The sequence below is a fragment of the Amnibacterium sp. genome (genome assembly GCF_051956055.1).
GTDB lineage: Bacteria > Actinomycetota > Actinomycetes > Actinomycetales > Microbacteriaceae > Amnibacterium.
The window spans coordinates 1-44147 of sequence record NZ_JBQCGC010000039.1 but is presented as its reverse complement, the minus strand read 5'-3'; the positions used below and the strand labels follow the sequence as shown (position 1 = coordinate 44147).

49 protein-coding genes and 1 tRNA gene are annotated in these 44147 nt (G+C 72.5%); 13 read left to right on the top strand and 37 right to left on the bottom strand.

Annotation, left to right across the window (positions count from 1 at the left end):
- Positions 1-73 precede the first annotated feature (73 nt).
- The 5 genes from ACTHLI_RS06375 to ACTHLI_RS06355 all read right to left on the bottom strand — a co-directional run bounded on the left by ACTHLI_RS06375 (position 74) and on the right by ACTHLI_RS06355 (position 4996).
- Entirely contained in the window at positions 74-487 is a 414-nt protein-coding gene (locus tag ACTHLI_RS06375) for a heat shock protein transcriptional repressor HspR (RefSeq protein ID WP_440182303.1), read from the bottom strand.
- 2 nt (positions 488-489) lie between these two features.
- Complete coding sequence (locus ACTHLI_RS06370) at positions 490-1476, bottom strand: DnaJ C-terminal domain-containing protein (RefSeq protein WP_440182302.1); 987 nt, start codon at positions 1474-1476, stop codon at positions 490-492.
- Positions 1477-1479: 3 nt separating this feature from the next.
- Positions 1480-2088: a nucleotide exchange factor GrpE gene (locus tag ACTHLI_RS06365; RefSeq protein ID WP_440182301.1), complete on the bottom strand. Its 609-nt coding sequence runs from the start codon at positions 2086-2088 to the stop codon at positions 1480-1482.
- Positions 2085-3944, bottom strand: a complete 1860-nt coding sequence (gene dnaK / locus ACTHLI_RS06360; protein ID WP_440182300.1) for a molecular chaperone DnaK — start codon at positions 3942-3944, stop codon at positions 2085-2087. The genes ACTHLI_RS06365 and dnaK overlap by 4 nt, the downstream gene beginning before the upstream one ends.
- A 143-nt stretch (positions 3945-4087) precedes the next feature.
- A complete protein-coding gene (locus tag ACTHLI_RS06355) occupies positions 4088-4996 on the bottom strand; it encodes a rhomboid family intramembrane serine protease (RefSeq protein ID WP_440182299.1) in 909 nt (302 codons plus the stop codon).
- A gap of 222 nt (positions 4997-5218) precedes the next feature.
- Here ACTHLI_RS06355 and ACTHLI_RS06350 point away from each other — a divergent pair, with 222 nt between their 5' ends.
- Positions 5219-6556 (top strand): MFS transporter, encoded by a 1338-nt coding sequence (locus ACTHLI_RS06350; protein ID WP_440182298.1) that lies wholly within the window; start codon positions 5219-5221, stop codon positions 6554-6556.
- Here the strand turns inward: ACTHLI_RS06350 and ACTHLI_RS06345 are convergent.
- The 6 genes from ACTHLI_RS06345 to ACTHLI_RS06320 all read right to left on the bottom strand — a co-directional run bounded on the left by ACTHLI_RS06345 (position 6506) and on the right by ACTHLI_RS06320 (position 11052).
- Positions 6506-7006: a DUF427 domain-containing protein gene (locus ACTHLI_RS06345; protein WP_440182297.1), complete on the bottom strand. Its 501-nt coding sequence runs from the start codon at positions 7004-7006 to the stop codon at positions 6506-6508. The genes ACTHLI_RS06350 and ACTHLI_RS06345 overlap by 51 nt on opposite strands.
- Before the next feature lie 72 nt (positions 7007-7078).
- Complete coding sequence (locus ACTHLI_RS06340; protein WP_440182296.1) at positions 7079-7942, bottom strand: prenyltransferase; 864 nt, start codon at positions 7940-7942, stop codon at positions 7079-7081.
- On the bottom strand, positions 7939-8244 hold the full coding sequence (locus tag ACTHLI_RS06335) for a lycopene cyclase domain-containing protein (RefSeq protein WP_440182295.1): 306 nt from the start codon (positions 8242-8244) through the stop codon (positions 7939-7941). Before ACTHLI_RS06335 ends, ACTHLI_RS06340 begins: the two co-directional genes overlap by 4 nt.
- A complete protein-coding gene (locus ACTHLI_RS06330) occupies positions 8241-8603 on the bottom strand; it encodes a lycopene cyclase domain-containing protein (RefSeq protein WP_440182293.1) in 363 nt (120 codons plus the stop codon). The genes ACTHLI_RS06335 and ACTHLI_RS06330 overlap by 4 nt, the downstream gene beginning before the upstream one ends.
- Positions 8600-10177, bottom strand: a complete 1578-nt coding sequence (gene crtI, locus ACTHLI_RS06325; RefSeq protein ID WP_440182291.1) for a phytoene desaturase family protein — start codon at positions 10175-10177, stop codon at positions 8600-8602. The genes ACTHLI_RS06330 and crtI overlap by 4 nt, the downstream gene beginning before the upstream one ends.
- Positions 10174-11052 carry a phytoene/squalene synthase family protein gene (locus ACTHLI_RS06320; protein WP_440182289.1) on the bottom strand — a complete coding sequence of 293 codons (879 nt, stop codon included), beginning with the start codon at positions 11050-11052 and terminating at the stop codon, positions 10174-10176. The genes crtI and ACTHLI_RS06320 overlap by 4 nt, the downstream gene beginning before the upstream one ends.
- A gap of 113 nt (positions 11053-11165) precedes the next feature.
- Between ACTHLI_RS06320 and idi the strand changes: the two genes are divergently transcribed.
- The gene (gene idi, locus ACTHLI_RS06315; RefSeq protein ID WP_440182287.1) at positions 11166-11696 is read left to right on the top strand and encodes an isopentenyl-diphosphate Delta-isomerase; all 531 of its coding nucleotides are present in this window, start codon (positions 11166-11168) and stop codon (positions 11694-11696) included.
- Between the two features lie 60 nt (positions 11697-11756).
- Here idi and dcd read toward each other — a convergent pair whose 3' ends face one another.
- The 3 genes from dcd to ACTHLI_RS06300 all read right to left on the bottom strand — a co-directional run bounded on the left by dcd (position 11757) and on the right by ACTHLI_RS06300 (position 12880).
- The gene (gene dcd, locus ACTHLI_RS06310) at positions 11757-12362 is read right to left on the bottom strand and encodes a dCTP deaminase (protein WP_440182285.1); all 606 of its coding nucleotides are present in this window, start codon (positions 12360-12362) and stop codon (positions 11757-11759) included.
- A 44-nt stretch (positions 12363-12406) separates the two neighbouring features.
- A tRNA-Gly gene (locus ACTHLI_RS06305) sits at positions 12407-12480 on the bottom strand.
- Positions 12481-12553: 73 nt separating this feature from the next.
- Positions 12554-12880, bottom strand: coding sequence for a DUF3467 domain-containing protein (locus ACTHLI_RS06300; protein ID WP_440182283.1), 327 nt, complete (start codon positions 12878-12880; stop codon positions 12554-12556).
- Between the two features lie 219 nt (positions 12881-13099).
- On the opposite strand from ACTHLI_RS06300, the gene ACTHLI_RS06295 reads away from it, so the two are divergent.
- Positions 13100-13588 carry a DUF4383 domain-containing protein gene (locus ACTHLI_RS06295; protein WP_440182281.1) on the top strand — a complete coding sequence of 163 codons (489 nt, stop codon included), beginning with the start codon at positions 13100-13102 and terminating at the stop codon, positions 13586-13588.
- 10 nt (positions 13589-13598) lie between these two features.
- The gene (locus ACTHLI_RS06290) at positions 13599-14075 is read left to right on the top strand and encodes a hypothetical protein (protein WP_440182280.1); all 477 of its coding nucleotides are present in this window, start codon (positions 13599-13601) and stop codon (positions 14073-14075) included.
- 25 nt (positions 14076-14100) lie between these two features.
- On the opposite strand, the gene ACTHLI_RS06285 is transcribed toward ACTHLI_RS06290, so the two are convergent.
- From ACTHLI_RS06285 to ACTHLI_RS06225, 13 genes are all read right to left on the bottom strand, one after another.
- Entirely contained in the window at positions 14101-15396 is a 1296-nt protein-coding gene (locus tag ACTHLI_RS06285) for an ATP-dependent DNA helicase (protein ID WP_440182278.1), read from the bottom strand.
- Entirely contained in the window at positions 15393-17060 is a 1668-nt protein-coding gene (locus tag ACTHLI_RS06280; RefSeq protein WP_440182277.1) for a cytochrome c oxidase assembly protein, read from the bottom strand. The genes ACTHLI_RS06285 and ACTHLI_RS06280 overlap by 4 nt, the downstream gene beginning before the upstream one ends.
- Positions 17061-17165: 105 nt before the next feature.
- Positions 17166-17450 (bottom strand): HU family DNA-binding protein, encoded by a 285-nt coding sequence (locus ACTHLI_RS06275; protein ID WP_440182276.1) that lies wholly within the window; start codon positions 17448-17450, stop codon positions 17166-17168.
- A gap of 121 nt (positions 17451-17571) precedes the next feature.
- Positions 17572-17877, bottom strand: a complete 306-nt coding sequence (gene rpsN / locus ACTHLI_RS06270; RefSeq protein ID WP_440182274.1) for a 30S ribosomal protein S14 — start codon at positions 17875-17877, stop codon at positions 17572-17574.
- Positions 17878-17880: 3 nt separating this feature from the next.
- Positions 17881-18048, bottom strand: a complete 168-nt coding sequence (gene rpmG, locus ACTHLI_RS06265; RefSeq protein ID WP_440182273.1) for a 50S ribosomal protein L33 — start codon at positions 18046-18048, stop codon at positions 17881-17883.
- On the bottom strand, positions 18048-18284 hold the full coding sequence (gene rpmB, locus ACTHLI_RS06260) for a 50S ribosomal protein L28 (protein WP_440182271.1): 237 nt from the start codon (positions 18282-18284) through the stop codon (positions 18048-18050). Before rpmB ends, rpmG begins: the two co-directional genes overlap by 1 nt.
- 232 nt (positions 18285-18516) lie before the next feature.
- On the bottom strand, positions 18517-18903 hold the full coding sequence (locus ACTHLI_RS06255) for a Fur family transcriptional regulator (RefSeq protein WP_440182270.1): 387 nt from the start codon (positions 18901-18903) through the stop codon (positions 18517-18519).
- A complete protein-coding gene (locus ACTHLI_RS06250) occupies positions 18900-19739 on the bottom strand; it encodes a metal ABC transporter permease (protein WP_440182269.1) in 840 nt (279 codons plus the stop codon). The genes ACTHLI_RS06255 and ACTHLI_RS06250 overlap by 4 nt, the downstream gene beginning before the upstream one ends.
- Complete coding sequence (locus ACTHLI_RS06245; RefSeq protein ID WP_440182267.1) at positions 19736-20530, bottom strand: metal ABC transporter ATP-binding protein; 795 nt, start codon at positions 20528-20530, stop codon at positions 19736-19738. The genes ACTHLI_RS06250 and ACTHLI_RS06245 overlap by 4 nt, the downstream gene beginning before the upstream one ends.
- Positions 20527-21423, bottom strand: a complete 897-nt coding sequence (locus tag ACTHLI_RS06240) for a metal ABC transporter solute-binding protein, Zn/Mn family (RefSeq protein ID WP_440182266.1) — start codon at positions 21421-21423, stop codon at positions 20527-20529. Before ACTHLI_RS06240 ends, ACTHLI_RS06245 begins: the two co-directional genes overlap by 4 nt.
- Positions 21424-21582: 159 nt before the next feature.
- On the bottom strand, positions 21583-22884 hold the full coding sequence (locus ACTHLI_RS06235; protein ID WP_440182265.1) for a dihydrolipoamide acetyltransferase family protein: 1302 nt from the start codon (positions 22882-22884) through the stop codon (positions 21583-21585).
- A 7-nt stretch (positions 22885-22891) separates the two neighbouring features.
- Positions 22892-23857: an alpha-ketoacid dehydrogenase subunit beta gene (locus ACTHLI_RS06230; RefSeq protein ID WP_440182306.1), complete on the bottom strand. Its 966-nt coding sequence runs from the start codon at positions 23855-23857 to the stop codon at positions 22892-22894.
- Between the two features lie 5 nt (positions 23858-23862).
- A complete protein-coding gene (locus tag ACTHLI_RS06225; protein WP_440182264.1) occupies positions 23863-24978 on the bottom strand; it encodes a thiamine pyrophosphate-dependent enzyme in 1116 nt (371 codons plus the stop codon).
- Between the two features lie 247 nt (positions 24979-25225).
- Here ACTHLI_RS06225 and ACTHLI_RS06220 point away from each other — a divergent pair, with 247 nt between their 5' ends.
- Positions 25226-25645: a phage holin family protein gene (locus ACTHLI_RS06220; protein WP_440182263.1), complete on the top strand. Its 420-nt coding sequence runs from the start codon at positions 25226-25228 to the stop codon at positions 25643-25645.
- Here the strand turns inward: ACTHLI_RS06220 and ACTHLI_RS06215 are convergent.
- Both ACTHLI_RS06215 and ACTHLI_RS06210 read right to left on the bottom strand, forming a co-directional pair.
- Complete coding sequence (locus tag ACTHLI_RS06215) at positions 25608-27002, bottom strand: hypothetical protein (protein ID WP_440182262.1); 1395 nt, start codon at positions 27000-27002, stop codon at positions 25608-25610. The genes ACTHLI_RS06220 and ACTHLI_RS06215 overlap by 38 nt on opposite strands.
- A gap of 35 nt (positions 27003-27037) precedes the next feature.
- Positions 27038-27253, bottom strand: a complete 216-nt coding sequence (locus ACTHLI_RS06210; RefSeq protein WP_440182261.1) for a hypothetical protein — start codon at positions 27251-27253, stop codon at positions 27038-27040.
- 112 nt (positions 27254-27365) lie between these two features.
- Between ACTHLI_RS06210 and purB the strand changes: the two genes are divergently transcribed.
- Together purB and ACTHLI_RS06200 are read left to right on the top strand one after the other, a co-directional pair.
- Positions 27366-28748 carry an adenylosuccinate lyase gene (gene purB, locus ACTHLI_RS06205; RefSeq protein WP_440182260.1) on the top strand — a complete coding sequence of 461 codons (1383 nt, stop codon included), beginning with the start codon at positions 27366-27368 and terminating at the stop codon, positions 28746-28748.
- Positions 28749-28861: 113 nt separating this feature from the next.
- Entirely contained in the window at positions 28862-30091 is a 1230-nt protein-coding gene (locus tag ACTHLI_RS06200) for a GAF domain-containing protein (protein ID WP_440182259.1), read from the top strand.
- Between the two features lie 17 nt (positions 30092-30108).
- Here ACTHLI_RS06200 and ACTHLI_RS06195 read toward each other — a convergent pair whose 3' ends face one another.
- The 8 genes from ACTHLI_RS06195 to ACTHLI_RS06160 form a co-directional block, all read right to left on the bottom strand.
- Positions 30109-30366 carry a hypothetical protein gene (locus ACTHLI_RS06195; RefSeq protein WP_440182258.1) on the bottom strand — a complete coding sequence of 86 codons (258 nt, stop codon included), beginning with the start codon at positions 30364-30366 and terminating at the stop codon, positions 30109-30111.
- Positions 30363-30926 carry a hypothetical protein gene (locus ACTHLI_RS06190; protein WP_440182256.1) on the bottom strand — a complete coding sequence of 188 codons (564 nt, stop codon included), beginning with the start codon at positions 30924-30926 and terminating at the stop codon, positions 30363-30365. The genes ACTHLI_RS06195 and ACTHLI_RS06190 overlap by 4 nt, the downstream gene beginning before the upstream one ends.
- A 59-nt stretch (positions 30927-30985) precedes the next feature.
- The gene (gene dnaB, locus ACTHLI_RS06185) at positions 30986-32353 is read right to left on the bottom strand and encodes a replicative DNA helicase (RefSeq protein ID WP_440182305.1); all 1368 of its coding nucleotides are present in this window, start codon (positions 32351-32353) and stop codon (positions 30986-30988) included.
- Between the two features lie 412 nt (positions 32354-32765).
- A complete protein-coding gene (gene rplI / locus ACTHLI_RS06180; protein WP_440182255.1) occupies positions 32766-33224 on the bottom strand; it encodes a 50S ribosomal protein L9 in 459 nt (152 codons plus the stop codon).
- A gap of 15 nt (positions 33225-33239) precedes the next feature.
- Complete coding sequence (rpsR, locus tag ACTHLI_RS06175; RefSeq protein WP_440182253.1) at positions 33240-33497, bottom strand: 30S ribosomal protein S18; 258 nt, start codon at positions 33495-33497, stop codon at positions 33240-33242.
- A gap of 123 nt (positions 33498-33620) precedes the next feature.
- Entirely contained in the window at positions 33621-34151 is a 531-nt protein-coding gene (locus tag ACTHLI_RS06170; protein ID WP_440182252.1) for a single-stranded DNA-binding protein, read from the bottom strand.
- A 6-nt stretch (positions 34152-34157) separates the two neighbouring features.
- Complete coding sequence (rpsF, locus tag ACTHLI_RS06165) at positions 34158-34565, bottom strand: 30S ribosomal protein S6 (protein ID WP_440182251.1); 408 nt, start codon at positions 34563-34565, stop codon at positions 34158-34160.
- A 241-nt stretch (positions 34566-34806) separates the two neighbouring features.
- The gene (locus tag ACTHLI_RS06160; RefSeq protein WP_440182250.1) at positions 34807-36237 is read right to left on the bottom strand and encodes a CCA tRNA nucleotidyltransferase; all 1431 of its coding nucleotides are present in this window, start codon (positions 36235-36237) and stop codon (positions 34807-34809) included.
- Between the two features lie 105 nt (positions 36238-36342).
- Here ACTHLI_RS06160 and ACTHLI_RS06155 point away from each other — a divergent pair, with 105 nt between their 5' ends.
- The 6 genes from ACTHLI_RS06155 to ACTHLI_RS06130 all read left to right on the top strand — a co-directional run bounded on the left by ACTHLI_RS06155 (position 36343) and on the right by ACTHLI_RS06130 (position 43999).
- Positions 36343-38376: a DUF6049 family protein gene (locus tag ACTHLI_RS06155; protein ID WP_440182248.1), complete on the top strand. Its 2034-nt coding sequence runs from the start codon at positions 36343-36345 to the stop codon at positions 38374-38376.
- Positions 38373-39974, top strand: a complete 1602-nt coding sequence (gene murJ, locus ACTHLI_RS06150; RefSeq protein WP_440182247.1) for a murein biosynthesis integral membrane protein MurJ — start codon at positions 38373-38375, stop codon at positions 39972-39974. Before ACTHLI_RS06155 ends, murJ begins: the two co-directional genes overlap by 4 nt.
- A 177-nt stretch (positions 39975-40151) precedes the next feature.
- Complete coding sequence (trxB, locus tag ACTHLI_RS06145) at positions 40152-41183, top strand: thioredoxin-disulfide reductase (protein ID WP_440182245.1); 1032 nt, start codon at positions 40152-40154, stop codon at positions 41181-41183.
- Positions 41184-41220: 37 nt separating this feature from the next.
- Complete coding sequence (trxA, locus tag ACTHLI_RS06140) at positions 41221-41547, top strand: thioredoxin (protein WP_440182304.1); 327 nt, start codon at positions 41221-41223, stop codon at positions 41545-41547.
- Between the two features lie 171 nt (positions 41548-41718).
- Positions 41719-43032: a PLP-dependent aminotransferase family protein gene (locus ACTHLI_RS06135; protein WP_440182244.1), complete on the top strand. Its 1314-nt coding sequence runs from the start codon at positions 41719-41721 to the stop codon at positions 43030-43032.
- 16 nt (positions 43033-43048) lie between these two features.
- Positions 43049-43999, top strand: a complete 951-nt coding sequence (locus ACTHLI_RS06130; RefSeq protein WP_440182243.1) for a D-alanine--D-alanine ligase family protein — start codon at positions 43049-43051, stop codon at positions 43997-43999.
- Positions 44000-44147: the final 148 nt, after the last annotated feature.

Here is a 44147-nt window from a genome sequence, read left to right as displayed (position 1 = left end):
CTCCCGCGAGGTGCTCGTCGTTGCGCACGCGCTCGGCGTGTCGCGGACGACTGCGAGCACCTCGCCGACGGGCTCAGCGGCCGAGGGGGCGCCAGACGACGAGCTGGGTGCTGCGACGGGTGCGGGTGCCGGTCGGCAGCGGGGTGACCTCGCCGGCGGAGCCCGCGGCGAAGACACGCCGGCCCGGGCGGTTGAGGAGTTCGTCGGCGAGGGCGCTCTCCAGCTCGCGCACGCGGCAGTGCAGCTCGTTCACCTGGTCCTCGAGCTCCAGGATGCGGCGGATGCCCTCCAGGCTGACGCCCTCCGAGCCGAGGCGGGAGATCTCCTGCAGCTTCTCGATGTCGCGCATCGAGTAGCGGCGCGACTTGCCTGCGGTGCGGTTGGGGCTGACGAGGCCGAGCCGGTCGTACTGGCGGAGCGTCTGCGGGTGCATGCCCGCGAGCTCTGCCGCGATCGAGATCACGAAGACCGGGCTGTGCTCGTCCATGGTCAGCTCCGGGCCTTCGCCAGGAGGTCGTCGCGCGGGTTCTCGTCACCGAAGGCGGCGACGAGCGCTTCGAGGGCGTCCTTCTGCGCCGAGGACAGGTGGCTCGGGACCGCGACCTCGATCCGGGCGAGCAGGTCGCCCTTCCCGCTCTTCGTCTCGACGCCGCGCCCCTTGACGCGGAGGACACGGCCGCTGGAGGTCCCCGCGGGCACCTTCATGCGCACCGGGTCGCCGCCGAGCGTCGGCACCTCGATCGTCGCACCGAGGGCCGCCTCCGCGAACGTCACGGGGACGTTCACCCTGAGGTTGAGGCCGTCGCGCTCGAACACGGGGTGCTTGTCGACGTGGACGGTGAGGACCAGGTCGCCCGCCTCCCCGCCGTCGGGGCTGGGCTCGCCCTTGCCGCGCAGCTTGAGCTTCTGCCCGTCCGTCACCCCCGCGGGGATGCGGACCGTGATCGGCTTGCCGTTGCCGCCGGAGAGGGTGACGGTGTCGCCCTTCGTGGCGGTGACGAAGTCGATGCTCGTCGTCGCCGTGACGTCCCGGCCCTGCGTGGGGCCGCCGTACCCGCGGAAGCCGCCCGACGGCTGGCCGAAGCCGCCGCCGCCGAACATGCCGCCGAGGATGTCCTCGAAGCCGCCACCCCCGCGGGTGCTCGTGCGCGTCCTGGCGCCCTGACCGAACAGGTTGCCGAACACGTCCTCGAAGCCGCCGCCCTGGCCGCCCGCGCCGCCCGCCGTGAATCGGGCACCGGAGCCCATGGCCCGGATCTGGTCGTACTCGCGTCGCTGCTCCTCGTCGGAGAGCACGCTGTACGCCTCGGAGATCTCCTTGAACCGCGCCTCCGCCTTCGCGTCGCCGGGGTTCGAGTCGGGGTGGAACTGCCGTGCCAGCTTGCGGTAGGCCTTCTTCAGGTCGGCCTGCGAGACGGACTTGTCGACGCCGAGGACCTGGTAGAAGTCCTTCTCGAACCAGTCCTGACTCGCCACGGTTCAGCTCCCGGAGGGGGTGTCGACGACGACCTTCGCCACGCGGAGGGTGGTGTCGCCGATGCGGTAGCCGCGCTCGACGACGTCGGACACGGTCGGCTGCTGCACGTCGGGGCTCTCCCGCTGGAAGATCGCGTCGTGCTGGTGCGGGTCGAAGAGCTCGCCCTTCTCGCCGTACGCCGTGATCCCGAGCCGGCCGACCGCCCCCCGCAGCTTCTGCGCGATCGCGGTCAGCGGGCCCCCCTCGGCGAGGTCGCCGTGCGCCTCCGCGCGGTCCAGGTCGTCGAGCACGGGCAGGATCGCCCGCGCCGCGTCCCCGGTCGCCCGCTCCTTGATGGTCTCCCGCTCCCGCTCGGTGCGGCGGCGGTAGTTGGCGTACTCGGCGGTCACCCGCTTCAGGTCGGCGAGGTGCTCGCTCTCGGCGCGTGGCGTCCCGTCCGGACCCATGCCCTCCGGCAGCTCGCCCTCGCCGTTCAGGAACGCCTGGTCGGCATCGGAGAGGGAGGTCTCGACGTCGGGGCCCTCGGCCTCGACGAACCCGTCGGCGGCTTCGCCGCCCTCGGGGGCGCCCGACCCGGGCGCCCCTTCCGGCTTCTCGTTCTCGTCCGTCATCGCTTCGGCTCGTCCTCGTCCACGACCTCGGCGTCCACCACGTCCTCGTCGTCGGACGAGGAGGAGGCACCGGTCGCGTCCGCGGTCGGGGCCGCCTGCTCGTTCTGCGAGTTCGCGTAGATCGCCTGGCCCAGCTTGGTCTGGCTCTCGTTCAGCTTGTCGAACGCGGTCTTCACCGCGTCGTCGTCCTCACCGGCGAGCGCGCTCTTCAGCGCGTCGACGTCGGCCTGCACCTCGTCCTTGACGTCGGCGGGCAGCTTCTCGTCGTTCTCCTTGATCAGCTTCTCGATCGAGTAGACGAGCTGCTCGCCGGAGTTGCGGACCTCGGCGGCCTCGCGGCGCCGCTTGTCCTCGGCGGCGTGCTCCTCCGCCTCGCGGACCATGCGCTCGATGTCCTCCTTCGGGAGGCTCGAGCCGCCCGTGATGGTCATCGACTGCTCCTTGCCGGTGCCCTTGTCCTTCGCGGACACGTGCACGATGCCGTTCGCGTCGATGTCGAAGGTGACCTCGACCTGCGGGATGCCGCGCGGCGCCGGGGCGATGCCGGTCAGCTCGAAGGTGCCGAGGTTCTTGTTGTCCCGGGTGAACTCGCGCTCGCCCTGGAACACCTGGATCGCGACGGACGGCTGGTTGTCGTCCGCCGTGGTGAACGTCTCGCTCCGCTTGGTCGGGATGGCCGTGTTGCGCTCGATGAGCTTGGTCATGATCCCGCCCTTGGTCTCGATGCCGAGGGACAGCGGGGTGACGTCGATCAGGAGGACGTCCTTGCGCTCGCCCTTCAGCACACCGGCCTGCAGCGCAGCGCCGACGGCGACGACCTCGTCCGGGTTGACGCCCTTGTTGGGCTCCTTGCCGCCGGTGAGCTTCTTCACCAGGTCGGACACCGCCGGCATGCGGGTCGAGCCACCGACGAGCACGACGTGCGCGATGTCGGCGACCTTGACGCCCGCCTCCTTGATGACGTCCTCGAACGGCTTGCGGGTGCGGTCGAGCAGGTCGCTCGTCATGTTCTCGAACTGGGCGCGCGTGAGCGTCTCGTCGAGGTTGGCCGGGCCGTTCTCCGTCAGGGAGAGGTAGGGCAGCGTGATGGTGGTGGAGGTCGAGCTCGAGAGCTCCTTCTTCGCCTGCTCGGCGGCCTCCTTGAGGCGCTGGAGCGCGATCTTGTCCTTCGAGACGTCGACGCCCGTCGAGTCCTTGAAGCGCTTGATCAGGTGGTCGACGACCCGCTGGTCCCAGTCGTCGCCGCCCAGCCGGTTGTCACCGGCGGTCGCGCGGACCTGGATGGTCGAGAAGCCCTCGTCCTTGCCCACCTCGAGGAGGGACACGTCGAAGGTGCCGCCGCCGAGGTCGAAGACGAGGATGAGCTCGTCCTCACGGCCCTTGTCGAGGCCGTAGGCGAGCGCCGCGGCCGTCGGCTCGTTGATGATGCGGAGGACGTTGAGGCCGGCGATCTCGCCGGCGTCCTTCGTCGCCTGGCGCTCGGCGTCGTTGAAGTACGCGGGCACGGTGATGACGGCGTCGGTGACGGTGTCACCGAGGTACTGCTCGGCGTCGCGCTTCAGCTTGCCGAGGATGCGGGCCGAGATCTCCTGCGGCGTGTACCGCTTGGAGTCGATCTCCGTCGTCCACGAGGTGCCCATGTGGCGCTTGACGGACGAGATGGTGCGGTCGACGTTCGTGACGGCCTGCCGCTTCGCGGTCTCGCCGACGAGCACGTCGCCGTCCTTCGTGAATGCGACGACGGAGGGGGTGGTGCGGAAGCCCTCCGCGTTGGCGATGACCGTCGGGTCGCCGCCCTCGAGCACGGCGACCACGGAGTTCGTGGTGCCGAGGTCGATTCCTACGGCACGAGCCATGGGGGTTCTCCTTGCGTTGATGATCGGGGCACGACTTGCGTCGTGGCGACTCAACTCTAGGGATCCCGTTCGGGCCTGTCCAATCCGTCGGACAGAAGTTGAGTCACTGAGACTCAACTCTCAGGAACGGCCGGCATTCCCGATCAGGCGGCGAAGCCGCCGCGCAGCACCGTCAGGAGCACGAGCCCGACGCAGACACCCACCGTGATGAGGATCGGCGTCCGCGGCTTCCAGCCCCGCGACGGCGCGGTCCTCAGGAGCCACAGCGAGCCCGCACCGCCGATCATCCCGCCCACGAGCATCGTGAGGCCCGACGCGCCGAACGCGAGCGACAGCAGGAGGTTGATGCCGATCATCACGAGGATCTGCGCCCGCAGCTGCGGCTGCTCCCACACCTCCACCAGCAGTGCCGCGAACAGCCCGAACAGGGGCGCCGTCAAGCCGTACGAGCCGCCGCCCGCGAGCATCGTGCCCGCCGTGCCGACGACGGAGGCCGTGGCGGCGACGCCGAGGAAGCGCCGGACGCCGAGCATGCGCTCCAGCTGGGGGGCGGTGAGCCACCAGAACACCGCCGGGAGCGCGGCGTAGAGGATCGCGATGCTCGCCGAGGCCGGATAGACCAGCGGAGCGGTGACGAAGCGCCAGACCTGCCACCCGTAGCCGGGGATGCCCGCGAGCCAGTCGAACGGCAGGTTGTTGGTGAGCAGGCCGATGAGGAAGAGCGCCGCGTAGACGACCAGGACGATCTGCGAGACGGAGGCGCCCGACACCCCGCCCCAGCCGGCGAGCATCGAGCGCGTCCTGCCGCTGCCGACGGGCCGACGACGCCGCTTCGGCTTCGTCATCGGCGCCACGTTGCCCGCGGGTCGCCAGGCCACGCCGCCCGAGGTCTCGCGCACGCAGTCGGGGCAGTGGACACCGACCGGCGCAAGGATCTGGCATTCCGGGCACACCGTGCGCCCGCAGCGCTGGCACAGCACCCAGCTCTGCCGCCCCGGATGCCGATAGCAGACGGAGGGATCGATCTCGACGGCTCCGGTTCCCTCGCTCACGAGGAGGGATTCTCCCTGAGATCCGGCACGGGTGCGGCGCGCTCCGCGTCCCCCGTCCGGGCGCGGCAGCCGAAACGGCCCGCGCATGAAGCACTTCGACAGGCTGGTCGCACTCCGGCAGGCTGCGAGCGCGCTGTTCAGCCTGCCGAAGCGCTGCTGGCCTGCCGAAGTGCACGAACGGGGGATGCGGGCGCGCCATCCCGCGGTCGTATGCTCCGGCGCATGACCGTGGCTCCGGCGCCCGCCGTCCGCCTCCTCGACCGACGCGTCTTCGCCTGGGCGGCCTGGGACTGGGGCAGCGCCTCGTTCAACGCGGTCATCACGACGTTCGTGTTCACGGTGTACCTCACCAGCGACGCGTTCGCGGGGGTCGCCCCCGACGCGCCCGGCTACAAGGTCGCGAAGGCGGCGCTCTCGAGCGGGCTCGGCTGGGGGCTCGCGATCGCCGGTGTCGCGGTCGCGCTCATCGCCCCGGTGGTCGGGCGGCGCTCGGACGCGGTGGGGCGCCGTCGCCGTCCCCTGGCGATCGCGAGCGCCGTCGTCGCCGCCTCCATGGTCGGGATGTTCCTCGTCCAGCCGTCGCCGGGGTTCTTCTGGTTCGGCGTCGCCCTCGTCTCGATCGGCACCGTGGCCTACGAGGCGGGCGCCGTCAACTACAACGCGATGCTGCTGCCGCTGTCGACCCCGAAGTCGATCGGGCGGATCAGCGCGTTCGGCTGGGCCTCCGGCTACGTCGGCGGCATCGTCCTCCTCGTCCTGCTCGTCACGACGCTGATCCCCATCGGGAGCTTCGGGGTGCGGCTGAGCGCGCTCGTCTGCGCGATCTGGTTCGCGGTGTTCGCGGTCCCCGTACTCTTCGCGGTCCCGGACGATCGGAGGATCGCCACAGGCGAGCAGCTCGGCGTGCTCGCGACGTACCGCCGCCTGATCGCCGACGTCGTCGGCCTGTGGCGGAGCGACCGCAACCTGCTGCTCTTCCTGATCGCGAGCGCCGTGTTCCGGGACGGGCTCACCGGCGTCTTCACCTTCGGCGCCGTCATCGCCGCCGCCGTGTTCGGGTTCACGTTCTCGGAGGTCCTCGTGTTCGGGGTCGCCGCGAACCTCGTGGCGGGGGTCAGCACCCTCATCTCCGGTCGGTTCGACGACCGCTACGGGCCGAAGCCGGTGATCATGACGTCGCTCGTCGGCCTCGTGGTCTGCGGGACGATCGCGTTCGCGCTCCAGCACGAGGGCCGCTGGGTCTTCTGGGTCTTCGGCCTGGCGCTGTGCCTGTTCGTGGGTCCCGCGCAGACCTCGAGCCGCGCCCTCCTCGGCCGGCTGGTCCCCGCCGAGCGCGCCGGTGAGCTGTTCGGCCTCTACGCCACGACCGGCAGGGCCGCGAGCTTCATCGCTCCGGCGGCCTTCGCGGCACTGACCGCGATCGCGCAGGACCAGGGCTTCGGCATCCTCGGCATCGTGCTGGTGCTCGCGCTCGGCCTCGTCCTGATGCTGCCGGTCAAGGGGTCCTTCTCACCAGCCGAGGGTGCCGGGCGCGCCCTTGAAGGGGCCGACCACCCGTGAGGTGATCCAGCCGCCGTAGAAGTCCCCCTCCTGCGGCACGACGACCTCGTCGTCGACCAGACAGCGGTCCATCTTCGACGGGTAGACGGCGACCCGGCCCCTGAGCGCCTCGTAGCCGGGCCACGGCTCGGGGTAGGTCCACGCGGAGCGCACCGCGATCCGGTCCCCGGCCGCGATCGTCAGGTAGTGCGCCATCCCCTTGAACTCGCACATGCTGAGGCCGCCCGCATCGTGGACGGGCACGAGGAAGGCATCGCGCGGGAGGTAGTAGACCGGCGGGTGGCTCGTCTCGAGCACCCGGACGGCGTCGGTGGTGTCCACGACCAGCACGCCGCCCAGCTCGATGCGGATGCGTTCGTCGGACGGCTGGACCGCGGGCGGCCTCGGGTAGTCGCACACCGACTCCTGGCCGGCCGCCGGGGGGATCCGCTGCATCCGCTTGGCCCGCATGCGCACAGTGTGCGCGCCGGAGATGTGCGTCGATCCGGGGATCCGCGGCAATCCCCGGATCCAGGGACGCCTTCAGGAGGGGAGGACCGCAGCGGCGATCGCGAGCAGCGTCACACCGAACCCCGCGCCGTAGTTGATGGCGAGGAACCGCCGCCAGCCGCGGTTCGCCCGCTCGGCCGTGGCGTCCGTGATCGTGACGAACGGCAGCACCATCGCCAGGTAGGGGATCGCCAGGAGGCCCGCGAGCCACGTCGGCCAGCCCGAGCACGCGGCCAGCACCCCGGCGGCCAGGTAGAGCGCAGCGGAGCCGATCACCGTGGGGCGCGCGCCGAGCACGGTCGCGACGGAGCCGATGCCGGCCTCCCGGTCGGCGGGGATGTCCTGGACCGCCCCGAAGGCGTGGCTGGCCATGCCCCAGCAGAAGAACGCGACCAGCAGGAGCACGACGCGCGCATCGGGGGCCGCGCCCGCGAGCGCCACCCCGTAGACCGCCGGACTGACGAAATGGGTGCTCGAGGTGATCGAGTCGAGCACCGGCCGCTCCTTGAACCGCAGCCCGGGCGCGCTGTACGCGATCACCGCGAAGACGCTGATCGCGAGCACGACCCAGGAGGCGGGACCGCCGAGCAGCACGAGCACGACGAGGAACGGCACGTTCGTCACGAGCGCCGCGAGGAGGGTCGGCCGGTGGAAGGCGGGCGCCAGCACCGCGCCCTCCACGCCTCCCTTGCGCGGGTTCCGCAGGTCCGACTCGTAGTCGAACACGTCGTTGATCCCGTACATCGCGAGGTTGTAGGGCACGAGGAAGTAGACGGCGCCCACCACGAGCGGCAGCGGGTCGACCGGCCGCGCCAGGAGGAGGTAGGCGAGCGCGAACGGGTACGCGGTGTTGATCCAGGAGAGCGGCCGCGAGGCCACGAACAGGTGCCGGATCACCGGGTCCTCCTCCTCTCGAGCAGCACCCAGAGCGCGGGGAGCGCGAGCGCGGCGACGACGCAGTAGGAGAAGTCCTCGATCGGCGCGACGCCGATCCGGAGCCCGAGGATGCGGCTCGGGTCGTAGGCGACGATCCCCGAGCCGACGATGACGTTGTCGAACACCGCGGTGAGGGCCACGAGCACGACGAGCCCCAGAAGCGCGGCGACGAGCGCCCTCCGTCCTGCGCGCGCGAGCACGAGCAGGGACACCGCGGACACGGGCACCGCCACGCCCGCCGCGAGCCACAGGTAGGTCGTCACGAGCCGTCCCGCCCGCCCTGCTCCCCTGCCGGCAGCACCGCGGCGCGGCCAGGACCCAGGAGGCGATGCGCCAGCGCGAACCCGTCCATCGCGCTCAGACAGAGCAGGATCAGGAAGAAGAGCTCCTCGATCGGGATCTGCGGCGCGAGGTCGATCCCGACCAGGAGGTGCTGCCGCCCCTCGAAGAAGACGCCGAGCCCGACCCCCGCCGCGTCCCACAGGAGGAAGCCGGCGACGCCGACGACGAGCACGACGGCGGCCCGGATCGGCGCGGCGCCGAGGAAGAGCTTGAGCCTGAGGTCGAGCACGACGAGCCCGGCGATGGCGACGAGGAGCCCGGCGAGGTACAGCCCGGTCACGGGCGCACGAGGGGCTCGGGCAGCGGCCCGGGAGAGGTGTCGCCGTGGAGGCGCTTGATCACCAGCTCCGCGCTGATGAGGCACATCGGCAACCCGATCCCGGGGATGGTGGAACCGCCCGCGAACAGCAGCCCGTCGACCCTCGTGCTGACGTTGCCCGCCCGGAACAGCGCGGACTGGCGGAGCGTGTGGGCCGGCCCGAGCGCGGTGCCCTGCCAGGCGGCGAGGTCGTCCCGGAAGTCGGCCGGCCCGATCGTCCTGCGCACCTCGATCCGGTCGCGCAGGTCGGGCACGCCGGCCCAGCGCGCGATCTGGTCGATCGCGCGGTCCGCGATCCGCTCGACCGCGGCCTCACCCGCCCCGTGGACGCCGCCGTGGCCGAGACCGGGATCGGCGGGGACGGGGACGAGCACGAAGAGGTTCTCGTGCCCCTCCGGAGCGACCGCGTCCGACGCGCTGGGTCGACAGACGTACAGGGACAGCTCGTCGGGCAGCGGAGGGCCGGGCTCGCGCTTCGGCATGACGGCGCCGAAATTCTCCGCCCAGTCCGCGGTGAAGAGGAGCGTGTGGTGGAGCAGCTCGGGCAGCGCTCCGCGCACGCCGAGGAGGACGAGGACCGCGGAGGGACCGGGGGTGCGCTTCGCCCACCAGTCCGCGTCGTAGGTGCGCAGCGCCGGCGGCAGCAGGGTGCGCTCCGCGGCCTCGAGGTCCATCGCGCTCACCACGAGGTCGGCGGGGATCGTCTCGCCGTCCGCCGTGCGCACGCCGGTCACGGCCGGCCGGCCGCCGGTGCGCCCCTCCGTCAGGATGCGGGCCGCTGCCGTCCCGGTGCGGATGTCGACGCCGCGCCGCTCGGCCTGCCCGCGGATCGCCTCGATCACCGCGCTGATGCCGCCGGCGGGATACAGCACGCCGCCTTCGAGGTCCAGGGTGCTCATCAGGTGGTACATCCCGGGCGCCCGGTACGGGGAGCTGCCGAGGAACACGGCGGGATACTGCAGGATCTGCGCGAGGCGCCGGTCGTGGAACCGGCGGGTGACGTACCGCTGCAGGCTCTCCACGAGCATCGGGACGAGCTTCGGCAGCCCCCGGATCACCTCCGGGACGAGCAGCGGCCGCAGATCCTGGAAGGTCGTGTAGAGGAAGTAGCGCTTCGCGGTCTCGTACACCCACCTGGCGGAGTCGAGGTAGCGCGCGAGCACCGCCCCCGCACCCGGCTCGAGCCGCTCGGCGAGGGCGATGTTCGCGGCCCGGTCGGCGGCGATGTCCACCACCTCGGCGGCCGCGCCGTCCGCGGGCTCGAACAGCACCCGGTAGCCCGGGTCGAGCTGCCGCAGGTCGAGCTCCTCCGCGGCGCTCGAGCCGAGCAGGCGGAAGAAGTGGTCGAAGACCTCGGGCATGAGGTACCAGGAGGGCCCGGTCTCGAACCGGTAGCCGCCGGTGCGCCACTCCCCGGCCCGGCCGCCCACCGCGTCCCTCGCCTCGAGCAGGACGACCTCGTGCCCCTCCTCCGCCAGCAGGGCGGCGGTCGCGAGCCCCGCGATGCCCCCGCCGATCACCACCGCGCGGCTCATCGCCGCCTCGGCAGCCTGCCGGCGACGGCGAGCGCCGCCAGCCGCGCCTTCTGCGGGTCGGGCACGCGGATCCTGGTGCTCCGCAGCGTCGTGGCGGGGGTCGCCCGGATGCGGTCGGCGAGCTCGGCGAACAGGGCGTGCGCGAGCGCGACGGCGCGGCGCGGCCCCGGTTCGAGGAGCGGGAGCGCGGCTGCTGCCGCGCCCAGGTCGGCGTCGATGTCGTCGAGGAGCCGATCCTTCGTCGCGTCGTCGAGCCGCGCCACGTCGACGCCCGGGAAGTAGGCACGGCCGAGACCGTCCGCGTCCGCCGCGAGATCGCGGAGGAAGTTCACCTTCTGGAACGCCGCGCCGAGACGCCGCGCCCCGCGCTCCAGCACCGCGAGCTGCTCCGGCGTGCGCGGCGGCCCGGCCGCGATGAACGCGCGGAGGCACATGAGGCCGACCACCTCGGCCGATCCATCCACGTACGCGGAGAACGACGCGTCGGTGTGGGTGACGCGCTGCAGGTCCATGCGCATGGAGGCGAAGAACGGCGTCACGATCTCCCGCTCGATCCCCACGTCCCGCGCCGTGGCCGCGAACGCGTGCACGACGAGGTTCGTGGAGTACCCCGTGGCCATCGCCTCGTACGTCTCGGCCTCGAGGCGGTCCAGGGCCGTCGCGATGCGCTCGGGGGGCACGCCGGCCGCCGCGGCCACCCCGTCCACGACCTCGTCGGCGAGCCGGACGAGCGCGTAGACGTCCCGGATGTGCCTGCGGGTCACGCGAGGCAGCAGCCGGACCGCGAGCCCGAACGACGTCGAGTACTCCGCGATGACGACCGCCGCGGAGCGGACGGCGGCGCGGTCGTAGCGCGCGAGCGGGGCAGGATTCACGCCGGACCCGATGCTTCGGCGATCGAACGGACTGGCCCTAGGCTGGGCGCCCAACGGCGCCCCCGTTCGGGGGCGTTTCGACGCGGCACGACGGCAAGGGTACAGCGGAGCGGATGACGGAGCCCGACGAGCAGGTGGTCCTGATCGACGACGACGGCACGCCCGTCGGCACGGCGGACAAGGCGACGGTCCACGGCGCCGACACTCCCCTCCACCTCGCGTTCAGCTGTCATGTCCGGGACGCCTCCGGCCGCCTGCTCGTGACGCGGCGCGCACTCTCGAAGCGCACCTGGCCGGGCGTGTGGACGAACTCCTTCTGCGGCCACCCGGCGCCCGGCGAGGACCTGCCCGCAGCGGTCGCCCGGCGCGCGTTCGACGAGCTCGGGATCACCGTCTCCGAGCTGCGGCTCGTCCTGCCCGAGTTCCGGTACCGCGCCGTGGATGCGAGCGGCGTCGTCGAGAACGAGCTCTGCCCCGTGTTCACCGCGGTGACGCTCGACCCGGTGCAGCCGGACCCGGACGAGGTGGCCGAGTACCGCTGGATCGACGCCGACGACCTCGAGCGGGCGGTGAGCGCGGCACCGTGGGCCTTCAGCCCGTGGCTGAACCTGCAGCTCGCGGAGCTCGCGTCCTTCCGGTCCTGACGCCCCCTGCCGGCCGGTGAGCATCCGCCCCGGGCCGACCTGCGCGATTCACGTGCAGGTTCAACCTCCGGTCGAACCTGCATCCGTCACCGAGACGTCCGCCCGCACGAAGTTCAGGTACGAGCGCGACGCGGTCGGCCCGCGCTGCCCCTGGTAGCGGGAGGCGTACTCGCCCGAGCCGTAGGGCTTCTCCGCGGGGGAGCTGAGCCGGAAGAAGCAGAGCTGGCCGATCTTCATGCCGGGCCAGAGCTTGATCGGGAGCGTCGCGACGTTGCTCAGCTCGAGCGTGATGTGGCCCGTGAAGCCCGGGTCGACGAACCCGGCCGTCGAGTGCGTCAGGAGGCCCAGCCGACCGAGCGAGCTCTTCCCCTCGAGCCGAGCCGCGATGTCGTCCGGCAGCGTGACGGCCTCGAACGTCGCCCCGAGCACGAACTCGCCCGGATGCAGGATGAACGACTGGCCGGGCTTCGTCTCCACGAGCCGGGTCAGCTCCGGCTGGTGCTCCGCCGGATCGATGACCGCGTACTTGTGGTTGTCGAACAGGCGGAAGTAGCGATCGAGTCGCACGTCGAAGCTGGAGGGCTGGAGCAGGCCCGGATCGTAGGGATCGAGCACGACCCGCCCGGACGACAGCTCGGCAGCGATGTCCCGGTCCGACAGCAGCACGGTCCCGACCCTAGCGGGACCGCGGTGGGCCCGAAGGCCCCCGATGGAGCGGGCGACGGGAATCGAACCCGCGCTACCAGCTTGGGAAGCTGGAGTTCTGCCATTGAACTACGCCCGCGATGCGCACGACTGCGCCCCGCGAGTGTAGCAACGCGCGTCGCGGCTCGGAGCGCCGGGTGCGGGTGACGCGCTCACACGCTGGGTGTCCACGCCTCCGGGGGCTCGGAGCGTCCCGTCTCCTCCAGCCACTGGTCGGCCTGCTGCTGCAGGGCGCCGATGATCTGGAACACCTGCTCCGCCGGGATGCGGACCCGCGACGCCACGCGGGCCGGCATGGCCCCGACGACCTCCCCAGCGCCGTCGAGCTGCCGTTGCGGGGCCGGGGAGATGAGGGAGAGGAAGTCGAGCACGAAGGTGCTCGGCGTGTGCCAGATGCCGGCGAAGTCGGCGAAGACCCCGACCTCCTGCTCGGGAGGGACGGTCACGGCGATGGCGGGGCTGCCGGCCTCATCGGTCATGGCGACCACGGTAGGGCGCCGGCGCGGCCCCCGCGCACGACCCGCACCCACCACCCCGGCCGACCCGCGTCGCGTACCGCGGCCCGTTCCGGGCCGCGAAGCGACCCAGCCGCGCCGCAGCGGCGGCGGCGCGGCCATGAGAACTGGCGGACTCCCGGCCGGGCCTGCCATCGTTGGTGCGGAGCCCGCGTCCGTCAGGGCTCACAGGAGGCACGGCGCATGCAGATCAACCAGATCAACCCGGGAACGGCGTTCCACCGCTCCCCGAACCGCATCATCGCGACGCTGTTCGGCGCGGTCTACCTGCTGGTCGGTCTGCTCGGCTTCTTCTGGGTGAACGCGGTCCCGTTCGCGGGTCCCGGCGACGGCACCAACGCGATCTTCGGCCTCTTCGAGGTCAACCCGCTGCACAACGTCCTGCACCTGCTCATCGGCGCCGCGCTGGTGATCGCGGGCGCGGGCACGGCCGCGTCGGCGAAGGCGGCGAACAGCACGGTCGGCGCCCTGTACCTGCTGCTCGGCATCGTCGGGTTCTTTCTCACGGCGCCCGACGGCGGCCGCTCGCCGATCAACTTCCTGTCGCTCAACGTGCCGGACCACATCCTGCACCTCGCCTCGGCGCTGCTGCTGCTCGCGACCGGCCTCGGCGCCGACCGCGGCGTGACGCGCGCGACCGAGCAGCCGGAGCCCGCCGCCCAGCACGTCTGATCCGCGCCTGGTGCGCACCTGGCCCGGCCTGGCCGCGATCGGTGCCGGGCTGATCCATCTCGGGAGCGCCGCGGGCACTGCACCCGCGGTCCTCGTCCCGCTGGCCCTGCTCGGCGCTGCCGAGGTGCTGTGGGGCGTCGGCGCGCTGGCGCGTCCGGAGCCCCCGTTCCCGCGTGCGGCGGCCGTCGCCGTCGCCGTCGCGGTGGTCCTCGGCTCGGTGGGGCTGCTGCTGCCCGCGGCGGCCGCCAGGCACGGCGGCATGGTCGACCTCGGCGTGCCGGGCGGCGCCTTCGGCGGGGCGGGGGCGCTCGACCTCGTCCTCGCCGTGCTCCTCGCGATCCGGCTGGTGCCGGGTCGACCGGAGGCGGCGGAGCCGCGCCCCGTCCGCTTCCTGATCGCGGCAGGACTGGCCGCGGCGGTGGTCGCGATCGTGACGACGGAGAGCCTCGCGGCGACGTCCGTCGGCGGCCCGATGCGGATGCACTGAGGGCACGGGTTTCACGCCGGGGCGGTCAGCTCGCGGCGGCGGCCCTCCTCCGCTCCTCCACCCACCGGCGCACGTCGGGATCCACGATGACGTCTCCCGGGATCAGAGGACGGGCGAGGTAGAGGCCCTCGAGCGACGTGAGCCGGCTCAGCGCCACGTACGTCTGGCCGGGTGAGAACGCCTTGCGCCCGAGGTCGATGCGCGCCGCGTCGAGCGTGGCCCCCTGCGCCTTGTGGATCGTGACCGCCCAGCCGAGCCGCACCGGCAGCTGGCGGAACTGCGCGACCACCTGCCGTTGCAGCTCGTTCGAGTCCGCCGAGACCGTGTACCGGTGGCGTTCCCACACCACGGGTTCGACCTCGTGCTGCACACCCGCGATCTCGACCGTGAGCATCCCCCGGTGCAGCTTCGCGACGGTGCCCATCGACCCGTTGACCCAGCGGCCGTCCGCGTCGTTCCTGAGCATCATCACGTGCGCCCCCACCTTCAGGCGCAGCTCCTCGTCCGCGGGGAACGACCGGCCGCCGAAGTCGCCGTCGACCTCGGCGAGGGCGGTCGCCTCCGTCCCGGGGAGGTCCGCGAGGGCTCTGCGGTTGATCGTCGCCACCGACGCGTTCGTGCTGGCGAGCGTCAGCGGGGGATCGGCGGGCAGCGGCCGGGCCCCGACCGCGTTCAGCCGCTGCGCCATCTCCCGGGTGACGGCGCCGTGGCGCACCGCGGTGAGGAGCCGCCGGAACTCCTCGTCCTGCTGCCGGTGGATGAGGTCGAGGTGGAGGGTCCGCAACCCGATCCGGTCCCACACGTGCGCGTCGAAGAACCACAGCGAGCGGTACATCTCGGCGTACCAGACCCGCTCCTCCGCCCCTCCTGGCACCGGCGCCAGCTGGAACGGGTCGCCGAACAGCACGAGCCGCACACCGCCGAACGGGTCGGGCCGGCCGCGCGCCTCCCGCAGGGCCCGGTCGATGCCGTCCATGAGATCCGCGCTCACCATCGAGATCTCGTCGACGATGAGGACGTCGAGCGCCATCAGCAGCTTCCGGAGCTCGCGGTCCTGGTAGAGCCGCGAGTTGCCGATCAGGCCGACGGGGAGTCGGAGGAACGAATGGATCGTCTGCCCCCCGACGTTCAGCGCGGCGACGCCGGTCGGCGCGACCACGGCCACCTTGCGCTGCTCGACGGCGACGATGCGATGCAGGACCGTCGACTTGCCCGTGCCGGCGCGGCCCGTCACGAGCAGCGGCGTCTGATCGTCGTCCGCGATGGCGTCGAGCACCGCCTGCTGCGCCGGCGTCAGCGCGATCTCGAGCGCGGCGCTCATACCGGCACCCCGGCAGGGCGGAGGAGTGACGTGGAGGGCTTCCGACGACGGAGCGCCGCCACGAGCATGGCCGCGGTCGGCACGACGGCGACCACCCAGGCCGGGACCGCAGTCGCGCGCTGCGCTGCGAGCGCGTCGGTGCCCCAGCCCATCGCGCCCCACCAGTCCGCGAGCAGCAGCGAGCCGTCGGCGGCCAGCAGCACCGCGGCGGCCGTCTCGAGCACGAGCAGGGCGAGCAGGACCGCGATCGCGCTGCGCCGGGACGCGGACCCGAGCGCGTGCACGAGCGCACCGCCCACGACGAGGCAGCCGAGCATGCCGACCTCGGTGCCGACGGGGTCGGACACGGTCCACTGCAGCACCGCCGTCCCGTAGAGCGCCGCCACCGCCACGACGGCGGTCAGGAGCGCGGGCGCCGCGCGCACGGACCCCCTGGTGCGACCGGCCCCCGCGAGGCCTGAGGCGGCCAGGAGGCGGAGGGGTGCGCCGGCGGCGAGGAGCGCGGGCACGACGAGGAGCAGCGCGAGGTGCTGCAGCAGGTGCGGCGCGAAGAGCACCTCCTGGTAGACCGCAGGCGCGCCGTTCGTCAGCCAGACGAGCAGCACGGTCCCGAGGACCCAGGATCCGGTCCGCACCGGGGATCCTGCGGCCGCGGACCGGCGCAGCAGGACGCCGTACGCGGCCAGGAGCCCCGCGGCGACGACGAGCCACACCGGGTCGGGCTGCCAGGCGAGCAGGACCGCGGCGGGGGAGGGCGTCGGCGGCAGGGGCGCACCGGTCAGGATCGCCGCCGGGGCGGTACGGCTCGCGACGGTCGGCAGCTCCCGGGTGACGGCGGCGGCGGCGTCCAGTCCGACGGGCGCGCCGAGGAGCGGCGGGACGACGGAGGCCTGCAGCATGCGGGCGCGTCGGGGCCGGGCGACGGCCACGACGCCCGCGAGCACGACCGCGACGGCGCCCGCGATCCAGGCGCCCCCGATCTCCCCCTCCTGCAGCAGCACGCCTCCTGCGCCGGCGACCGTGAGGACGAGCGCGCCGAGCGCTCCGACGGCGACACGTCGGCCCCGCGCCGGCCGCAGCACCGCGAGCCCAGTCCAGGTGGCGAGCGCCACCAGCTGCACCAGCGCCGCGGAGCCGAGGGTCCGGCGATCGGCGAGCGATGCACCGTCCCCGACACCCGCGAGTGCGACGGGGACGGCCACCAGCACGACGACGGGCCACAGCGCCCGCACGCCCGTCCGCGAGCGCACGCCGAGGAGGACGGCGGTGAGTACCGCGGCCGCGATCGTCGCGACCAGCCAGGTGCGCCCGACGGCGACCTGCGTCGCGAACGTGACGAGCCCGGGTCCGAAGGCGGGCGAGGAGATCGCCGGGGCCTGCCCGAGGTAGAGCAGGAACGCGCTCGTCGCCGCTGCGATCGTCCAGACGGCAGCGCCGCCGGCGGCGACGTCGAGCAGGCGCCCCCGCCGATGTGCGGCACCCGCGGGCGTCATGGCCGCGGCCGCGCTCCCACCGAGGGCCGTCGCGATCGCCAGGACGAGCAGCGTCAGTACGACGGTCCGCACCACGGGCAGCGGCGCGGACCCGATCGATGCGAGCACCGCGGCGCCCACGGCGACCAGGGTCGTCAGGGCCGGCCACGCGACCCGCATCGCGGGGTTCATCCCGTCCAGGGTAGGTGCGCCGCGCGGCGCGATCCGCCCCGAGAACGAGGAAGGCGCCCGCCCTCCGTGTGGAGGAGCGGGCGCCTTCCTTGCGGTCGCCGTGGACTACTTGACGGCGGCCTTGAGCTTGCTGCCTGCGCTGATCTTCACCGACTTGCTCGCAGCGATCTCGATCGGCTCGCCCGTCTGCGGGTTGCGGCCCGTCCGAGCGGCACGGGAGGTCTGCTCGACGGCGAGCCAGCCCGGGATCGTCACCTTGGTGCCGCCCGCGACGGACTTCGCGAGCTGCGAGAAGAGCGCGTCGAGGACACCGTTGACGGTGCTCTGCGACTGGTTCGTCTCGGCCGCGACGGCCTGCACGAGCTCGGTGCGGTTCAGGGTGTCTGCCATATGCGTCGTCCTCCTCGAGTCGGACGGGTCTGGCCGCGCGGCGGCGGCGGTTTCGGCGGGTCTGCTCAGAGTGGTTCTGGCCCGTTGCGCTCCGGCGTGTCGGCCGGAACCACGCGGAAACCTACCAGCTTGACTTCGTGATGCCGGGGAGTTCCCCGCGATGCGCCATCTCACGGAAGCGCACACGGGAGATCCCGAACTTCGAGAGGTTGCCCCGAGGGCGCCCGTCGACGGCGTCGCGGTTGCGCAGCCGGACCGGCGAGGCGTCGCGCGGGAGCTTCTGCAGCGCCACGCGGGCCTCCTCACGCGACTCGTCGGTTCCGTTCGGGTCGACGAGCTGCTTCTTCAGCTCGAGCCGCTTGGTGCGGTAGCGCTCCACCACCACGGCGCGCTGCTCGTTGCGCGCGATCTTGCTCTTCTTCGCCATGGCTCAGCGCTCCTCGCGGAATTCGACGTGCTTGCGGATCACCGGGTCGTACTTCTTCAGCACGATGCGGTCGGGGTTGTTGCGGCGGTTCTTCCGGGTCACGTAGGTGTACCCGGTGCCGGCGGTCGACTTGAGCTTGATGATCGGCCGGACATCCTGCTGGCGGGCCATCAGATCTTCTCCCCACGGGCGAGGATGCCCGCGATGACGCTCTCGATACCACGCGCGTCGATGACCTTCATGCCCTTGGCCGAGACCGTGAGCGTGACGGTGCGCTTGAGCGACGGCACGTAGTACTTCTTCTTCTGGACGTTCACGTCGAACCGACGGTGGTTGCGCCGGTGCGAGTGCGAGATGGTGTTGCCGAAGCCGGGGCCGGCGCCGGTCACCTGGCAGACTGCTGCCACGGTTCCTCCTTCTACCGTGCACAGGCCGAAGCCGGTGCACCCAAGATCACTTGTCTGCAGGAACCCCGGGTGCGGGACGCCCACTGCCGCGACGCGGCCGATCGGAAACCTTACCAGAGCCCGCACCGCCTCCCTCCCGCCACGTGCAACGCCCCGACACGTGAATCGCTGGATCGACGTTCTGTCCCAAATTCGACGGCGCGCAGCGTCGAATTCGGGACGGGGCGTCGATCTAGGCGCGGGCGGCGCAGGCCGCGCAGGTGCCGAACACGTCGACGACGTGCTGCGGGTCGGTGAAGCCGTTCGCGGCGGCGACGCCGGCGGCCCACGCCTCGATGTCGTCGGCCTCGATCTCGACCGTGCGGCCGCAGGTGCGGCAGATCAGGTGGTGGTGGTGCCCGGGGGAGACGCAGGCGCGGTAGAGGCTCTCCCCCTCCGCCTGCAGCGAGTCCGCCTCACCCTCCTCCGCCAGATCGGCCAGCGCCCGATAGACGGTGGCCAGCCCGATGGGCGAGCCGTCGGCGCGGAGCTGCGAATGCAGCGCCTGCGCGCTGACGAAGTCGTCCCGCCCCGCCAGCGCGTCCTGCACGGCGGCGCGCTGCCACGTGCGGCGCTTCATGCGGCCGAGCGTACGCGCGCCGACCGACGGGCTCCGACGATCCGGCAGACGACGTAGATCAGGAACGAGATGGTCGTCACGTAGGGGCTGATCGGGATCGCGGCGCCGAGCGCCAGGAGGATGCCGCCGACCATCGACACCGTGGCGAACAGCATGCTGAGCAGGCTCACGGCGAGCGGACCCGACGCCACGCGGAGCGCCGCGGCGGCCGGCGTGACGAGCAGCGCGAGGACGAGCAGCGCACCGACCGTCTGCACCGCGACCGACACCGTGAGCGCCAGCAGGAGCATGAAGCCGATGGAGAGCGCCCGCGTCGGCACGCCGCGGGCCACCGCGACGTCCTCGTCCACACTCGCGAAGAGCAGCGGGCGCCAGATGAGCAGGAGGCCCACCAGCACCACGAGCGACACCGCGATGAGCACGAGCACCTGCGGACCGTCCACCGACACGACCTGGCCGGTGAGCAGCCCGAACCGGTTGGCGGACCGTCCCGGGTAGATCGCGAGGAACAGGATCCCGAGACCGAGCCCGAACGGCATGAGCACGCCGATCACGGAGTTGCGTTCCCTGGCCCGCACCCCCATCAACCCGATGAGCAGGGCGGCGACCACCGAGCCGACGACCGAGCCGACGACCACGTCGGTCCCGATCAGCAGCGCACCGGCCGCACCGGCGAAGGACAGCTCGCTGATCCCGTGCACCGCGAAGGGCAGGTCCCTCGCCATCACGAAGAACCCGACCAGGCCGCCCACGACGCCGAGCAGCGCGCCGGCGATGAGCGAGTTGGTGACGAGGCCGAGCAGGGCCCCGTAGTCGGTGAAGTCGAACAGCGTCACGACGCCTCCCCCGCGTGCTCGTGCGCGTCGTGACCGGCTCCGATCACGACGATGCGGTCGTGCACCCGCACGACGTCCACGTGCGTCCCGTACAGCTCGCTGAGGACGGGGGACGTGAGCACCTCGTCGGGGCGACCGATCCGCACCCGCCCGTCCACGAGGTAGACCACTCGGTCCACATAGGGGAGCACGGGATTCACGTCGTGGGTGACGAACAGCACGGCCGCGCCGTGCTCGCGGCGCTGGCGCTCGATCAGCCCGCTCACCGCCGCCTGGTTCGCGAGGTCGAGGGAGATCAGGGGTTCGTCGCACAGCAGGAGCGCCGGATCGTCGGCGATGGCCTGACCGCCCCGGAGGCGCTGCTGCTCGCCGCCGGACAGCCGCCACGCGGCGCGGCCGGCGAACCGCTCGGCCTCGACGTCGCGGATGAGCCGGTCGATGCGCTCGCGGTCCGCCCGCCGCCGGAACGGGAGGCCGAACCGTGCCCCGTCCACCCCGAAGCCGACGAGATCGGCCCCGCGGACCGGGGTCGAGGCGTCGAGCAGCCGCTGCTGGGGGATGTACCCGATCCTCCGGTCGCCGCGCGTCGGCGGCCGCCCGAGGACCCGGAGGCGCCCGGCGGAGAGCGGCTGGGTGCCGAGGACCGCCTTCAGCAGCGTGGTCTTCCCCGAGCCGTTCGGGCCGAGGACGGCGACGAACTCGCCCGGTGCCACCTCGAGGTCGAGGTCCCGCCAGAGGGTGCGGGCGCCGAAGGTCAGTCGCGCGCCGGAGAGCTCGATCGCGGCGGTCATGCGTGCAACGCCCCCTTGAACGCCTCGAGGTCCCGCTGCATCCACTGCAGGTAGTCCTGCCCGCTCGGCAGGGTCTCCCGGACGCCGACGGCGGGCACCCCCGCCCGCCGCGCCACCGCGAGCACCTGGTCCGTGGTGGCGCCCGCGGTCTGCTCGTTGTAGGCCAGGACGGCGACCCGATGACCGGTGAGCAGCGCGAGCTGCTCCTCGAGCACGGCGGGAGCGACGTCGTTGCCCGCCTCCACGGCCGCGCTGAAGGCCGGTGGGGTGCGGTCCACGAGGCCCAGGGCTTCGGTCATGTACAGCGGGACGGGCTCGGTGATGGCGACCCCCTCACCCTTCGTCGTCGCCGCGATCGACGCCTCCGTCGCCTCCAGCGCGTCGAGCTTCGCGGTGAACGTCGTCAGGTTCGCCTGGAACGTCGCGCGCTTCCCGGCGTCCAGCCTGCCGAGCTCGGTCGCGACGACGGCGGCGACCTTCGCCACGGCGGGCAGGTCGTACCAGATGTGCTCGTTGAACGAGCCGGATGCCGGCTTCTGGTTCAGACCGGAGGCGTCGACCGCGTCGACGGTGCGGGTCGAGGCGGGCGCGTGGTGCAGCAGCTGCAGGAGGAAGTCGTCGTAGCCGCCGCCGTTCACGATCACGAGCTGCGCCTTCGAGACCGCCAGCTGATCGCGCGGGTCCGCCTGGTAGTCGTGCGGGTCCCGGTTCGGGTCGTTGATGATCGAGTCCACCTGCACCGCGGATCCCCCGATCTGCGATGCGATGTCGCCCCACACGTCGGTGGATGCGACGACGCGCACGCGCCCGTCCGAGGCGCCGGAGGACGGCGCCCCCGAGCAGCCGGCGAGCGCGATCACCGGAACCAGGGCGAGTGGCAGGAGTCGCTTCACGACCGCGACTCTAGCTCTTACTGGTAATCATTCTCAACTCGGACCCGGAGACTGCATTTTGAAGGGGTTTCGGCGCGGACCGTCCGAGCAGCGCGGATCAGTGCGGCCGAAACCCCTTCAAAATGAACCGCCGACACAGCTCGGATCGGCTCGGGCCGGTCAGTCGAGCAGGAGGGCGGGCTCCTCCATGATCGCCGCCACGTCCGCCGTGAACCGGCTCGCGACGTCGCCGTCGACGACGCGGTGGTCGAAGCTCGCGCCGATCGTCGTCACGTAGCGCGGCACGACCTCGCCGTCCACCACCCACGGCTTCTGCCGGATCGTGCCGAGCGCCACGATCGCGACCTCACCCGGGTTGAGGATCGGCGTCCCGGTGTCCATCCCGAAGCTGCCGAGGTTGGTGATGGTGATCGTACCCTGCGCCATGTCCGCGGGCGTCGTCTTGCCGTCCCGCGCCGTGATCACCAGCTGCTCGAGCGAGCCGGCGAGCCGGCGCATCGACTGCGCCTGCGCGTCCTTGATGTTCGGCACGATCAGCCCGCGCGGCGTCGCCGCGGCGATCCCGAGGTTCACGTAGTGGTGCACCACGATCTCGGAGTCGGTCCACGTGGAGTTCACGCTCGGGTTCCGCCGCACCGCCCAGATCACCGCGCGTGCCATCACGAGCAGCGGCGAGATCTTCACGCTGGAGAAGTCGGGCGACGCCTTCAGCCGCCGCACATACTCCATGGTGCGCGTCGCGTCCACGTCGACGAACACGCTCACGTGGGGCGCGGTGAAGGCGCTCGTCACCATCGCGTTCGCGATGGCCTTGCGCATGCCCTTGACGGGGATGCGCTCCTCCCGATCGGCGGGCCACGCGGGCGTCTCGACGTTGCGGAAGACGCTCTCCTGCTGCTTGGTGCGGAGGACGTCGTCCCGCGTCACCTCGCCGGACGGGCCGCTCGGCGCCACCCGGCCGAGGTCCACCCCGAGGTCCTTCGCGAGCTTCCGGATCGGCGGCTTGACCGGTGCGGCGACCGGAGCCCTCGGCGGCACCGCGCTCGCGACCGGGCCGCGCCGCTGCCCGCGGCGGCTCTTCGCGTGCGTGTCCGTCCCGTACCCGACCAGCACCGCGCCGGAGCCGGACTCGGTCTGCTCGGCCGGTTCGCGCACCTGCACCTCGACCGGGGACGCCGCCTGCGCCGGCGTCTGCAGCGGCGAGGCGAGCTGCTCGGCCGTGCCGGAGGCCACCGCGACGATCGGCGTGCCGACCGCGACCGTGTCCCCCTCCGCGACCAGCAGCTCGGCCACGGTGCCCGCGTACGGGGACGGCAGCTCGACGAGCGACTTCGCGGTCTCGATCTCGACGATCACCTGGTTCACGGCGACCGTGTCCCCCGCCGCGACCTTCCACGAGACGATCTCCGCCTCCGTGAGCCCCTCGCCGACGTCGGGCAGGGCGAAGTGGGATGTGGTCACATCTCTCCTAGTACGCGAAGGCGCGGTCGACGGCTTCGAGCACGCGATCCGCGTCGGGCAGGTGGAGCTTCTCGAGTCTGGCAGGGGGGAAGGGGATGTCGAAGCCCGCGACGCGCAGCACGGGCGCCTCGAGCGAGTAGAAGGACCGCTCGGTGATCCCCGCGGCCAGCTCGGCACCGATCCCGAGGAACCCGGAGGCCTCGTGGGCGACGACGGCACGGCCCGTCTTCTCGACGGAGGCGACGATGGGCTCCCAGTCGATCGGCGAGAGCGAGCGCACGTCGACCACCTCGAGGCTCCTGCCCTCCTCCGCCGCGATCTCCGCCGCGGTGAGCAGGACGCTCACCATCGGGCCATAGCCGATGAGCGTCGCGTCGGTGCCGGTCCGCACGACCCGGGAGGCGTGCAGCCCGACGGCGGGGCGCTCGAGGTCGACCTCGCCCTTCGGCCAGTAGCGACCCTTCGGCTCGAAGAACATGACGGGATCGTCGGAGGCGATCGCCTGCTGGATCATCCAGTAGGCGTCGTTCGGCGTGGAGGGGCTGACGACCCGCAGGCCGGCCGTGTGCGCGAACAGCGCCTCCGGACTCTCCTGATGGTGCTCGACCGCGCCGATGTGGCCACCGAACGGCACCCGGACGACGACGGGCATCGACAGGCGGCCCTCGTACCGGTTGGTCATCTTCGCCAGCTGCGAGGTGATCTGGTCGAACCCGGGGTAGATGAAGCCGTCGAACTGGATCTCGCACACGGGCCGGTAGCCGCGCATGGCGAGGCCGATGGCGGTGCCGATGATCCCGGACTCGGCGAGCGGGGTGTCGAACACGCGCCGCTCGCCGAACTCGGTCTGCAGCCCCTCGGTGACGCGGAACACGCCGCCCAGGGTGCCGATGTCCTCGCCCATGAGGAGGACGCGGTCGTTCTCGGCCAGCGCACGGCGGAGGCCGGCGTTCAGCGCCTTCACCATCGGCATCGCGGTCACGACGCGCCTCCGAACGACGCCTCGTACTGGGTGAGCCACTGGAACTGGCTCTCGGTCAGCGGATGCGGCTCGCTGTACACGTGCTCGAACATGGCGGACATCGGCGGGTCCGGCAGCTCGAGGGTGCGCCGGCGCACGTCCGCAGCGAGGTCGGCCGCCTCCGCATCGAGCCCGTCGATCACCTCGCGACCGACCCCCTCCGCTTCGAGGTGGTGCCGGAGGCGGAGGAGCGGATCGCGCTCGGACCACCACGCCAGCTCGTCCTCCGGCCGGTACTTGGTGGGGTCGTCGGAGGAGGTGTGCGCGCCGATGCGGTACGTCAGCGCCTCGATCAGCGCGGGCCCGCCTCCGGCTCGCGCCTCGTCGAGCAGGGTGCCGGTGACCGCGTAGGTCGCGAGCACGTCGTTGCCGTCGACGCGGATACCGGGCATCCCGAATCCGGAGGCGCGCTGAGCGAGCGGCACGCGCGACTGCCGTTCGACCGGCACGGAGATGGCCCAGTGGTTGTTCTGGATGAAGAACACCTGGGGCGTCGCGTAGCTCGCGGCGAAGACGAGCGCCTCGTTCGTGTCGCCCTGGGCCGTTGCGCCGTCGCCGAAGTAGACGAGCACGGCCTCGTCCCGCTCGAGGTCGCCGGTCCCGGCGGCACCGTCGAGCTGCACGCCCATCGCGTACCCGGTGGCGTGCAGCGTCTGCGACCCGATCACGAGCGTGTACAGGCGGAAGTTGCCGTTCTCGGCCGGATCCCACCCCCCGTGCGTCGTCCCGCGCAGGAGGCGGATGATCGCCATGGGGTCGAGCCCCCTGACCATGCCGACGGCGTGCTCGCGGTAGGCGGGGAAGATCGTGTCCTGCGCTCGCGCGGCCCGGGCCGAACCGACCTGCGCGGCCTCCTGGCCGTAGCTCGGCACCCAGAGCGCGAGATGCCCCTGCCGCTGCAGGTTCGCCGCCGCGACGTCGAACGCCCTGGTGCGCACCATGTCGGCCAGGAACCCCACGCGCTGCTCGAGCGGGACGGCGAGCGCCCGGTCGGCGAACGGCTCCGCCGCGGGGGTCGGTCGGATCCTGCCGTGCTGGTCGAGCACGCTCACCGTCTCGGAGGCTGAGGCCACCTGCGCTCCTCGTTCGTCGTGCGTCCGCGTCCGCGCCGCGTCCGCGCAGGCCCGCATGGCCGCCGGTCACGAGCCGGACGGCCCGCGCGATCACTGTATCCGTGGACAGTACCGAGCCGATCCGACGCGGCGACTGGAGCTCACCTCCAAAGCCGTCCCCGATCCGTGCACGCTTCCCACGATGCGCGCGGCCGCCCGGGATGTGATGCCCTGCGCGTTCGGAAGGCGTGGCTGCCATAGTGGACGGATGCGCAGGTTCGTCGTGCGGGCGGTCGTCAACGCGATCGCGCTGTGGCTCACGACCCTCCTGTTCTCCCTGCTCGGGCAGGCCGACGGCGTGCGCGTCGTGGCCTACCGGCCGAACGATCCGGTCGCGACGGTCCTCACCTTCCTGCTGCTCGGCATCATCTTCGGGCTCGTGAACGGCGTGCTCGGGACGGCCATCCGGATCGTCGCGTTCCCGCTGTACCTGCTCACGCTCGGGCTGATCTCCCTGATCGTGAACGGCCTGCTCTTCCTGCTCGTCGCCTGGATCAGCAGCGTCATCCACTTCGGGCTCGTCGTCGACGGGTTCTGGTGGGGCGTGCTGGGCGCGCTCGTGCTCGGCGTGATCGGCTGGGTCGTCGGGCTCATCCTCCGTCCGCTGTCCGGTCGGGACCAGACCTGACCCGACGCGCGCGCCACCGGGTGGCGTGCCCCGGCCCGCCGTCGAGGAACGGGGCGATGCGGTGCGAGAACGCCTGCACCCGGGCGTCGCCGCTCGCCTCCGCCGCTGCGAGCGTCCTCCGGTAGGCGCCGAGGTCGTGGGCGGGGAAGTCGACCGTCGCCGGTGAGGTCGGCACGCCGAACCCGCCGTCCGGCAGCGAGCGGCGCACCACGAGGCGGCGCAACCCCGCAGCACCGGAGACCGCGGTGCCGCCGAGCGCGGGGACGAGGTCCTCGTCGTGCTCGACGGCCAGCACCGGCACGTCGTCCGGCAGGGCGATCTGCCCGGTCGGTCCGCCCACCTGGACGACGCCCCCGACCGCGTACCCGCCGTCCTCGGCCACCCGGACGGCGTTCAGCGCGCCCTGCGAGTGGCCGACGAGCAGCACGGGGTCGTCGCGGCCGATCCCGGCCCGCGCCATGGCGGTGAGCACCGCGCGCTCGGAGTCGCTCTCGCGATGCGCGACGCCGAGCACGTCGGAGGCGAGATCGAACGGCTCGTCCCCGCTGTCCCGTGCGAAGGTCACGGTGCCGGCGATGTACACGATCCAGCGCGGACCGCCCGGACCCTCGTAGCGCTCGATGCGGACCTGCCCGGCCGGCTCGTGGCCGTCGGGCAGCCGGTCGAGCAGGTCGACCAGGCGCCACGGGGATCGGACGTCCCGCTGCGTCGTGCGGGTCACGGCGAGCGGACCGCCCGCCGGGGTCAGGAGCAGGGCGGCGAGCACCGCCGCGATGTCCTCACGGCCGTACGGCCCCGCGGCGTCGTCGACGAGCACGTCCCGCGTCGTCTCGGTCAGCAGCGCTCCGCGGATCCCGTCGTCGAGCGAGGACAGCACCAGCGCGAGCGCTCTCAGGAGGACCGGGTCGCTCTGCGGCGCGAACCGCCCCGTCTCCGCCGTGCGCTGCAGCGTGCGGACCGCGACCAGGCCGCCGGCGAGCAGCACGACGTCGGTGCCGACGAGCAGGGCGCCGAGCGGCCCGAACGCGCATGCGACGACGCGCAGCGTGAATCCCGTGACCGCGGCGAGCGCGGCCGCGACGTCGCGCTGGCCGTCGAGGATCAGGTGCTCGACGGCGCCGTACCGGAGGCTCGCCGTCTCGAGCCCCGCGGCGACCGTCGCCGCCTGCCGTCTCGCGCGCTGCAGGAGGACGACGGCGTCATCGGCGTGCCGCTGCCTGGCGACGCCGACCACGAGGCCTGCGCACACGGCCGCCCTCGCGGCGAGCCCCGCGAGCTGGTGCTCGGCCGCCGCAAGGGTCCTGGCGGCGACGACCATGGCGTCGGTCTCCACCGCGATGGTGCCCCCGCCGCTCACCGACGGTCCGCTCCCACCGGGGTCGCGACCGCCGCTCATCGCGCCGCTCTCGCGGCGGCGAGCGCGACGGCGACCGCTCCCAGGAGCTCGTCGAGCTCGCGCACCGCCCGCGTGTACTCGGCCGCGGTGAGGGACTGCCAGCCGGGCAGGTCCGGCGACGGCAGCCGCACCTCCCGCACGAGTCGCTCGAGGATCGCGAGCTCGAGCGCGTCCGTGTCCGTCGCCGCATCCGAGGGGGAGGAGGGGATCACGCCGGAATGGTGCAGCAGCGCGGTCTCCCGCGGGGCGCCGAAGCCGGGATCGGCCCTGTGGAGGACGGGACCTCCTGCCCTGTGGAGAATGGGACGTCCCGAAGGAGGCCCGATGACCGACCTGGCCGACCAGCCGCTGTCCCCGCTCGACGGGCGGTATCGCGCCGCCACCGCGTCGCTCGCCGCCCACCTCTCCGAGGCGGGGCTGAACCGGGCACGGGTCCACGTCGAGGTGGAGTGGCTCATCGCGCTCACCGACGCGGGCGTCGCCGACACCCGGCCGCTCGAGCCCGGGCAGCGCGCCGCGCTGCGTGAGCTCGTCACCGGGTTCGGCGCTGAGGAGGTCGCCGAGCTCGCCCGTCACGAGGCGGTGACGAGGCACGACGTGAAGGCGGTCGAGTACTTCCTGCGGGACCGCCTCGACGCGCTCGGGCTCGGCGCGCTCGCCGAGCTGGTCCACTTCGCGTGCACGAGCGAGGACATCAACAACCTCGCGGTCGCCCTGACGGTCCGCTCCGCGGTGCAGGAGGTGTGGCTCCCGGCCTTCGACGCCGTCCTCGACCGCCTCCGGGCGCTCGCGATCGACTGGGCCGACGCGCCCATGCTCGCGCGCACCCACGGGCAGCCCGCGACGCCGACCACGATGGGCAAGGAGCTGGCGGTGTTCGTGCACCGGCTGGCGCGGCTGCGCGACCGCATCCTCGCCGTCGAGATCACCGGGAAGGCAAACGGGGCGAGCGGCGACTTCGCCGCCCATGTGGTCGCCGCGCCCGACGTCGACTGGGAGGCCCTCACCAGCGCCTTCGTGACGGGGCTCGGTCTCGTGTGGAACCCCCTCACGACACAGATCGAGTCGCACGACTGGCAGGTCGAGCTGTACGGCCGCATCGAGCACGCCGGCGGCGTGCTGCACAACCTCTGCACCGACGTCTGGATGTACATCGCCGAGGGCTACCTCATCCAGGTGCCGCAGGCCGGTGCGACGGGCAGCTCGACGATGCCGCACAAGGTCAACCCGATCCGGTTCGAGAACGCGGAGGCGAACCTGGAGCTCGCCGAAGGGGTGCTCGGCACCCTCCGGCGGACCCTCGTGACCTCGCGGTGGCAGCGCGACCTCACCGACTCGACCACGCAGCGCAACATCGGGGTCGGACTCGGTCACGGGCTCGTCGCGCTCGACAACCTCCGCCGCGGCCTGCACGAGATCGACCTCGACCGGGCCCGGCTGCTCGCCGACCTGGAGGCGAACCAGGAGGTGCTCGGCGAGGCGATCCAGACGGTCGTGCGGGCCGAGATCGTCGCGGGCCGCAGCGCGGCGACGAACCCCTACGAGCTCGTCAAGGCGCTCACCCGCGGCAAGCGGGTCACCGCTGAGCGCCTGCGCGAGTTCGTCGGCGAGCTCGGCCTCGAGGAGGCCGCGGCGGCCCGGCTCGCTGCGCTGACCCCGGCCACGTACACCGGGCTCGCGGAGCACCTCGTGGACCACGTGCGCTGACGTCGCGGCCGGGTCCGCGGGGTCCGTGCACGGATCGCCGACCTGCCCCTGCATTCCCTGTCACCCGACATCTGGGGGCCGCGTCGGCGAAACGGTTCAGCCACGATTGGAACGTGACCAACCAGCCGGGCCCGACCGCCCTCCTCCGCCGCCCCGCGGAGCTGCTCTACGCGGCCATGCGCAACCGGCGGAGGACCCTCCCGCGACCCCTCGACCTGCCCTGGGTCCGTACCGGAGACGGGGACGCGCTGCGGTTCCTCTTCATCGGGAGCGGACTGGCGCACGGGTGGGGCGTCTCGAGCCACCGGCTCGGCCCCACCGGCGAGCTGGCTCGCGCGATCCGGGCCATCACCGGCACCGCGTGCGAGGTGGAGTTCGTGGGCGACGAGACGATGAGCGCCGCGACCGCGGTCGACTGGCTGGCCGACCGCGCGGATGCCACGTTCCAGGGCGCGATCGTCGCCATCGGCGCCAACGACGCCATGCGGCTGACGCCCGTCGCCGAGTGGGGGGCGCGCCTCGTCAACCTGCTCAACGTGCTGCAGTCGGGGCTGCCCGCCGGCGCTCCGGTGGTGCTCGTCGGCATCCCGGACGTGCACGTGCCGAACCGGGTCCGCTCGCTCAACCCGATCGCGCACCGGCATGCACGCCGGCTGGACAAGGTCGCGCACCGGCTCGCCGCCGTCCGGGCGGACGTCACCTACCTGGCCGCGCCGCGGCTCGCCCGCTTCATCGGGCAGCGCGCGGGCGGCGACCTCTACGCGGCGTTCACACTCCCGATCGCCGCCGCCGTCGCCTCAGCCGTCCGGCACGCGCGCGTCACGACCAGCCCGTTCGTGCGCGCCGAGCGCTTCGACCGACCAGAGGTGCGCGCCATCGTGGAGCGCGGCAGGGAGCAGGACCTCACGGAGCTGCACGCCATCGTGCTGCGCGCGGCCGCCGAGTTCCGGGTGACGGAGGCGATGGTCTCCCTCCTCGACGGCGACCGCGCCTGGCACGTCGCGAACACCGGATCGGCCCCCGTCGCGATGCCCCGCGCGCTCAGCTACTGCGAGACCGTCGTCGCCACCGGCGAGGCGCTGATCGTCGAGGACTCCACCAGGGATCCCCGCTTCTCGGAGAACGCGTTCCTCGAGCTGGTGCACTCGCAGTTCTACGCCGGCGTCCCCGTCCACGCCGAGGACGGCACGGTCATCGGCAGCATGTGCGTGAACAACGGCTTCCCCCGCGCTGCCGAGAGCATCGACCTGGAGCGCCTGCGCGAGTACGCGGTCGAGGTGGAGGCGGTCATCCGCCGCGCGACCGCCGCCGCCGGCTGGCTCGACCCGGCGCTCGCGACCTGATCGGGGTCGGCGACCGCTCAGCGACGCTTCCTCGGCGGCCGCTCCCGGTCGAGCACGGGCACGTCCGGGTCGTGCGGCTGCTGCTCGCCTGCGGCGAGCGAGAGCATCGCCAGCACGAGCAGCGCCGCGATGAACGCGATGCCCGCGAGGATCAGCGCGCCGTCGAGCGACCGGCTGCCGATGAGGGTGATCACGCCGGCGAACACGCCGAGCACGGCGGCCATCCCGACCAGCTCGAGCGGCTTCATCCTGGCGCGCAGCGACGGGCGGCTCACGCGCGCCCGCTCCTGCGTCGGAGGTTCGCGGCCGAGATGCCCAGGTAGACGGCCACCACGGCCCCCCACGCACCGAGGACGCCGACCGCCAGCAGCGGGTCGGAGTGCAGCACGGCGAGCACGACGCCGACCAGCACCTGCAGGCCGCCGACGACCACCGCGTCCCCGCTCAGCTCGGCCCGCTCGGAGCGGAGCAGCCCGCCGATGATCTCGAGCGCCCCGACCAGGAGGAACACGACGGCCTCGACCGGGCTGAGCAGCCCGCCGCCGGCCGCGATGCCCGTCAGGGCGACGACGCCGCCCACGAGGGAGACCGCGGCGCGGGCGAGCACCATCGCGCGGCCGGCGCGGCTCCAGGCCAGGCCGGTCACGCAGACGGCGAGCACGACACCCTGGAGCAGGAGGAATCCGCCGAGGACCCCCAGCCCGAACCGCCCCGGCGCGCTGTGGTCGAGGCCGAAGGTGACGGCCACCGCAGGCACCGCGGCGACCACCGCCCTGGCGGCGACCGCGATCGGCGTGGTGACCGCCGACCGATGGGGTCTCGTCGTCGTGCTCACAGGCTCCTCCAGACCCGAGCGCGCGGGCCGAGGGTCAAGGGTACGGTGCGCTGCGCGGGTCAGACGGCGGCGATGTCCGCGAAGCGCGAGTAGCGGCCGTGGAAGGCGACCGTGACGGTGTCCGTGGGGCCGGCGCGGTGCTTGGCCACGATCAGGTCGGCATCCGGGTTCGGCTGGTCCCGGTCGTACGCGCTCTCGCGGTGGAGCAGGATCACGATGTCCGCGTCCTGCTCGATCGAGCCGGACTCGCGGAGGTCGGAGAGCGCGGGACGCTTGTCGGCCCGCTGCTCCGGCCCGCGGTTCAGCTGCGACAGCGCGATCACGGGCACGTCGAGCTCCTTCGCGAGCAGCTTCAGCGCACGCGAGAACTCGCTGATCTCCTGCTGCCGGCTCTCGACGCGCTTGCCGCTCGACATCAGCTGCAGGTAGTCGATGACGATGAGCTTCAGCCCGACCTTCTGCTTGAGCCTCCGGCACTTCGCCCGGATCTCGACGAGGGTCATGTTCGGGCTGTCGTCGATGTACAGCGGCGCGTCGTTGATGCGGCCGCGGGTGGCGGCGATCTTCGTCCAGTCGTCCGCGCTCAGGCGGCCCTTCCGCATGTCCTGCATCGAGATCGTCGCCTCGGCCGCCATGAGCCGCATCGCGATCTCGCTCTTGCCCATCTCGAGCGAGAAGAAGATCGTCGGCATGTGGGCCTTCACGCTCGCGTTGCGCGCGAGATCGAGGGCCAGGGTCGACTTCCCCATGGCGGGGCGGGCGCCCACGATGATCATCTGCCCGGGGTGCAGCCCGTTCGTCAGCTCGTCGAGCTGACGGAACCCGGTCGGCACGCCCGTGAGCTCGCCGTCCCTGCCGCTCGCCGCCTCCATCTCGTCGATGGCGATCGTCACCGCCTCGGACAGCGGCGCGTAGTCCTCCGTCGCCGACTCGCGCGCGATGCCGAACACCTCGGCCTGCGCCTGGTTCAGCAGGTCCATCGCGTCGCCCTGCGCCTCGTAGCCGAGGTGCGCGATGTGGGTGCCCGCCTCGACCAGGCGCCGCAGCACGGCCTGCTCGGCGACGATCTGCGCGTAGTACCCGGCGTTCGCCGCCGTGGGCACGATGTTCGTGAGGGTGTGCAGGTAGGCCTCGCCACCGGCCCGCTGCACGTCGCCCGTGCGGGCGAGCTCGTCGCCGACGGTGATCGCATCGGTCGGCTCGCCCCGCGAGTAGAGGCTCAGGATCGCCTGGAAGATGACCTCGTGCTTCGGCAGGTAGAAGTCGGCCCCGACGACGACCTCGAGCACGTCGGCGACCGCGTCGGTCGACAGCAGCATGCCGCCGATCGCGCTCTGCTCGGCGAGCAGGTTGTGCGGGGGGACCCGCTCCTGCTTCCGGGTCGCCTGCTCGTCCCAGGGACCGCTCTCGACGTCCCACTCCGTCATCGACATGCCGACTCGACTCCCCCCTCACGCGTCTCGCGCGGCTGCTCCGCCACCCGCGTCCACCGTGGTCTAGCACCGGGCGAGGACATCGCTCGGCCGGTCCGGTGAACCTACGCGACGGCCTGTGCACGGGGGTGTGGACGACGCGCTGGGGAACCGGTTGTACCCATGTGGAGAGCCTGTGGACAGCGACGCCTCCACGAACCTGAGCAACACCTAGAAACGGCTTCTGATCAGGTATGGAAGAGTGCACAGGTCAACCTGGGGATAACTCGTCCGCGCGGATCGGGGACATCGCGCGCTCGGCGTGTCGGGCCACGGACGGGTCGTCGATCGTCTCCCACGCAGACCATCGGGAACGCCGAACGGCGCCGACCCCGAAGGGATCGGCGCCGTCAGCGCAGCGGGGTCGTCAGCGCTTGCCGACGACCTCCAGGGTGAGGGACGCGGTCACGTCCTCGCGGAGTCGGACGGTCGCCTCGTGGGTGCCCGTCGAGCGCACCGGCGCGGCGAACTCCACCGTGCGGCGGTCGATCGGGCCGAGGCCCGCCTCCGCCACCGCGTCGGCGACGTCCGCCGTCGAGACCGAGCCGAACAGGCGGCCGGCCTGGCCCGTGCGGACCGAGATCCGGACCGGCTGGGCCTCGAGACGCGCCTTCACGGCCTGCGCCTCCTCCAGGGACGCGGCGGCGCGCGCGGTGCGGGCCTTCGCGATCTGGTCGACCTGCTTCTGGCCGCCGCGGGTCCAGCCCGTGGCGAGGCCCTGCGGGACGAGGTAGTTGCGGGCGTACCCGCCCTTGACCTCGACGATGTCGCCCGCGCTGCCGAGGCCGGAGACCTCGTGCGTCAGGATCAGCTTCGTGGTTGCCATGTGGTCAGCCCCCGATCAGCGGCCGGAGCCGGAGTAGGGGAGCAGCGCCATCTCACGCGCGTTCTTCACCGCGCGGGCGATGAGCCGCTGCTCCTGCACCGAGACGCCGGTGATGCGGCGGGCGCGGATCTTGCCGCGCTCCGAGATGAACTTGCGCAGGGTGGCGACGTCCTTGTAGTCGATCACCCCGACCTTGATGCGCTTCGCGGGAGCCACGGTCTTCCCGGGCTTGCTCCGCGGCTTGCGGCTGTCGCCGCGCGACTTGCCTGCCATGTCGTTGTCCTTACGTGAGAAGTAGATGAAGAGTTGAGATCAAGACCGCCGTCAGCCGAGCGCGCGTTCAGCGCGCCGGTACGGCACAGGCTTCGATCCGCTCGCGGATCGAAGACCATGAACTCAGAAGGGGGTCTCGTCGTCGTAGGCGCCGGGGGTGCTCCACCCGTCGTTGCCGCCGCCCGAGCCGCCGGAGGGCGCGCCCCACGGGTCGTCCTGCGGCTGCGACTGCGGACGGCCTGCGCCACCGCCGCCACCACCGACCTGGCCGCGGCCACCGCCGCCACCACCGCTCGCGCGGGTGACCTGGGCGGTCGCGTACCGGAGCGAGGGGCCGATCTCGTCGACCTCGAGCTCGATCGAGGTGCGGTTCTGCCCCTCGCGGTCCTGGTAGCTGCGCTGCCTGAGGCGACCGGATGCGATGACCCGGGAGCCCTTCGTCAGCGAGCCGGCCACGTGCTCCGCGAAGTCGCGCCACACGCTCGCGCGGAGGAACAGCGCTTCGCCGTCCTTCCACTCGTTGCTCGCGCGGTCGAACGTGCGCGGCGTCGAGGCGATCGTGAAGTTCGCGACCGCGAGGCCGTTCTGCGTGTACCGGAGCTCCGGGTCGGCGGTCAGGTTGCCGACGACCGTGATGATGGTCTCGCCCGCCACGGCCGACTACCTCGCGGTGGCGGGACGGGGCGCGCGGGGACCACGCGAACCGCGCTCGGGGCGCTCACCGCGCTCCGGACGAGGCTCACCGGCGTTGTCGTTGGGCTTGCCGATGCGGGCGACCGCCTCGTCGGCGCGCAGCACCTTCGTGCGGAGCACCGCCTCGGACAGCCCCAGCTGCCGGTTCAGCTCCTGCGTCGCGGCGCTCGTCGCGGTCAGGGCGACGACGGCGTAGATGCCTTCGGTGTGCTTGTCGATCTCGTACGCCAGCCGGCGACGGCCCCACAGGTCGACGTTGTCGACCGTGCCACCGCTGTCGCGGATGACACCGAGGAACCGGTCCAGGCTGGGCGCGACGGTCCGCTCGTCGATGCTCGGGTCCAGGATGACCATGAGCTCGTACTTCTGCGTCACTACCCCACCTCCTCTGGTCTGAACGGCCACGGACGATCCGTGGCAGGAGGGTGTGAACCGTGCCGCGGGCATGCTGACGCCGCCCGGGCAACCGCAACAGCGTAGCCCATGCGGACCAGCGCGCGTTTTGAAGGGGTTCCGGGCCTGGCTGGGACACAGCGTGCGTTTTGAAGGGGTTTCGGCGCAGGTCGACCCGAACGCTTCAGGGCTTCGACGCCGAAACCCCTTCAAAACGAAGGGCTCAAGAGGTTCGGGAGCTCCACCACGCCTTGAGGCGACGCTCGGCCTCCTCCGGCCCGAGCGGCCCCTCCTCCATCCGGAGGTCGAGGAGGTGGCGGTACGCGGCGCCCACATCCGGCCCGGGGCGCAGCCCGAGAATGCGCATGATCGACTCGCCGTCGAGGTCGGGCCGGATGGCGTCCAGCTCCTCCTGCGCCTGCAGCTGCTCGATGCGCCGTTCGAGATCGTCGTAGGCGGCCGCGAGGCGACGCGCCTTCCGCTCGTTCCTCGTCGTGACGTCCGCCCTGGTGAGGATGTGCAGTTGCGGCAGCAGCTCGCCCGCGTCGCGCACGTAGCGCCGCACCGCCGAGTCCGTCCACGCCCCCTCGCCGTAGCCGAAGAACCGCTGGTGCAGCTCGATCAGCTTCGTGATGCGGTCGACCTCCGCGTTCGGGAAGCGCAGCGCCTTCAGCCGCTTGCGCGCCAGCTTGGCCCCCACCACGTCGTGGTGATGGAACGTCACGACCCCGCCCGGCTCGAAGCGTCGCGTCGCCGGCTTCCCGATGTCGTGGAGGAGGGCGGCGAAGCGCAGCACCACGTCCGGCGCCTGCCCGGGGAAGCGGTCGTGCTCGAGGTCGATCGCCTGCTGGAGCACCTGGAGCGAGTGCTGGTACACGTCCTTGTGCCGGTGCTCGCCGTCGCGGGTGAGCCGGAGCGACGGGAGCTCGGGCAGCACGCGGTCGGCCAGGCCCGTCTCGACGAGCAGCTCGAGCCCGGCGGTGGGCCGGTCGGTGGAGACGAGCTTCACGAGCTCCTCCCGCACCCGCTCCTGCGAGACCACGTCGATCCTCGGGGCCAGGGCGGTCATCGCCCGCCTGCCCTCGTCGTCGAGCTCGAAGCCGAGCTGCGCGGTGAAGCGCGCGGCCCGCAGCATCCGCAGCGGGTCCTCGTCGAACGATTCGACGGCGGGGGAGGGCGTCGTCAGCCTCCGGTCCACGACCGCCGCGATGCCGTCGGTCGGGTCGACGATCGCGAGCGACGGCAGGCGCACCGCGACGGCGTTCACGGTGAAGTCGCGCCGGCGCAGGTCGCCGTCGAGGGTGTCGCCGAACACCACCTCCGGCTTCCGCGACGACGGCACGTACTCGTCGCGCCGGTACGTCGTCACCTCGACGGAGTCGCCCGCCACCCGCACGGCGACGGTCCCGAAGGCGCGCCCGACGTCCCACATCGCGGACGCGATCGGTCGCAGCACCGCCGCGGACTCCTCCGGCCGCGCGGACGTGGTGAGGTCGATGTCGGTGACCTGCCGATCGATGAGCGCGTCGCGGACCGGACCCCCGACCAGCGCGATCTCGTGCCCGGCGGAGGTGAAGGCCTCGACCACGCGGCGGACCGACTCCCGTTCGGCGAGCGCCGTCAGCCGAGGCGCGGCGGCAGCCACGGGATGCATGGCACCAGCCTATGGAGGTGGGCGCGGCATCCCCCGACCGGGGGAGGGCTTCCGTACACTCGCCCGCATGTCGGAGCCCCTCACCCGCGTGCCCGACACGGGTCGGTGACGGGCCGCCGCACGCTGGCCGCCGTGCTCGCCGCGAGCGTGCTCGCCGCGCTCGGCGTCACGTCCGGGGTCGGCGACGCACCGGCGTCGGCGGCCACCGCCTCGGCATCGATCGTGGTCGCGCCGGACAGCGCGGGCGGCGTCCGCTCCGGCACGGACCTCGGCGTGACGGTCACCGTGACGAACGACGGCACCGAGGCGCTGCCCACCGGCAGGATCGCGCTGTCGCTGGACAAGGCGCCCGTCGCCAGCACCGACTACCTCCTCGGCAAGATCCAGCATCCGGATCAGGTGCTCCTCGGGTACCTCGCGGACGGCGCGACGTCGGCGGTCCCGCGGCTCGCCACCGGGTCGACGGCCTCGGTGCACGTGACGCTGAAGGCCGACGTGCTCTCGAGCATCCTGAGCAGCGCGTCCGGCGCGCGGCTGCTCTACGCGCGCTACCGATCGGACGACGGCGCCGTGCAGACCGTCGCGGACTCGTCGGTCGTCCGCGTCGCCTCCGGCTCGCACGCGGCGGTCGGCCTCGACACGATCGTGCCGGTGCTCGCACCCGCGGGTTCGACGGGTGTCGTGGACGTGAGCACCCAGGAGGCGCTGGTCGCGCCGAACGGCGCCTGGGGCTCGGCCCTCCGGGCGGCCGAGGCGGACCCCGGCGCCGCGATCGCGCTCGACCCCGAGGTGATCGCCTCGGTCCGGATCGCCGGAGCCGCAGCCCCTGCCGACGTCCGGACGTTCCTCGACCGGCTCGGCGGGCTCCCGAACGAGTTCCTCCGCCTCCCCTACGCGGACACCGACCTCACCCTGGCGCAGGCGGCCGGCTCGCGGAGCGACCTGAACCCCTCGAGCTTCGCCGGGGTGACGCTCGCGACCGCCACGACCGGACCGACCCCCGCGCCGACAGCGACCGCGAGCCCCTCGGCGAGCGCAGCCGACCTGACCGCCTGGAACTGGTCCGACCGCAAGGTCGCGTGGCCCGTCCCGGGGACGAGCGGCGCGAGCGACCTGACGCGGTTCGCCGCCGCGGGCGACCAGGTCCTCCTGTCCACCGACGACCTCGTCGACACCTCCGCCCGCCGCACCGCCGGACCCCTCGCCCGGATCGGCGCGGCCGGCGTCCTCGTCTCCGACGCCGCGGTGTCCTCCCTGCTGTCCGACGCGAGCGCGAACGGCGTGGCCGGCGACTCGGCGCTCGCCACCTTGAACGGCATGCTCGCGACCGCCGCGGTCTCCGGCGAGACGACCACGCTGCTCGCCACGGTCGGCCGGTCCGCGGACACGACCAGGCTCGACCGGGTGCTGCGCACGCTGCGCGGCGAGTCCTGGGTGCGGACCGGATCGCTCGCGGACCTCGGCTCGGTCCGCACCGCACCGGTCGTCCGGCTGCGCACGTCGACGATCGCGGCGTCCAGGACGGCCACCGCGCGCTCCCTGCTCGCCGGCGAGCAGCGGGTCCAGCAGCTCGGCAAGGCGGTCACCGCGCACCCGGACACGGTGACCGCGCCGCAGCGGCTCGCCCTGCTCGGCGCACTCTCCTCGGCCTGGCGAGGCCAGGACGATCGCTGGCAGGCGGTCGCCTCCTCCGTGGAGCAGGGGTTCACCCACCTGGTCGGCCTCGTCCGCCTCGCCGAGGGATCGGAGAGCAACGCGATCGGCGCCGACGGCACGCTGCGGGTGACGGTGCTGAACGGGCTCCCCGAGCCGGTGGCGGTGATCGTCCGGGCGTCGGCGAGCAACGGCAAGCTCCAGTTCGACGACGCCTCCGCCTCCGTCGCCGTGCCGGCATCCGGGCAGAACCAGGCGAAGCTCACCTATCGGTCGATCACCAACGGCGCGACCGACGTCTCGCTCACGCTCAGCACCGCTGACGGCACCCTGCTCGACCGGGGCCAACGGCAGTTCACCGTCTCGGCGGGCTTCGACACGCTCGTCGCGGTCGTGCTGCTCGCGGCGCTCGCGCTTCTGCTCGGGCTCGGCGTCTACCGGAACATCGCCAGGCGCCGCAACCCGCGCCAGGAGGCGTCGTCGTGAGCACCGGCGTCGGGCGCGCGAGCGCACTGCTCGCGTCCGGGACGATCGTCTCCCGGCTCCTCGGGTTCGCGCGCACGTTTCTCCTGACGATCGTGCTGAGCGGCCAGAGCACGGTGATCGGGAACGCGCTCACGCTCTCGACCCAGATGCCGACGAGCCTCTACGCGCTCATCGGCGGCGGGCTCGTCAGCGCGGTGCTCGTGCCACAGACGATCCGGGCCAGCCGGGGGGCGGACGGCGGCGTGGCCTACGTCAACAAGCTCCTGACCATCGCGATCGTGACGATCGGTACCCTCACGGTCGTCCTCACGATCGGCGCGCCGCTCGTGATGCACCTGACCGCGAGCAACGCCGCCACGTATGCGGTCGCAGTGCCGTTCGCCTACTGGTCGATGCCGCAGATCTTCTTCCTGGGCATGTACGCCGTGCTCGGCGAGGTGCTGAACGCGCGCAAGCGGTTCGGTGCGTACACCTGGGCGCCGGTCGCGAACAACGTGGTCGCGCTCGGGACACTCGGGCTGTTCCTCGCCGCGTTCGGCGCGGTGCCGAAGCTCGCCTCGGACCCCCTGCCACCCGCGCAGTCGTTCGTGCTCGCCGGCGGCGCCACCCTCGGGCTCGCCGTGCAGGCGCTGACCCTGGTGCTCGTCTGGCGGCGCGCCGGGCTCCGGTTCCGTCCCGACTTCCGCTGGCGCGGGGTGGGCCTGCGCGCGACCGGGCAGGCAGCGGGGTGGACCTTCGCGATGCTCGTCCTCACCCAGGCGGCGGGCTTCCTCCAGAGCCTGGTCGCCGACACGGCCAGCCAGCCGGGCGTCGCGTCGAACTTCGCGCTGTCGAACGCCTGGCTCCTCTTCATGCTGCCGCACTCGATCATCACGGTCTCGCTCGCGACCGCGTTCTACCCCCGGATGAGCGAGCACGCGGCCGAGGGGGACATCGGCGCCGTCCGCGACGATCTCAGCACCGCCCTCCGCGCGGTGCTGCTCGTGATGGGGCTGGCGACCGCCGTCCTGCTGGGCGCCGCGCTGCCCGCGAGCGCGATCTTCAGCCACGCCGCCGCAGAGGCCGGCGCGACTGCGCCAGTGCTCATCGGCTATGTCGTCGGCCTGCTGCCGTTCACCGCCCTCTACCTCGTGCAGCGGGCGTTCTACGCGCTCGGTGACACCCGCACACCGTTCCGATTCACCCTCGCGCAGCTCGTCGTCGTCGTGCCGGGCATCCTCCTGTGCCTCCTCCTGCCCGCCGCCTGGATCGCAGCGGCCATCGCGCTCGTGATCTCGATCGGCGGCACGGTACAGCTCGTGGTCGCGGTCGTCCTGCTCAGGCGCCGCATCGGCCCGCTGCTCGACCCGCACCTCGCCGGAGCGCTCCGCCGGCTCGCCATCGCGGGCGTCCCCGCCCTCGCAGTAGGGCTACTCGTGCTCTGGAGCATCGGAGGCTTGACCAACGGCTGGCCGGTCTCCTCCAGCATCGGCGGGATCCTCGGCGCCGCGATCGTCGCGCTGGCCTGCGCAGTGGTCTACGTCGCCGTGCTCGCCGCCCTCCGCGCCCCGGAGATCGCCCTCGCGGCCGGCCTCGTCCGCGCCCGCCTCCGCCGCTGAGCACGACAGCAGGACCCAGCACCATGAGCAGGACGGAGACGCGCGCTCCGTCCTGCGATCGGTGCTGAGTCCTGCTCAAGGACTCACGGCTCGCTGCCTGGCGGGCGCTGCCTCGCCCGGAATAGGGCGCCGACGGCTACCGTTTCACCCTCCGTGATCGTGGACGAGGAGCGAGACATGCGGCAGGTCATCATCATCGGCTCGGGCCCCGCGGGGTACACGGCCGCGATCTACGCCGCCCGCGCCCAGCTGGCACCGCTGCTCATCGCGAGCTCCGTCGAGGCCGGCGGCGAGCTCGTGAACACCACCGAGGTCGAGAACTTCCCCGGCTTCCCCGAGGGGATCATGGGCCCGGACCTGATGGAGAACATGCGGCTGCAGGCCGAGCGGTTCGGCACGGAGATCGTGCTCGAGGACGCCACCGCGGTCGAGCTCGACGGCGACGTGAAGCGCGTCCACGTGGGTCAGGGCAAGTCGCACAAGGTCTACGAGGCCCTCACGGTGATCGTCGCGTCCGGCTCCGCGTACCGGAAGCTCGGCGTGGAGGGCGAGGAGCGCCTCTCCGGTCACGGCGTCTCGTGGTGCGCCACCTGCGACGGCTTCTTCTTCCGCGGCAAGGAGATCGCGGTCGTGGGCGGAGGCGACTCGGCGATGGAGGAGGCGACCTTCCTCACGCGGTTCGCGTCGAAGGTGCACCTGATCCACCGCGGTGACACGCTGCGCGCGTCGAAGATCATGCAGGAGCGCGCCAAGGGCGACCCGAAGATCGAGTTCCAGTGGAACGCGAAGATCGACGAGATCCAGGGCGGATCGCTTGTCGACGGCGTGCGTCTCACCTCCACGAACGGCGGCGAGGACAAGCACCTCCCCCTCGACGGCGTGTTCATCGCGATCGGCAACGACCCGCGCACCGACCTCGTGAAGGACCAGCTCGAGCTCACCCCCGAGGGCACCATCAAGGTCGACGGGCGTTCCTCCCGCACCTCGATCGCGGGCGTCTTCGCCGCGGGCGACGTCATCGACCCGACGTACCGGCAGGCCGTGACCGCGGCCGCCTCCGGCACGGTCGCGGCGCTCGACGCCGAGCACTACCTCGCGGCGCTCCCAGCCGACCTGCTCAGCCGCGCGAAGGGCGACGCCACGCCGGGCGAGGCCCCCGCGTCCGGCGCGACGTTCACGCCGGACGGCGAACTGGTCGGCCGGGCGTAGAGTTCCCCTCCGTCCCTCGTCTTCATCACAAGGAGTGATCAGCGCGATGCGCGAAGTGACCGATGCGACCTTCGAGCAGGAGGTCCTCAAGTCGGACAAGCCTGTGCTCGTGGACTTCTGGGCGGCCTGGTGCGGCCCCTGCCGTCGGGTGGGCCCCGTGCTGATGGAGATCGCCGAGGAGCACGCGGACAAGATCTCGATCGTCAAGCTCAACGTCGACGAGAACCCCGAGACGGCGATGAAGTACCAGATCACGTCGATCCCGGCGATGAAGCTCTACTCGGGCGGCGAGGTCGTGAAGACGGTCATCGGCGCGAAGCCGAAGCCCGCCATCGAGGCGGACCTCGCCTCCGTCCTGGCCTGACAGCCCCCTCCCAGAACCGGCCGTTCCGCCGCACCGCGGCAGCACGGATCCAGGGCGGGGGCCAGCACCCCGGCAGGACGAATCGCCTTCAGCAGGACGAACCGTCGTCATGGATCCCTCCTGCCCCCGTGCACTCGTCCTGCTGAAGCACTCCCGCCTAGGACAATCGACGTGAGCGACCTCCGCCCGACCGGCACCGATCTCGACCCGTGGCTCGCCACGTACGCCGATCGAGCTTCGGGGCTGGCCGCCAGCGAGGTTCGCGCCCTCTTCGCCGTCGCATCGCGTCCGGAGGTGGTCTCCCTCGCCGGCGGCATGCCGTACGTCCGCGCGATCTCGCGCGAGTCCGTCGCCGGCGCCATCGACCGGATGCTGCTCGCGAACGCGCCGGCCGCGCTCCAGTACGGGTCCGGGCAGGGGCTCCCGCGCCTCCGCGAGCACATCGTCGAGGTGATGGCGGAGGAGGGCATCAGCGCCTCCCCGGACGACGTGATCACCACGACCGGCTCCCAGCAGGCGATCGACCTCGTCACGAAGCTGTTCATCGATCCGGGCGACGTGATCCTCGCCGAGGGGCCGAGCTACGTGGGGGCGCTCGGCGTCTTCAAGTCGTACCAGGCGCAGGTGGTCCACCTCCCGATGGACGCGGACGGCCTGGTGCCGGAGGTGCTCGAGGCCGCGATCCTCGAGCAGCGGGCGCTCGGCAGGACCGTGAAGTTCCTCTACACGATCCCGAACTTCCACAACCCCGCCGGCGTGACGCTCTCGGCCGAGCGACGGCCTCGGGTCGTCGAGATCTGCCGGCGACTCGAGGTGCTGATCGTCGAGGACAACCCCTACGGGCTGCTCTGGTTCGACGCGCCGCCTCCCCCTCCGCTGCAGACGCTGAACCCGGACGGCGTCGTCTACCTCGGTTCGTTCTCCAAGACCTTCGCACCGGGGTTCCGGGTGGGGTGGGCCGTCGCGCCCCACGCGATCCGGGAGAAGCTGGTGCTCGCGGCGGAGTCGGCGATCCTGTCGCCATCCAGCTTCACGCATTACCTCATCGCCGAGTACCTGGAGACCGTCGACTGGCGCGCGCAGGTCGACCGGTTCCGGGCCGTCTACCGCGAACGCCGCGACGCGATGCTCGCCGCCCTGCAGACGCATCTCCCGAACCTCACCTGGAACGAGCCGAACGGCGGCTTCTACATCTGGGTCGGGCTCCCGGAGGAGCTGCACTCGAAGCAGATGCTGCCCAGGGCGGTGCGGGAGCTGGTGGCCTACACACCCGGCACCGGCTTCTACGCCGACGGCTCGGGCGGCCGGGAGATGCGGCTGTCCTTCTGCTATCCCACGCCCGAGGACATCGCGGTGGGCATCCAGCGGCTCGCGACCGTCGTGAACGGGGAGCTCGAGCTCGTCCGGGCGTTCGCGGGCACCGGATCCCTCGCTCCCCGACGCGACGACCGCGCTGTCGGCGCCCCGCCCCCCGACCTCCGCTGAACCGAGGAGAAGACGCATGACCCAGACCCCGTCCGTGGTGGTGCTCTCCGGCGGCATCTCGCACGAGCGCGACGTGTCCCTCCGATCGGGACGGCGGGTGGTCGACGCGCTCGGGCGACTCGGCTGGCGCGTGACCACCGCGGAGCCCGACGCACGCCTGCTGCCCGCGCTGCTCGAGCGGCGACCCGACGTGGTGTGGCCGGCCCTCCACGGCGCGAGCGGCGAGGACGGGTCGCTCCGCGCCCTGCTCGACGTCTCCGGCCTCACCTACATCGGCAGCCGCGGGGCCGCCGCACGGCTGGCGTGGGACAAGCCGACGGCGAAGCGGCTGGTGACGAGCGCGGGCGGCGACACCCCGGCCTCGGTGACCCTCACCAGGGAGGTGTTCCGCGAGATCGGTGCGAGGAGCGCGATCGACACCATCCTCGGTTCGATGTCGGAGACGCTGGTCGTCAAGCCGGCTCGGGGCGGCTCGGCGCAGGGCGTGACCGTGGTGGAGGCCGCCGACCAGCTGCCGCGGGCGCTGATGGACGCGTTCACCTACGCGGACGAGGCGCTGATCGAGCAGCGGATCGTCGGCACCGAGATCGCCGTGGGCGTGCTCGACGGGGACGACGGCCCGGAGGCGCTGCCTGCGGTCGAGATCGTGCCGAGGAGCGGCTTCTACGGCTTCGAGGAGCGCTACACGGCGGGCGAGACCCGGTTCTACACCCCGGCGCGGCTCGACCCCGCCGTCTCGGCGGTGGCCGGCAACCTCGCGGTGCTCGCGCACCAGGCCATGGGGCTGCGCCATCTGTCGCGGGCGGACATCATCGTGGACGCCGAGGGACGACCGTGGTTCCTCGAGTCGAACGTGATGCCGGGGCTGACGGAGACGAGCCTCCTGCCGCAGGCGCTGCTCTCGACGGGCCGGGACCTGTCGCAGGCGTACGCCGCGATCACGCAGCGGGCCCTCGCCGGCGACTGACCCTTCGTGGGGGGGGGGGGTTGGGCGGCCCGGCCGGGCAGTCGAAGAAAGAGCTCAGGGGGTGGGGCGGGGGGGGGGCGCCCGCGGGGGGGGGGGGCGGTGCGGGCGCCGCGCCCCCCCCCACCCCCACACAGCCCCCCCGGACGCG

Excerpts from the sequence above, each read along its gene's own strand:
- ACTHLI_RS06375 (WP_440182303.1), bottom strand. The coding sequence starts at position 487 with ATGGACGAGCACAGCCCGGTCTTCGTGATCTCGATCGCGGCAGAGCTC.
- ACTHLI_RS06365 (WP_440182301.1), bottom strand. The coding sequence starts at position 2,088 with ATGACGGACGAGAACGAGAAGCCGGAAGGGGCGCCCGGGTCGGGCGCC.
- dnaK (WP_440182300.1), bottom strand. The coding sequence starts at position 3,944 with ATGGCTCGTGCCGTAGGAATCGACCTCGGCACCACGAACTCCGTGGTC.
- ACTHLI_RS06350 (WP_440182298.1), top strand. The coding sequence starts at position 5,219 with ATGACCGTGGCTCCGGCGCCCGCCGTCCGCCTCCTCGACCGACGCGTC.
- ACTHLI_RS06345 (WP_440182297.1), bottom strand. The coding sequence starts at position 7,006 with ATGCGGGCCAAGCGGATGCAGCGGATCCCCCCGGCGGCCGGCCAGGAG.
- crtI (WP_440182291.1), bottom strand. The coding sequence starts at position 10,177 with ATGAGCCGCGCGGTGGTGATCGGCGGGGGCATCGCGGGGCTCGCGACC.
- idi (WP_440182287.1), top strand. The coding sequence starts at position 11,166 with ATGACGGAGCCCGACGAGCAGGTGGTCCTGATCGACGACGACGGCACG.
- ACTHLI_RS06300 (WP_440182283.1), bottom strand. The coding sequence starts at position 12,880 with ATGACCGATGAGGCCGGCAGCCCCGCCATCGCCGTGACCGTCCCTCCC.
- ACTHLI_RS06295 (WP_440182281.1), top strand. The coding sequence starts at position 13,100 with ATGCAGATCAACCAGATCAACCCGGGAACGGCGTTCCACCGCTCCCCG.
- ACTHLI_RS06285 (WP_440182278.1), bottom strand. The coding sequence starts at position 15,396 with ATGAGCGCCGCGCTCGAGATCGCGCTGACGCCGGCGCAGCAGGCGGTG.
- ACTHLI_RS06280 (WP_440182277.1), bottom strand. The coding sequence starts at position 17,060 with ATGAACCCCGCGATGCGGGTCGCGTGGCCGGCCCTGACGACCCTGGTC.
- ACTHLI_RS06275 (WP_440182276.1), bottom strand. The coding sequence starts at position 17,450 with ATGGCAGACACCCTGAACCGCACCGAGCTCGTGCAGGCCGTCGCGGCC.
- rpsN (WP_440182274.1), bottom strand. The coding sequence starts at position 17,877 with ATGGCGAAGAAGAGCAAGATCGCGCGCAACGAGCAGCGCGCCGTGGTG.
- rpmG (WP_440182273.1), bottom strand. The coding sequence starts at position 18,048 with ATGGCCCGCCAGCAGGATGTCCGGCCGATCATCAAGCTCAAGTCGACC.
- ACTHLI_RS06255 (WP_440182270.1), bottom strand. The coding sequence starts at position 18,903 with ATGAAGCGCCGCACGTGGCAGCGCGCCGCCGTGCAGGACGCGCTGGCG.
- ACTHLI_RS06245 (WP_440182267.1), bottom strand. The coding sequence starts at position 20,530 with ATGACCGCCGCGATCGAGCTCTCCGGCGCGCGACTGACCTTCGGCGCC.
- ACTHLI_RS06230 (WP_440182306.1), bottom strand. The coding sequence starts at position 23,857 with ATGCCGATGGTGAAGGCGCTGAACGCCGGCCTCCGCCGTGCGCTGGCC.
- ACTHLI_RS06220 (WP_440182263.1), top strand. The coding sequence starts at position 25,226 with ATGCGCAGGTTCGTCGTGCGGGCGGTCGTCAACGCGATCGCGCTGTGG.
- purB (WP_440182260.1), top strand. The coding sequence starts at position 27,366 with ATGACCGACCTGGCCGACCAGCCGCTGTCCCCGCTCGACGGGCGGTAT.
- dnaB (WP_440182305.1), bottom strand. The coding sequence starts at position 32,353 with ATGACGGAGTGGGACGTCGAGAGCGGTCCCTGGGACGAGCAGGCGACC.
- rplI (WP_440182255.1), bottom strand. The coding sequence starts at position 33,224 with ATGGCAACCACGAAGCTGATCCTGACGCACGAGGTCTCCGGCCTCGGC.
- rpsR (WP_440182253.1), bottom strand. The coding sequence starts at position 33,497 with ATGGCAGGCAAGTCGCGCGGCGACAGCCGCAAGCCGCGGAGCAAGCCC.
- ACTHLI_RS06160 (WP_440182250.1), bottom strand. The coding sequence starts at position 36,237 with ATGCATCCCGTGGCTGCCGCCGCGCCTCGGCTGACGGCGCTCGCCGAA.
- trxB (WP_440182245.1), top strand. The coding sequence starts at position 40,152 with ATGCGGCAGGTCATCATCATCGGCTCGGGCCCCGCGGGGTACACGGCC.
- ACTHLI_RS06130 (WP_440182243.1), top strand. The coding sequence starts at position 43,049 with ATGACCCAGACCCCGTCCGTGGTGGTGCTCTCCGGCGGCATCTCGCAC.